Source organism: Paenibacillus durus, assembly GCF_000756615.1.
Taxonomy (GTDB): domain Bacteria; phylum Bacillota; class Bacilli; order Paenibacillales; family Paenibacillaceae; genus Paenibacillus_AQ; species Paenibacillus_AQ durus.
Genome location: NZ_CP009288.1, coordinates 922,743 through 980,413, shown reverse-complemented (window position 1 = coordinate 980,413; position 57,671 = coordinate 922,743). Strand labels below are relative to the sequence as shown.

Genomic DNA, 57,671 nt, shown 5'->3' with positions numbered 1-57,671 from the left:
TCACTTTTTTAGCAATTTGGTCATGCGTGTATCCTCTTTGTACATACTCATAAAAGGCATGAGCTTCTTCAATAGGAGTCATTTGTTCCCGTTGGATATTTTCAATGACAGATAGATGAAAAACTTCTTCATCGCTCAATTCCTTTACTTTCACTGCAATCGTACCTAGTCCAGCTATTTGACTTGCACGATTTCTACGCTCACCTTGAACAATTTCATATTTGTCTCCGTGCGGTCTGACTAATATAGCCTCCTGTAATCCATCATTTAAAATAGATTTAGACAGCTCATTCAGTGATTCCTCATTAAAATATTTGCGTGGCTGATTCGGATTGGTCAAAATATCGCTCAATTTTAGAGTTAAATTCAAATTCATTTCTCCCTTTTTTATATATAATATGGATACAGAAACTTATCACGTGTCACCCGAGCGCAAGCGTTAGCGAGCGCACAATATGACAGTCAATAACCAGTAAACTAAGCAATATTTACGACAGCCGCAAAACTGGACTTATATACTTCATCCACTTTTACAAACTCGATTACCGCACCATCATAATCGAATAACGATACCTTCTCTTCCTGATTGATAATCTGATTTCTTGGCACACAACATTTGATTTCACCGTTCGAATCAACAATATTGACGAAACGATTATCGACTACTTGAATCGTAAATTTTCTTCCGACCACTTCATCAGCAACCGATTGGGATTCTTCTTTTGATTTTTTCAGGGTGCTGATCCCCAGCTTATACGACTGCAGCGGTTTTCTTGTGCTGCTTCCGCCCAATAAGGCAGGAGTGTTGCTAACCTCTACATCGGACTCCCTCTTCACTTCATGCCAAACGAAATATTGACCCATAATTTCAATCAAGCAGTAGTTTCCATCTGGCGCATTAAATTCAAACGTTACATCACCAATGCTCGCTCTACCTTCTTGAACGGTGATCTGATTGTCATCTATAATTCGATTGGTAAGCCGGTTCAATCTATGTACTTCCTTCTTCATGACCTTTTCATTCTTCTTTAAATTCTCCAGCAGTCCATCAATGAACAACCATGCGAAGGAGTGAGTGCCAAATTTATAATACGCAATCTCAACGGCAACACTCGCGAGTATGGATGGATAAGGACAAATCGCTTCACATTTGGCCTTAAATTTTGCCTTCATCTCTGCATATTCTGCGCTGATGGATTTCCGAGTATCATTATCCCGCTCCCATTTTTTCTTTTCATTGAATTGCTTCCGGCGATAATCGATACGGTTTTTCTCCGCATTGTAATCTGTATAAAGTGGTTCAATCAGATCCACGTATTCCATAAACTTGCTCTGGCTCACTTTGCTGAAATCCTGCAACAGTTGCTTGGTGCTTTCGATGCCAAGTATCGTCCGATCCAGTTTCCCATCTTTTTCATTAAAAGTTTTCTTGATGTATTTCTCTGCCTTTACACAGAACTGACTGAATGGGGTTTTCGTTGTAAGCTGATATTCCTTTTCTGTTCCGCCATTGATGAAGCGAAAAAAATAAGGCATCTTATAAGCAAAACGATCCAGCACATAGGGAATCTCAACATCGCGACCATTCTTCGTTGCATCGATAATTTGACCTTGAAGGAATTTCAGGCATGCATTCTCCAGCACACGCGATTGAAGGCTTCCTTCCTCCAGAGCGAGATTTTGAAAATAGCTGTTCACATTGGTACATCTGCCAGTCAGGTTATGTAGGCTCTTGAGTTCCATATCTACGATGCTATTAATGTTATTTGGTACAGGGTCAGCTACTTTTTTATCATCTTCATTAATAATCGTCGGAGCATCAATGACTGCCGCGAGAATGGTAGGGTCACTCGTGCAAAGAGCCGTGTCACCATCCACATCTGCTCCTCCAAGTCTCATCAGATTCAGATCATGACAGTTCAGCACAATCACGTTGTCCAAATGACGCATATATCGGTTATGTACTTGTACAAAATCCAGCTTGGCAACTTCATTAAATATGGTTAGTGGTGAGCGAAACAACGCATGCATTCCCTGTTTCCGATTCATAAAAGCCTGGTTCTTCTTCAACACACCTGTTACTGCATTTCCAGCGGCATGCTCCATAAAAGCTATTGGATCATCGGTTAGATAAAAGTAGCTGCCACGAATCGGGATGCGACCTTTCAACATATCCTGTACTTTCAGCATGGCTTGCTTTACGATAAATTTGCGAACATTACCGTCATACAGCATAAGTTCGTTGATGTCGATTGCCTTGATGATCTCACTCACAAATTTCTTTTTCTGCTGCTGATCCTCTTCATTCTCTGCTTCGCTCTCATCAGACTGATCTTCATCTGTCGTATCATCTTCTTGGACGAGCATGTTCAGGAACGCCTTCGTATATGCGATATCCAGAAGCCACTTACCGGAGGAATCGTCTTTTTATGGTGCTACAAGATGTCAAGACAGAGATTTGAATATATTTAAGGTGTGAAAAAAAGTGCAAAGTGAAAAGTAGAGCTGTTGTAGGTGGAGGACAAGGCCCAAGCGAAGGCGCGGGAGGGGAACAAAGTTCCCTTCACCTTATTCCTATGTGGATGAAAGCATGACCTCCTGGTTATACACAGCAGCCGGCGTATGGTTTTGCAGGGACTGATGAGGCAGGTAGTGATTATGCAAATGGATATATCCTCCTACACCCTGCCGGGTCTCTCTTGGACTGCCATACTCGTTGATGTAAATTTCGTTGTACTTTAGGCTGCGCCAAAAGCGCTCAATGACAATATTGTCTGTCGCTCGGCCCTTCCCGTCCATGCTGATCCGAATCTCCTTTTCCTTGAGCAGATCAATGTACTTGGGACTGGTGAAGTGGCTGCCCTGGTCGCTGTTCACGATGGACGGAACACGACGGGCCAAGGCGCGTTTCATGGTTTCCAGGACAAAGTCAATTTCCAGACTTTGATCCAGTTGCCAGTCCACAATGAAGCGCGAATACCAGTCCATGACGGCATACAGATACATCCAGCCCTGTTTCATGCGGATATAGGTAATATCGACACTCCAGACCTGATCCGGCGCTGTAATCGGCAGCTTACGCAGCAGGTACGGGTAGATCCGGTGCTGTAGGTCTCGCTTACTCAGGTTAGGACCGGGGAAGATCGCCATGATCCCCATTTCCCGCATATACCGCCGTACGGTGTTGGGATGAATAGCATCCCCTTCCCGGTTCATGATGGCCGCAATCGTCCGGTAACCCATAAACGAATGGCGGGTGTAAAGCTCGTCAATCCGGTGCTTGAGGCGAATTTCCTCCGGGGAGGGAGGGACCGGCTTGTAATACAGGCTGGAACGATTCAGGCTGAGCAAGTCCGCCTGCGTTTGAATGGAAAGTTCAGCGTTCCCATACTCGACGAGGAGCAACCGTTCGGCACGGCTGAGATTATCGGCCAGATTTTTTTTTGAGCCACGACAATTGGGTGGTCAGTTTACCCACTTCGGCGTAGAGGTCTTCGATCTGCTGCTCGTATTCTTTTTTCATCTTCGTGATCCCTTTCCGGTCGTCTACAAAGAGCTGAGCCAGATTTTGAGTCGCTTCATTCTTCCAGCGATTTAACACATTGGGATGGATTCCTTCTTCCGAAGCCAGCTGCGAAATGGACTTTTCTTCTCTTAGAATCTCCAGTACAATTCGTGCTTTTTCTTCCGGCGTGAATGTTCGTCTTGATGTTGGCACAACTAAGAATCTCCTTTTTTGCTGTCTAGATTCTATGTAGCATTATATTTTTACCATGTAATATTCGCTTGAGTACATCCAATATGGGACTTGCCAATTTATATAAATCATCCAGCGTAAGATTCAGCGCATGAATATATTGATACGTCAGCGGTGTATATGGATTGATCTGATAGGATGGCTTGGCATAATTGGCGATCCAAAAATGAGTGTGATGATGGTGGGTCAGAAGTTTCTCATATTCGGCTATATTTTCAAATATGCATTCCGGCTTTTCTTGCCCTTCAATGTACCGATGCCATGCTTTGAAGCAGGATTTTGTGATTATGAGATCAATGGGACGACCTTCTTCATCAATAAGCGGTTTTGGCTGATTAAATATATCGATCATTTCAGTTATGTGATGTTCTTTAAACCATTTATGTATGTCAAAACGAATAAAGTTACCTTTTATGTATGGCAAGCGTCCTTGAACAGCATTAACTGGATGTTTGAGTTCCAAGTGCTGCTGAATGATCTCAGCAAACTCAAAGCTCATCAGTCCCTGTCCATCGAAAAACTGGACATCTTTGTTTTTATATTTCGGGTATTCGACTCGCTTCAGGCCAATGGACTCTTGGCTAATCGGGATCACCGGAATTTCTTCTGTTTGTTCAATGAAATAGCAAGGATATAATTTCCCGCTATATTCCGCAGAACGCACTGGCAAAGCAATCTGATCTAGTTCTACGCGGCGACCCTCTTTATCCCAACCATTGAACGTCTTATAGATTGATTGGTCGGGAACATGCTTAAGCTCACCTTTAGCCTCGATATATTTAACAGGAACCGACTTTAACTGTTTTAACTTTTCAGCAGATGGCTTGAGTTCTTTCTTCGCCTTGAAGTATGCACTCTGCTTTCTCTTTTCGGCTTGAACCAGATTCTGTGCTTCAGAATCCAATCCGCATTCTTCAATTTTCCAAACGTCCTCTATGATTTCATCTTTCTTATAATCCGGAATGACAACAATGCGTGGGATAAACGGAATTGGGATTGCTGTAGAACGACTGACCCCAAGGGCAGCTTCCCACTTGTTGATGTTGGTTAGGTTAGGATACTTGCCTAACGTGATGCGATTGTAAAGTGAATCGTAAAGTGTTTTACGAATAAATTCAGTTCGCTGCGTTCGCCCCATCGCAGGACTTTTTATAGAGCGGATATACCGTTCACCTTGATAATAAATACCCTCACAGAGCATGCGTTCGAATAGGTTAAACTGGGCTGGATCATCTTCAGCGATATTGTCTGCCTTTAGCATAAAGATGGCATCTGTGAAATCGGCAATTTGATCAATTTCAGCAACCACTTGTTTGAGATGATGCAGATACATGCTGTCGGATACGGTGATGGTTCTTTGCGTGGCTTCTGGAGCGAGGAGTTGACCAGAGCTTTCTGTAATCTCATGGAATTGGAACAGTTTGATTTTATGCTGATTGCGTTTTTGATTTTTGGACAAACTTTAGCCTCCTGATTAGTTATTAGATTTATCAATTCTTAGATTAGGATCGACCCGATCAAACGGTTCTTCATTTTCTTCGATTTCCGGTGCTTCGGTTTCAATCACTTCATATCTTCGGAGCAGATGAAATAATTCCACATCAAATTTATCATTTTCCCCAAAAGCAAAAAGTTTTCCCCCATTTAAGAATTGCAACAATGTGTTAAGTACATCAATTTTTACATGGATTTTTTTTCTGCGTTCGGCTTCTTCGTCGGTTATTTCCTCATGATCTTCAATTCCCTCACCTCCTTCATCTTCTTCAAGCAAATCAGCAAGGTGTCTGACTACATGGAAATGATTTTTTGAGCGTTGAAATTGAAATTCCAAATTGAAATCATACTCAAGAATTTTTCTCAGTCTTTCGTTCAATTTTTCATACTCAAGTTCTTCATATTTATATCTCAAGTCACCTTCATGTGGATCAAACCAACTATACACTTCTAGTTGATTGCCATCTTCGTCAATAATCGTTTCAGGTATCTGTTCAGAGTCCCTCTTTGATGCTCTTTTGAGATAGTTAATTTCAATCTCGATCTTTTCGACTTGTGTTAACTCTTTCTTCTTAAAGTACTCTTCATCAATCTTGAACAATTTAGATAGTAATGGAAGCTTATTCTTTGGGATCGGCCTTCTACCGCTTGCCCAATCTGCAACTGTGGAAGTAGTTAAATTTAGCCTTTTTGCAATATCTGTGTACGTTGCATTAAATGCCTTAGCAATAAATTCAAACCCGTTCACAAGAACCTCCGTTCGCACGAATATACGTCTTTTATTTCTGAAGCAATCATATCATATGGATAATAATGGAGTCAATAGTTAACGCCGTAATTTACGTCACATTATCAAATGGATATTTAAGCATAGAAAAAAAGCCGGTAATCTGTAATCACAGACACCAGCTTATTCTCCTTGATGAACTCTTATAGTTGCTTTTTATCAAACTCCCCTGAGCTCTTCCAAACTTTCATTATTTCCATCTTACTGGGAGTTTATACAAACCATTTTACTGCACTTTAGACCCAAATTTTTCATGGTTATTTTTCCCTTGAATGAGTTAAGTAGTCAAACGTTTCTACAAAAAAGGCGAACATTTTTTGCTATTAAGAAAGACTACATGGAAACTTTAATCCTCTTATTTACTTTTAACAACACCCAATAAAAAGTCCAACCCCATTTTAGCTATAGAACTAGTTATCCAACTATGTTTCTGCATCATTTCAGAAAATTTAGAAAGTGAACCTTTTTTCATTTTTTCAGAATCTTCAAACATTTCTTGTATTTCAGCCACCATTTTTTTTAATTCTACTTTATCTTCTCCACCTCTTTGCTCAATTTCTTTTTCAATTTCCCTAAAATTAAACATATTTGTCATAGAAGCAGTTTGTTGACTACCTATTATCGAATTATGGGCATTCTCGATATGAAAAGAAGTAGAATTTGACTGTTTTTCATGTTGCATTCTATCGTATTGATTTTTAGTTATATAGTAAGCTTTTCTTTGCAGTACTGTCCCTTTATAAATATGACTTTGGACGTCCTCAATATAAAATTCATCGCTAGAGACTACTCCTATAATGACATCTTGAGGTTTAATGTCAGTATTCTGATCAAAAGCAATATATTTTTTTTGAGTATTATTTTCAGTATTTCTTAATCCTTTTGCTGTACCAACAATTTGGTGATTTCTAATAATATTAAATTTTTCTCCGGATAACTTCATGAAATTTTTTAACATAGGTGATTTCTCCTTGATATTAATTAAAAATTAAGAGTGTCCTAACATTTTAAATGTTAGAACTTACTTGTATATCAACCAATCAATTACTAGATCAGCAACATACTTTTTTAACTCTGTATCCTCTTTTAGATTTTGAGAATATTTTTTAAGTTCTCCTTGATTAATTTTACTATTGTTATCCAACAATTCCTGTACTTCATTTAAAATAAAATCATAGAAAATTTGATTATCTTCTAAAACTTCTTCATTTAAACTTTGGTAATTTATTACAGAGTTTGATTGGTTACCTATAATAGAACCAGGTGCATTTTCAATATAGAAAGTGGGCTTTTCCTCTCTAAACTTATTCTTGGCCTGTTCCGCGTAAACTCTAAGTATCGCTACTTCTTTTTCGAGCTCTCTAAATTCCGCTTGGAAAAATTCATCATTCAAATTAATGTTAAACTTAAACCAATCAAATTCGTGATGAGGATTTGATACATCAGATATTGTTAGCCTTAAAGAAGGACGAACCATTCCATTTCCTTTATCATCAGAACTTTGATTTAACATTATTCCAACTTCTTTAATATCTGATAAATTATAAAGGAAGTTTTCTTTGGTGTCCCTATAAAAAATTATAATCAGATTATTTTCTTCATTTAGTAAAAGTATCTTACTCCTATTTCGATCAGCCAGATAATGTTCAGTATAGAAGTTGTACAATCCTGTTTTATTTCCATACTGTATATCTGCTAGTCTCCCTTCATTACAATTTAAAAGTAATAGAGTATCTTTATATTTAAATATAACATCAGGATTAAAGTCTAAAGCCTCAACTTCATTTTTAATAAATAATTTTACTTTCTTTCGATGCCTTATATAAAACACAGTCCATATTATAATAACAATAATCGCCAAAATAGTCATATAATCTGATTTTAGGATTCCCAAAACAGTACTCCTTTCATTTTAAAATAGGATTTTTTATATAGTGTTGTTCATGCTATCTTTATGAGTCCTTATTCCTTCTCGCTGTACGGTTCCAGCAAAAAATAACGATCTATACTACGATGTGGATACCTGCGAAAGCCACGAATCATAGAGACTTCGCGAAGCTAGCCAGCTTATCATACCCGCCCTCCATATAAAAAATCGCATTCTATTTTACCCATGTCGAGTAGCGGGGAAGCTTTTTTAACATTTTATAAACCATAAACTGGATGAACATTTACCCCTCATAAAACAATACCGCCTGATTGAATTCCGATAGATTTTTTATTGATAAGGAAACTTTTTCCGAGTCAAGTCCAATATAAAATTTTCTACTCGATAAAAGTAATAATAAAATTAAATATTCTAAAACCTTATCAAATACTTTTGCATGTTCAATGAATGTACTTTTGTTTATTGTTAAATTTAGAATATCTATCAAGAACTTTTCAGTTGAAAGTAGACTAGAATTATTAGAATGAACATAATTACATATAGGCCAATAAAATTCTTGTTTAAAAACATTTTCTAATTTTTCAATGAAATAATTTTGAATATCTCTTTGTTTTTTTCCTCGATAACCATACTGGATATTCACCACATTTTTTCTTATAAATTCTATGTTGCTCGAAAAATTACTATTAACACTTATATTCAAACTATAGCATATGGATTTCATAAAAGTTTCCAATGATGAGCGCAATAACATCTTTGATGTCTTAATCCTGCCTTTCGAAAGAATCATTATTCCTTCGGCCAGATCTGCTATAGTTTCATTGAAATAAAGGAGCGATTCTACCGAAAGATAATCTGTTTTTAATAATACTAATTCCCTAAGCAGGTACATTTTTCGGTGCACAAGTTCTAGTTCATTGCAAAGACTTAACGAAGATTGTTTAAGACCAAGTAAATCAATAAACATGTCGTAATCATACTTGATCTGCTGATATAAAGTATTTAATATTTTAGTCATACAACTTAATCCTTTTTTCCTTTACTCATCATGTCAGACAACAAACTATTTTTCTTATTATCATTGATCTTTTTAACATTATTAGAATTTAGAGATAATTTTTTTCTCAAGAAATTTACATGACCATCTATGAAATTGTTCATTGAAAGAAACTCATTTTTATCACTAATCAAACGAAGAACTCTTGATAACAATAAAGTTCTAGAAACATATAAATAATTTTTAAATTCAATACTTTTAGAGGCGCCTTCTTCGAAAAGTTTTATATACTCTTTCAAATCAACGTTTCTGGGGAAAATAGTAGTAGAGAGTATTGTCGTAGTAACTGAGCCAAAAAAATAAAGTTGTTTTTGACTTACACTGATCGATTTATCAGTTAGAGTCTTTTCTAACATCTTCACCTCAATTATATCCATGCTATTCATCCCCTATTTCAAAGTACCCGGATTTGCTTATCCGTGAAGTAATTTCATTGACTAAATCTCTGATTGATAACATCAATTGAGGATAATTATCATATGTTTTATATATTGAAGAGTTATGACTTACTTTTTGATAATTATAAATTTTAGTTTCGAAAGGCTCGACTTTGGATTTCACACGTTCTGACATTGATTTTTGATCATTCACATTATCATTAAAAAACTTTTCTATATCTTTTTTATATCCTTCCTGATCTCTACTCACTCCTAACTTACGGGGCGTTTTGCCCAGCATCATATAAACAACCCCTAAGCACTTAATTGATGTCCTACCTGACAAAACCAACTCTTCGAGTTTATCAGCCAGTATAGTAATTCCGATTGTTGAAAATTCATCTAAACGGGTTGGTATTAAATAGTAATTAGACAAATCTAAAGCTGTAGTTGTGAATTTCCCCCAAGTTGGTGGGCAGTCAATTAAAATATAATCATAAATCTCAAAAACTCTCCAGCCATTCAGATGTCTGGTTAATCTATTAATGGATGAATCATTAACTTCAGCAATTAAACTTAAATCACCAGGTATTATATGCAAATTATTTTTTAGCTTATGTATAATATTTTGTAGCTCTACTTTAGCAAATAGTTGCCTAGCTACACCAGAGGTCGTATCCATAAATAGTGTGCTAATAGTTAATAATCCTTCTTTCATTTCAAAATATTTATTCATAGAGTCGTATCTATACTTAAAAAGACTTTGAGTGGTATTAAATTGCGGATCTAAATCCAAGATTAATACTTTATTCCCTTGCTCAGATAGTTCAAGTGCTAAATTACTAGTAAGGGTGGTCTTACCAACTCCACCTTTCATATTTAATATCGAGATTACTACCGCTTTATCGTCTTTCATGGGTCCCGTTCTCCTCTTCAGGCATATTATTTAAGCTGCATATATAAACCTGATTTATCCAATCCACGCTTAAAGTCAGCAAAAGAAGTATTGAGTACATGTCCTACACGTTTCTCCACCAGGTTCAGCGGATTGCTACAATATCTTGGTACAAGAAGCCAGATGCCGAGTTCAATACAGTTATGCGAAATAAACTCTCATATTATTTTATAACTTTAATGAATATGAACTATAACAATGCTAGCGACAGATATGTTTTTTAAAATATTACCACTTACATGAAACTATACACCCAATAATAAGAGACACTTCGGCTCATTATTTCACTAAAATCTGCATAAATCTCCTTTTTTTCTTACACTATAGCATATTTAATGGGATATATGGAACAAAAAAAGCCCTCGGATAATACCAAGGACCTAATTCATCTCTAAATCTAGAGTAAGACTAATGCTATTCAATTTTGTAACAATATTTAATTCTATAGAATTGCTGATGGTTTAACTAGCTTCTCCAACACATCCTCCCGATATATCCTTACCACACACTCCACATGTGTCGAGACGGTGAAAGGGATATATGTTCCTCCTCCCTTGTCGATTCCGCAAATTATACTCACCTTCCAGTAATGCACATTGAAAATCCCTCAATTAGTGGGTCATTTTGTAAAATAAAGCTCTGTTTCAACCGATATATGCATATATTGGATTTTCCAAATCGGCAAAACGGATACAAACTATCCCAAAAGGAGACAGCCCCCATGAAAGATACCATAACTTACGGTCATATCGAAATCATGCCCTATGAATTTACTCATCTTCAAGAGCTTAAAATTGTGAAAACCGTAAACGACCACGCCCGCATGATCTGTACGGGAATTATTTCCGATGAAAGACGCGAGAGCTACATTCGTGCTTCGGATGAGGAGACTCAGGTCAAAGCCTTTGTCATGGACAACTCCGGTAACCGCCATCCCCTCTTTCGGGGCATTGTCTTGGATGTGGAGGAGAACGTGGTTCACGGCGTTCATTACCTGACCTTTGAAGCGATATCCCATACATACGAGCTCGACATCAAGCGGCATAAACGATCTTTTCAAAATCCCAACCTTACCTATAACGGCCTTATTGAAAGCATTTTATCCGCCTACCCCAAAGCGGAAGCGCTGGATGTCGTGACCGACAAGACACCCATTGGCACGTTTATTATGCAATACGACGAAACCGACTGGCAATTTCTAAAACGGATAGCTTCCCACTTCTATTCTCCGCTCATTCCTGCGGTGGGTTATGGAGTACCCAAATTTTATGTTGGCCTGCCCATGGGTCTGAGCAAGGGAGAAATCACAGCGACCCAATATAAGGTGTCCAAACGGATCGCGGATTTCCAAACCGCCTCGGACAATCATATTCCCGGCGTGCAGGATGAGGATTTTATCCAGTATGAGGTGAAGACGGAAGCTTTACTGGAGCCCGGCTATGAAGTCACCTTTAAGGGGCATAACTTGCTTGTGGCCGAAGTGTTGATGGAAATGAAGGATAGTGTATTAACGCATACGTGCAAGCTGTCCCCACGTAGCGGATTACGTCCTATCAAAGAGTATAACCGCTCGATCATCGGGGCTTCCATTCAAGGCAAGGTACTCAGCGTTCACCGGGACACCATCCGCGCCAAGCTGGACATGGACGATCAGCAGGACCCGAACACCGATTACTGGTTCCCCTACTCTACCATCTATGCGTCTGCAGATAACACGGGCTGGTACTGCATGCCGGAGGAAAACGACAGTATCCGCATCTATTTCCCCAGCTATAAGGAGGAAGAAGGATACGCTATCAGCTCGGTCAAAAGAGAACCGCAACATTCGTCAGGAAAATCGTCTGAGACTTCTGGACATGGGACAGTAACCTCAACGCATTCGACTGTATCTGCTTCGTCTGACGGATCAAATTCCTCTTCGTCTCTGTCGGCAGCAGCTCCTGCGCCAGATCGTATGGCTGACCCTGCCATTAAGACGCTGCGGACCAAATATGGCAAGGAAATCATGCTGGCCCCGGATAAAATCGTGATTTCCGCTAGTGATATGTCCATTACGATCAGCGACCAAAGTGGAATTGATATTGTAAGTGGAAAAAATATCAATATCAGCGCCACCTCCCAGCTCTCGATGTCATCAGGCACTCTTCAGCTGTCTGCCGGGAAAATCGAGCTTTCCGGCAATGGCAACAGCATTACGCTGGATAAAACGACAACCTTCTCCGGGACTGAAATCAAAATGAACTAACAGAAAGGGGGATCAACGAATGGATAGACAAGCGGCGTTAAACCATTTTAAAGATCAGCATTTTATCCCCTTACTTGACATACAGTTGGACACATTGGAGGCCAAGTTCCACCGTTGCCAACAGCAATTTATTTCCAGCTTCAAGGATTCGTTCAGGGATTTGTGCTTACATATTCTAAGCATGCAGCAACAAGGCCAAATAGAACCTATTGGATATATCCACTACTCTTTCTTGCGTACTCAGATTCTTGATCAGTCCTACCTTTATATGGTCGAGGCTTATTCTGCGCAATGGTACGAAGATGACTCGGAATGTAGGTTAACCTACGACGCTTCATGGGCCTATACTTCGATGAGTACCATGCTGGAAGCATTGGAGCAAGAACGGAAAAAATATATGGGGGCACTCAACCCTGCGGACATCGAACGACTGATGCTGGAATCCACACCTCTTTTCCACCAATTTGTGAGTTCCATCATGCGCCTGGCGATTACAGAAGCTGTTCAAACCCCTGAGTATCAAGCCATTCATAAGGCTGGGCGTTTGCTAATACGGACGGGTGAGTTTAGGGATATCAGCGAAAATTTGTATGTCGAGGATCAAAAAAATGCTAATACGGATGCGGTGAGAGAACAACTGACGCAAGCGGGTGAAGAAGAGTCATATATATACGAAAATATAAAGAATCTCTCTCTCCCCCATCTGCACCTTATAGAAAAAGACCTCCGTTACAACGATTTTAGCTACAGTGATTTGCGGGGAAGCCAGTTTCATGCCTGCGTATTGATCGGAAGCCGCTGGCAACAAACAAATGTAGAAGGGGGTAGCTTTCAGGGTTGTCTACTGAGCGATGCTGATTTTCGGTATAGCGATCTAAAGGGGGCCAATTTCAGAGGGGCCAGCGGACAAGCATATCGGGATCATGGACTCCGGGTGCCGGGGCTATGTGGGCTGCGTTTTGAACACGCAAATCTGGATGAGGCTGATTTTACGGATATACATTCCTTTGAACATGCCTATTTTGAGGGAGCTTCGATGCATGGGGCCAAAATTCCTTTAAAGTACCAACAGCAATGGAAGCTCAGTGATACACAGCGTCAGTCCATCGTGTGGACGGAGTAAGGAGGAATGTATATGCGCCATTATTATGTACTGCTCGATGACAGCCGTATTTCCCGTAGCATTGAACCTGTGAATACCGACCTTTTAAAAACACCATTTGTTCGCATGGTCCCGGCTCAGGTTTTGGATGTTCATGCGGCGGCGGATGCCGAGTATACGGACTGGCTGCCTTTTTCAGCCTCACAACGACTGCTTTCCGATCCCATGAAACGGATTTTAGAGCTGTACAATACACAAGCACGTTTTAAACAGTTGTATATCGTGAACCGGGAACAAAGCCGTCAGGAGCTATATTGGATTCCGCATGTCCCTGATATAGACGTAATTTCGGGGCATACCGAGTTTTATCCGCACGATCAAACCCTGAAACACCTTGTGCTGGATAGCCAAAAAGTCAGAGGGCACCATTTTTTCCGACTGTCCAACGTGAGGGAACCTTATTTCATTGTTAGCTTGGAGGCTGCAGAAAGTTTGCTTCGGCGTAGCTTGAGCGGCTTTCAGTTGCAAAAGGTAGAACTTTCCTAAGGAGGCTGGGCATTGACAGAGTATTGGGATGAATTTTTTTTGAAGCTGCATAATCAACAAGCCTTGAAAGAGCAGTTAGACGCGGCTGAGAGCGATGAGGACTGGATGATGATATCCATTGAAGAAGCGATAGAGAGAATTTCCAAAGGCTGTTTGACACTGCCAGATGGAAAGGAAATACAATTCCAAACCCTTCATCTCTACGATAATCAACTCACGATATCCCAGCCGAGTTCTTGGATTCCAGAGCCTCGGACTGAGCAGACGAAAGATCAACCGGGAAGCTACGTCTTTCAGGACAAGCCTAACGGAATCCTGTTTGGTCTTCACCAAAGCGAGCATGAACTGGAGCCTGCGCAGGTAGAAATCTATCAACAACAGATGATAGAGCAAATGAGTCGTGTTCAACCGAATATGAAGTTGGTGGATGAAAAAGCCCTTCCCATTCAGGACGCTATCATCGGCTGTTATGAATCTATTTTTCTAGTCTCACCCTCTCCCTATTACCAGATTGCCTTTGTGCGTTCCTGGCGTGGCAAGGCTTTGATCGGGAGCTGTCAATTTAAGCTGGAGGACGCCCCCTTATGGGTTCCCTTAACCTATGCCATGCTGCACACCGCGACATGGTCGGAGCATTCTTGATTTTATACCTATATCCAAGGAGGAAATTACATGCTGCTGCCCATACTGCTGCGAGCATTGGCGCTTGGTGCGCTTGGCGAAGAATATTCCTATGTGGTGAGAGGAGCCACTTTACAATGCAGTCAAGGTACAGACCCGGGGGTGCTGAATGCCATGTACAGCCATGGAATTTACATCAAGGAGAAACCGGTCCTAAACGTTGCCGATGCCATACCCGGAGCGCATATCAGTAAGGAATACGCCTTTGGCGTATGTGAACGGCAGATTCTTCCCTGTAAACCTGAAATTGCTTTTGGGACCAAATGGACTCACGGCAAAGAAAATGTGCTGATCGAGGGGGAACACGCCTTACTCAGCAAGTCCACATTAATATGTACTTGTCCAGGAGGCGGTGGCATCATCTCGATTCTGGATGACGGACAAAATAGTTAGTTTATGAAGCGAGGAGTCCAAGGTATGAACGTATCACCAACAGCTCTCTTAACCTATCAGCATCTGAACTTCATCTGGCCTTACGGCGACGTGCGCCTAAATCAGGTTGAAATGACCCAGGAGCTTGGAGAACACGCCAGATTGTGGATTACAGGCCGCATTCAGCCCGATCAAGAAGAGGCAATAATCTCCAGGGCGAGCAGTACAGATGAAATCGAACTCTCGTATACAGACACCCACGGTCAGCAGCATCCCTTGTTCATGGGGCAGTTGTACGGGGTAGATATCGGGCATTTTCATCAGGAATTACAAGTCACGATCCAGGTCATTTCCCATAGCTTCAAGCTGGATACCGAACTCAAGAACCGTTCCTTTCAGCAAGTGAACCAACAATACGTTGATATCATTGACGATGTGCTGGCCGATTATTCCGGCTCCGATAAGTTGGATGAAGCGTTCGGGAGTCGACCGACGAACCAATTCATCATGCAGTATCAGGAAACGGACTGGATCTTTCTAAAACGTCTGGCCTCCCATGCCGGAGCTATGCTTGTGCCGAATATCACGGCTCACCGGATTCAAATCTGGATCGGGATTCCGGAAGCAAGGCGCCAGGTCGCTTTAGAAGATGTGCCGTTTCGAATGCGGCGGCGAATTGCATCGTATTTAAACTATGCGGCTAACGGAAGGGCGAATACCTCGGCCTGCGACTATACAGGGTACACCTTCGAATGGCCTGAAATCTTGCAGCCGGGCGATGAAATCAAGCGCTCTAACCTCACCTACGTCATTACTAAACGGACAGGCGCGATGACAAGCGGCGTAATGACCTGGTCGTATGAATGCGCCTTGCCTGAAGGCGTGACTATTGCCAAAACCTATAATAGGACCATCATTGGAGCGGCGATTGAAGGCAAAATACTGGAAGTGAGCCGCAATCAGGTTCGGCTGCATTTGGATATGGACGACCAGCAGGACCCCACAGATGCCCAGTGGTTCCCCTACTCTGCCGAAGGCAATCAGGTGTGGTATCTTATGCCGGAACAAGGCGCGCAGGTGAAGCTGTATTTTCCCACTGCGGACGAAGACGATGCCTTGGTCATTCAATCGGTGCGCACAACCTCGTCACCTGCTGCTCCCCCTCCCCCTGCATCCGACACGATCCAAGGAGCAGCGACGGAAACGCCTGCCGAACGGCACAATCGTAAAATGGCCGATCCCGGGGTCAAATCCTTCGCGAATCCGCAGGGAAAAGAAGTGTCCTTAGGGAACTCCGAGCTGAACATAAGCGCTCAGGAAGGCTCGCTGTACATATCCATGAATACCGATTACGGCGTGAGTCTTCAGAGCACACAGAATATGTGGATTCAAGCGACAGGCAGCCTTAGTCTCTCTGCCGGAAGCATCCTGCTCAAGGGGACAGATGGTCTGCACCTCCATACGATGACCGATACACTGGACCTTGAAGAAGGAGTGAACAACCTTAGCTCGGAAATTTTGCTTCAAGCCTCGGTGCATCAGTCCTATCCGGAGCCGCTCCTTTCGAACTTTGAGCAGCAAGTCGCGGAACTCGGAATCGACGCAGTCTTAGATCAACGCACGCTGACGAATGAGGATAGCTATGCACAAGGAGCGAAGCATGACTTGCTTGTTATTGCGAAGGGACTATGGAACTCTGTCGTCGATATAGGCGATATAGTCTTAACGGGACAAAACGATGAGAACATGCGAAGAACTTACTCCATCCTGAATCATGGAAAAGAGGTCGCCCCTCTTGAAGAGCGAAATGCTACCTTTAAAGGAATAGTAGATACCGTCAGCTACTTTAGAAATACATCCATGAGGGAAATGAAGAACGATGCTTTAGATCATGTCAAGGACACCATGGAGCTTCTTATGGAAAGAGAGCGGAACAAATGGTTAAATCCGTTAACCAGCACACCGGAAGAAAATTACCAGGCGGGACAGACAGCAGTACAAGCTGCATTTGCCGAGTTTGATCTCGCAACCATGTTGATTCCTGGAGGACAAGCGTTTACAGCACCAATGAAGTTTTCCCGTAAGTTGAAACCGGGGAAGCTGAAACCAGGAAAGTTCGGTGAACGAGTCGGTAAACAAGTCGGTGAACGAGCCGAAAAATCAGGAATATCCGCAATGCTTGGACGACTGGGAAAAAAGGAAGGTCTTCTGGAACTCGCAGCAGGAGATGGGAAATTAAAAACCCATGCCATCAGCATCCCGAACAGTCCCGCATCCCTGGAAGACTTTCTACAAAGCATAGCTAAAAAAATGAACCTGGGGTCTGGCTCCCTTACTCCTGCAACAGCCGGTGGACATTGGAATTTCCACGGTCAGGGTCCTGACCTTCATCCGACCTCCAAAGGTTCGGGTGATCTCTCGCCGGAAAGACAAAGGCAAAAAAATGCGTTAGAATCAGGGGAGTATACGGGGAGAAGTGCTGAGGGGACGGGTAAAACAGCATTAAATTACGGAGACCAATATGATAAAATAGGAAATAAGAAGGTACTGAAATCCGATGTTGAATATACTGATGGTAACGGCTATAAATATTCTACAGACGGCAATGGTCGGATTTCTAATGCACAAGGTCAACTAAAATTAGGAGAAGGTGAAAGAAATCCATATGCACAAAGAACAGTTGGAGGGACTGACAGACTTCCTAATGATGATGGTGGACATTTGATAGGAAATCAATTTAAGGGTTCAGGAGAAATTGATAATCTCGTTCCTCAGAATAGTGGAATTAATAGAAGTGGCGGGGAATGGTATAAAATGGAGAAGGACTGGGCTAATGCTTTAAAAGAAGGCAGTAGTGTAAAAGTAGATATCACCCCTAACTATTCTGGGAATTCAATGAGACCTGACAGTTTTAAGATAAACTACTGGATTGATGGAGAGAAATTCACAAAAACAATAGTAAATCCATAGAAGAATAGAGGTAAAAACATGGATAATCAATTAGCTGAATTATATAAAAAAATAGCCAACAAAATTAATTCTATGATTCCAATAGATTGGATTGAATTGTATTACCTGGGAGAAGTGGAAAAGGGAAAAATGAGTTGGTCATCCGTATTTTACTTTGTTGAATCGGGTAGTACGTATTTTATTAAATCTCATGAAATACCAACAAAATACGGTGTTTCACAGCAAATTTATGATGAATTACTCTCTGAATTAGATGAATTGCTCCTAAATTTGTATAATTGTTTTCAGCAAAACGATCAACAATTATGGGAGCAAGTAAGTTTGATGCTAAGCAGTGACGGAAAGTTTAACATTGATTTTCTTTATGATATTATGAATGAAGATGATGGTGGTCAGCTAAAGAGAGAAATTGTATGGGCTTATGAAACATTTGGATTTATTCCAAATGATGGGATCTATTCAAGAAAAGTATTTGATAAGTATATTAAAGAAAAAACTAGCCAGTAGCATTGTTTAGATTTGACGAAATAAAATATTAGTTAGCCGCTACTTGTTGCCTATGTGGTGGCGGTCGATGAAAGACCCACCCAGTACCGAATGAACCCATCATTCAACCAATAACACATATAGCCCACGTAATACCCGTGTAGAGATTTCGTCATTTTGCTTGTACGCACATCAAATGCTTTAATTTCATAACCTAAATAACGCTGTTCCGTTACATCGAACAGGTCGATTATGGTCAGATACCACCATGATTGACCTGTTTTTTGTTATCCTTATTACTTAAATAGGATATTTTCCATATTTATACTTACATATAAACCCAAATTTCTTAATGAATAATATATTTTTAAAGATAATTTAACAGCTCACTACATAAAAACAATAACTTGCCATCCCTCCCCATCAGAGTTAACATGCACACATTCCAACCACAGGAGGGGGAGTACAATATGTCAGATTGGCCGGATTGGCTTCAGGAAGCGTTACGCCAGCGATTTTATCAATTAGAACTTTCCAGTGAGCAACAAGCCTCATATTCAACAGAGGTCAAGAATCTATTCACGCAAATGAATCAATTCAAAAGTCGCCAAAGTGATGAAATTCAGCATTTGTTATCGGAATGGGAAGAAGTGATGGGATATCAGCAAAGCCAGCACAAGCAGTCGATCTATATCGAAGGAGTCAAAGACGGGATTCGCTTAATCCTTCCCGTCATGCAACCCGCAAATGTTCGTTAGCCTATGTTTCGTTAGTCCAAGATTTCGTCTATGTTCAAGCCGCTCTTCATGGTAAAAATAAAATGCGCTGGTGAGAGAATGGTTATCTTCTCCACCAACGCATTGAATAGGTTATCATCAAATTGTATCAGTACATCTTGCCGTAAACTTAATACCTGAATCATTTCATCTACACGATCCTTGATTTGTGTCTTTCGGTCGTTATCCTTCTCCAGCAGGATTTTCTGTTGCCGAAGTTCGTTCAGTTCACCTGAGATTCTCACGTTTTCTTCATTGTATACGGCCTCATCAATCTGATTTCTTAACTTGAGATTCACCAGTCCCTTCAAGTCCGATTTAAACTGTTCTATATGTCGCGCGATTTCCAATAATGGTTCTTGCCCTGCCCTTTTAGTAAGTACCGATTCAATGTTCGCTTTCAACGTTTGGATAAATGCTTCCTTATTCTCATACATTCGATTGAATACTCGGACAAACGCATTCTGCAAACCTTGCTCATCAACCGACTTGGCATCGCATACTTCTTTTCCTTCATTCACATACGTTCGGCATTGCCATACTACCTTTTTGGATGGATTATTGCTGTTCCAGGTTCGGCGTTTGAAATTGGCTCCGCAGCATCCGCAGAATACTTTACTGCTGAGCGGATATTTGCTGGAGTATTTTTTGCGATCCCCTATAACATTTCCTTTCAGCCTTGCACGTCGATCTTTTTCCTTCTGTACCGAATCGAACATTTCCTTCGACACAATCGGCTCATGGTTATCCTCGATCAAGTATTGCTGTTCCTGTCCCCGATTTTTAATCCGCTTGTGCGTCAGAAAATCCACGGTAACGGTTTTCTGCTGAAGTAAGGCTCCGTAATATTTCTCATTGGTCAGGATCAGCGTGATCGAAGAATCCCACCATGTATCGCCTCCCGTAGCCGTTTTAATCTGGTCTCGCATAAGACCGTCCGCAATCGCCTGATAGCTTTTGCCGTCCAAATACTCTTCATAGATGCGCCGCACAATCTCAGCTTCCTGCTCATTGATGACCAATTCGCCATGTTCGTCTTTATCGTAGCCCAGGAAGCGGGTTGTGTTGCAGAAGACTTTGCCATTTTGGAAGCCCCGCAATATCCCCCAGCGACTGTTTTCGGAAATATTTCGGCTCTCATCTTGGGCAAGAGAACTCAAGATGGTCAGCAATACTTCACCCGTTGTATCGAGTGTATTAATATTCTCGCGTTCGAATAATACCGCCACACCGAGACCTTTCAACTCACGCACATATTTTAGTAAATCCAGCGTATTACGTGAAAACCGCGATATTGATTTGACCAATATGAGATCGATCTTTCCGTTTCGGGCATCCTGTATCATGCGATTGAACTGTGTTCGATTTTTCGTATTCGTTCCTGTGATTCCCTCGTCGGCGTAGATCTCACCCATTTCCCATTCCGCGTTGTTATAGATGTGACTTGTATAGTAGTTTACCTGATTCGTGTAGCTTTCCTTTTGTTCCTCGGAGTCCGTGCTCACACGGCAGTAAGCTGCTACTCGTTTCTTTTGTATTTGTGGAATCCCATCAACTGAATCTATTGTTCTTACTGGTACGACAACAACCTTTTTTAATACTTTAGCCATACAGCTCCCCCTCAACTATATTTCTTTTACTGTCACATGTTACGATTACTTCTAGACATCATCAAGTCATTTCCCATCCATTTCACAGGCTATTTGAATGACTTTTTATTCAACAAATCGATCTCAGAAAACTCTTCTTCGGTAATTAACTTTTGTGATTTCAGTTGCTTTAATAGGCTCACGCTGAGTATGTAATCAATAGATTTTTTCATATGTAATAGGCTCCTTTTAAATGAAAAATAAAAATGGCCTACCCGAGTGGATAGACCGATATGTATGAATGTTAGTATAAGCTTTTAAGCTGAATTGTCTTTTCAATTGTATTCGTAGGATCGCTCGTTAACGCGGCGGATAATACGATGTATTTATTGATGTAACTACTACTGCTGCCAGCTTTTACTGTGGAACTATTTCCCGCGCTAGCTGTGATGCTTCCCATGACTGGAGTCGTATTATCCTGATTCCGCAAACTCCATTGCACCGATTGATCAAATACTTCAGTTCCATTATCATAGATATGACTGACGTATGAAGCGCTCTGCCCCACTTTTATGGTTGCATTGCCGGTAATGGTAATCGAATAATTATGTGTGAGTGTCTCAACGGTAGTAATTTGAATCGTATCCACAATGCTTGAATGATAGGTTAGCTTTGCGGTAATTATGGCTTGTCCTAGTTGAATCCCCATAACTTTGCCTTCATTATCCACGCTGACCACATTAGGGTCGCTTGAAAAAAACGTGATCGCCGGATTCGCAATAGAGCTTCCATTGTCGGTAGCCGTAACATTTAACTGTAACATATCATTAAGCAGCACGTTGGCTTCCGTTCCGTTGTCTATGGTTAAAGCATATGTATGAGCAATTTCGTATTTCCATCTGTCCGCGATATTATTTTCCACGTCATCATAAGCTGTATTCATGCTATCCAATGTGCAGCTTAACTGGATGATACCTTTTAAAGTCCGATTGATACCCTTGACTTTAAACGGTTGATTCGTATTATAAAATCGCTGGTTCAGCGCGATGTCTCTTGTATCGGCATTGTCCTGCAAAGATATGTTAATACTGCCATCGGGCAAAGAAATTACACTTCCTGTATCAATTGAAAACGACTTACCTTCTACAATTGCATCAAACCATTTTACATTGCCATTCCAGTTGAAAGCGATCTGAAAGTTACACTTCCGCATTCTGCCGCGATACGAATATTCGTTGATATCAATCTGGCTTGTGATAATATAGCGTTCATCTCGATAATCAATAAAATCGCCAGTATGTAGAGGAACTACTGCGCGGATTATTTTTTCATCTGCCGACTGGATTTTATCAACCGCATCATGAATGAGAGCTTTCTGCTGCATACCGTTGATTTGCAAAAATTCGCCTTTCTCTCGAAGAAAAAAGTCGAGCAATGGTTCTATGCTTCTCGTCATGAACTCGCCCCCGATGCAAAATCCGGCTTACACTGATACAAATACAATTCCAGATAATCGCTCCATTCCTTCAAATCCAAGATGATGAAAATAGAATCGTCTATCCGTACATAGTGGTTCTTCTCCATGTTGGCTTCTTTATCACAGAAAGCGCGATGGGTTATTTCCAACGTAATTCCGTCCTCGAACGAATAACTTTTTATGTATGGCTGAATATCGGCATAGATTGTTTTCATCACCGTCAAATCAAGCGAATCCAATAGATCCAATTTTGTTTTGTAAAACATATTCAATACCCCACTTTTATTCTTGGCAGGGGAAGAGCAAGTCGAATGCTTTGAGGGATACCTGGTTCATAGCTTGCCGAGCGTTCGCCTTCTTGCTTTTGGGTTAAGCCCACTGAATCCTTATTTTTATAAAGATATACAGCATAATCGACAACCGTATCATCGTAAGTATTCGAAAGAACATCGATATTACAGTATCCGAGAATGTTGTTCCTTGCTTTGTTCAAATAGTGCGTGAGGATATCGTCCTTGGATATGTCGGTCAGTTCAACGCCAAGCAACTGTTTCATTAAATCCAATTGCTCACTCATGATGGCTTCCTCTTAACGTTGGTCTTTGTCTTCGGCTTCATTTCATCTGCCTTAACTTCGACGGATTCTTGTTGATCCGGCTTGTTTATTTCTTCATATTGTACATTGGCTTGCAAGCGTCTGAGTAATTCAGGATCATCAATCTTCCAAGTTAATCCTGTCTCTTTATTCAATAGCCACATATTGCACCTCCAAAAAATAAAAGAGGGCATCCTAAAATGGACACCCGAACATGTTTCTTCAATAATAATGTGTTTTGATTACGAGCGACTTGCTGTTAAGACTGCCAATCCTTCCGGCTTGATACATTTTGCCCCAAACACCTGTAAACCTTTAATCGCATCGGAAAATTGTTTCTCTGGACGGAATGCCTCAACAGAATCGACTTGTCCAGCAAAGGAAATCGCACTCTTATGTCCAGCCATAATGTGATATTTGGTGCTGGAGCTGATCGGAACGTTATTCGATTTGTAAACACGCATATTATCGATATCCCCAACATAGCCGGTACGAATGACTGCTGCATCTTTTGTAAAACGTGGATCTTTCAGAAGTAGTCCGTAATACCAAGGTGGAATGACCAAGAAGCGATCCGTCTCAGGAACATCGTTCTCATCGAGAATGACACCAAGATCGACCAAGTAATCATATGCGGAATTGACTGCCGGAGTCACTGGAGTAGCTGCTGTTCCTATCACATTCTCGGCTTTTACCTCTGTATAAAATCCGGCAATATACTGATCGACCACATCAGCCAATCCATATGCAGCTTCAACAATGCCACCATCGAGTAAATTCACATTGGCTTGGGCAGCATCGATATCATTTACGGAGAAGTTAAAATACTTCGCTTGATCGATAATCAGATTTGTTTGAGAGGAATCCAACTCCTGTGGATTGCCGATTCCTGCTGCCTTATCATAGGTTCCAATCGTTACTGCGCCAATTGAGTTAATCTTGACTGTTGATCCTTGGCCTTTAATTTCACCTTCGTAATCGGTATTCACGATATTCCCATAAACCAGATTCTTCTTGAAACTTTCATTTAAACGGGCACTCCAAATTGTAGGAATAAAATTTTGTACTGACATAGGTATTCACCATATCCTTTTCGTTTTTATTTGCTTTGTAATACTTGTTTGACTTGATCCCAATTCTTGTTTATTTCGTCTTGAGACATTCCCTTAATAGCATCCAATGTGAACGTTTTATCTGTTGAATTAGCAGGAGGCGTATAGCCATCTCCCTTGAGTCGTTGTTCGACTTGCTGCTGTACCGCCAATTGAAGCGACTGTTCAAACGTAGTCAAATTAGCTGTCGTAGTAAACTCATCTGCTCCAATAAAAAAATCCACTAATTGTAGTGGAAGTTTCTTTTCACTGGCTATTTTGATGGCTTGACTCGTTAATCGTTCACGTTGTTTCTCCAGCTTCATGTTTTCAACTTCAGCACGAAGCTTTTCCATTTCGATTTCCTTTTCATCTTTAGCAGGGAAACGCTTCTTGATCTCCTCATTGAGCAGACTTTCCAGATGATTCGTCTTCCATGTTTCCAGCGACTTCGTGGTACGCTTATCCACCATGCTATCGAACCAACTTTTTGCTTCCTTATCGGTCTGAAGAAATTGATCGATACCTTCAACGCTATAAGGATTGAAGCCCTGAAGGTACGATTGCAACTCCTCATCCGTATTGTTTGATTCGATAAATTGTTTTACTTCATTAATGTTCAATTTCATTAAACTCCTTCGTAGCCCACTCGACTCTATGAACCGAACACGCATATTTTTATTTGATTGAACAGTTTAACGTCATGCTCAGGACAATAATGTTACGCATTAAATGGAGAAAACGAGGAAAAGGTACAAACATACCGACTCCTCACTTTTGGCTATTTTTCACCCTAGATATATATAGCCTCTCAGCACTCTAAAGCGTAACATTGAGCCTATTTGTTTCAATTATTCGTTGCTGTTCCGCACAAAATTTATTCAACTCCAGCTTTGGATTCTCCACGAAAGGGAGAAGTGTTAGCAACGTTTCCTGAGATACCACTTGCTGCAATTTGACGATCACATCGGCCATCCCTACCAAGTCTGTTGGCAAGTTTCTTGTGAATTTTACAGCGATATCCCGGAAATCATATTGCACGCCCTCTTTAATGTGCAGAAAGGTAAAGAAGTTACGCAGACGTTGCTTGATTGCCTTTTCCATTAACGCCTCCCGCATCGCCACACGATTCTCCAGATTGAGCAGCTTATTTCGGAGAGCAAGGGAGGATGTATTACTGGCCCAATTTTCATTAAAATTGACCTGATCCATCATGTCGAAAATTTTGCGCTCGATGTTGTCCAGTTCGTTTTTCACAAAGGAGTCGTTGATCTCTTTCGTCAGCCAGCTTACCTTTCCGTTCGCAGGGACTTGTATGATCCCCATCTTTTTCATGTTGAGCAAATCCTCTGCTTCCAACTTGGCATTTTCAATGACCAGATAAGCATTGCGATGGTCTGCAATTTCGTTGACCAAATCTGAGTTCAGGGCATTATAAGCATCAAATAAAGAAATCACATCTTGGAAGCCGCTTTTCTTCTCCGTATTTGCCGGACAAGAGATAAGAGGAACTCTTCCAAAGATGTGATTGTGTTTACCGAGATATTTTAGCTCTGGAGATTTACTGTTGTAATTGTCGCTGCTGATCATTTCGTAATGTAAAATTTCATTATCAGTGTACACGTCCAAATATACTTGCTCATCGAATCGACGGGTAAATTTATGTAAGCCAAGTAATACATTTCGTTCTGCCGTTCCATCTTCCAACACATACGCATTCAAAGGAGACAAAACCGTAGCTGAAAACTGGCCATCGGAGTCGATATAATTCAATTCGTAGCTCTCACCGAATATTTCAGATTGTTTCCGAAGCTGTAGATTATGCTCCTTATCCCAATGACTCATATGTACATCTATATTATGTATAGCCGTGTCCTGTTCTGACTTGGACACATAGTTTACTGGCTTGCCGAGCAGATAGCCCACTTCATTATCTACGAATTTACGTGGGAAGTTAAAAATAAGCTTTCGGTTACTTCGACTTTCCTGCATCGCGTAGTCCTTGAGAATCGCGTGATTGCCGTTATAATAATCGAAGTATTTCTGTTTTGTTAGCGCGTCTTGATTCAGTTCGTTGAGACATTCTAATATGATGGGTTCGGTTATTTGCATTCATTCACTTCCTTTTTTCATAGAGTTGGAAATTATAAAACCTTGTTGGAGGAAATAAGTTATGCTCAACAAAACATTAGCCAGTTACTGTTTATCCAAAAAAGGAGCCATTGAGGAATACCCTTTTGGTGACGGTGTTTTAGTAATAAAAGTGGCCTCAAAAATGTTTGCTCTTTTATCGGAGCGAAACAATCAACTAAATATCAGCTTGAAATGTGATCCTATTATAGCCGAAAGCTTAAGACAGCAGTATTCGTCTATTACTCCCGGCTACCACTTAAACAAAACTCACTGGAATACAATTATCATGGACGGCTCTATTTCTGAGTCAGAATTATTCAAAATGATTGATCATTCCTATGAGCTGGTTTTTAAAGGACTTAAAAAGTCGGAGAAAGAGACCTTTTTCCAATAATAATGCGTTAATGGTACTGGTTCAAAATAGCAGACTCAGATCATAAAATTTCAAATTCTTAACTGACTGAATAAGCTGTATAGCCCCATATAAACTGTCTGGAGCATCATCAAATTTGCAATTTCGGTTATAATCCATCACCTGATTGTTATATCGAATATTCGCAGCATTGAATAGGATATGCCCTTTCTTGATTTCCGGCTCTAAGCTAATAATCCGTTCATGTTTCTGACCCTTGGAATTTACACTCTCAACTGACGTATATATTTCCGCCTTCCATAACTCTTCCTCAAATTTCTGCTTCATATAGCTCTGGGCCTGATTAACTTCAAAACCGATCTTATCCACGGGGTAAAGTTTCAACTTTTCAACAGCCACTTGGAACAAATCATCTGGTAGCAACTTATAAATATTCCCGTCGATCACATATAGCTGTTTTGTCTTCCGATGCTGACCAATAATCGAGATAGCTGAAAAATCGTTTTTCTTACCAGCTTTGATCGCAGGATCGATATACATCGCAAGCTCCATCTCATCAAACTCAGGCAGCCGATCCCAATATATGATATTTTGGAACATGTAATCATCCGTAGATCGGGGATCATTTTGTAACTCCTTATAAAATGACTTCTCACCCATCGCTTGCTTTTTACACATCAAATAGTAATAATCCAGATATTCGCTCCATAATATTAGCGTACCCTCAAGCATCTCATCTTTATTGGACATAAAAAAAGACAGAGCCGAATTGACCCTGTCCTCGTCTTGAAGGTTGTTGTATAGTCGTTCCCATTCAGACCACAAATCATCTCGATCTGAAAATTGAATGACAGCTGATTTGCGGATACTTCGAACACCAGGTATCTTCCCTTTGAGCAGATCAGCCATCAGGTCTTCTTCATTCAGAATTGTGCCACAGATCAAAATATTAGTATCCCGTGTTCCGATGGGGAGTATAACATCGGTGAATGTATTCTTGATCTGATCTCGCTTAGCTTCTGATCGTGCCGTATCTTCCTTTAGCAGGTCGTCCATAAGAACCAGCGTTGGCCTGTGATGCTTATAATGGATGCCCCGAAGAGAACCGTCTATTCCACGAATCATAATGCAGGAATCGAGTCCACTTCTACTCCGTAGCCATATTTCATTGTTATTCCAGCGATTCCCCTTACGGATACCAAAATCCTCAATCAGCATTGTATTCGTCTCAAGTTCATCTTTGATCATATCAAGGAAGGGAAGAGCGATCTGCTCTGTTGCCGATATGATTAGTGTAAACTGCGATTGATCATAAAGCGTGGCATATAGCGGGAATAAAAAAGAACTGATCGTGGACTTCCCATGCTCCCTGGGGAGTCCGAAAGCCGTAATCAGTCCTGTATTAGCAAGCATATGTTTTAATTCCTCAAATAGCTCTTTGTGAAACCTTCCGAACTCTCGATCAAAATATTTAGGGAAATAACATAGGGCAAAAAACTCAATGTCCATTTCACCGATTAATTTACGAAGTTCGGAGAAGGAGAAGGTTTCGATCAGTTGTTTTATTTTGGGTGGTTTAAAATGCTTCTCCATATACTGTTTAAGCAGCTCAGCTTGTCGTTGCTCTTCTTGCTTTATTGTTTCAATTGTAATAGCTCCTTTCTGACTTTTACTATAAAATCATTACAAAAATTTCTGTACCCTTTGCTGGCGGCTCCGTTTATCTAGATAGAAGACCCCCTCCATCCACGACAAAAAGAGTGGCTCCTCACCACTCGATATTTGCCAAGGCTTCAGCCATATCCTGCTGCGTTGTTAGTGTATAGATATTGGTTGTCGCTACGTGATCATGTCCAAGGATTTGCTGAATGGTCGTCAAAGGAGTCGTTTTTACCAGCTTATAGCCAAGTGTATGTCTCAGCATATGTGGTGTAACCTTTACATTGATCCGATTGCCGTATTTGTTCAGAATCAGGTTGACCGCATTCCGTTCTAAAGCTCCACGCTGCCCAATACATAGATACTCTAATTCCACTTGTGGCCTGACTTCAAGATATCGGGTAATGGCTTTTCGCACATCCTTATTCAATGGTATTGTGCGAAAGGAGTTCCCCTTACCGAGTACCTTCAATATTCCTTTGCGTTCACTTATCTCAATATCCTTCAGCTTGATACCAACCAATTCGCTTACCCGTATACCCGTTCCCAGTAACAATTCGATCATACAGATATGCATTCTATTGCCCGTACGATGAATTTCATTACGTAGCTTCCACAAATCTGTATCCTCAAGCCCTTTATACTGGCGGACATCCTTGTTCCTGATAGCTTCGATATGTATTTCTTCCTTTATATAGCCTTGCTGGTGCATCCACTGTGCAAATACGTTGACGCTGGCGATCTTTCGGTTGATGGTTAGTATCGCTTGGTTGGTGCTTTGCAGAACCTTTTTGTATTCCACGCCATCCAGTTCAATCCACTTGTCCAACCCATACTCCGTCTTACCCCGATACCAAGCCATAAACTGTAGTACGTCCCGTATGTAGCAAGATACTGTATTCTTGCTTCGATCCTTGCTCCGTAAATGTGCTTCAAACCCTTGAATATACTCCATATTCGCCCCCACCCTTCGCTTGTGTGTCACATCATACCGTTGGTAGGGGAGACAGTCAACTCAATACATAACTTATCTTATGCAGTCTAAATGGCCTATTTGGAAGCATTATTCGGGCTGAAACTGGCGTTTATCTATCGAATTACTAACGACATAACCTTATGAATCCGACTCTTCGAAGCCTTCCTCAGCATGGCTGGATTCCTCTATGGCTTCATATTCAGCTTCAATTACATCTTCCTCAATCATATCAAGGAATAGCTGTTTCCGTTCCAACTCAGCGGCCTTCGTGTCAATGATCAGCTCACGACGGTCATTCCATTCATTCGGCGCACGATTCTTTAAGTAGAAGCTTATCGCTGTCGGATTCGGGGGCTGATGCCGTTTGACCTTCTCAATTCGAGTCTTCTTTTTTCCATTTTTATCTTCTTCCACAATTGTTTTGATTTCTTCATATTCATACCCCATTGCTAATTTAAAAAGTGAACTTTCCACACGATCTATAGCAACGGATTTGCTCCAATTAATAAGCTCGTTGAAGGTTGGGTACTTATTTGCATATTCATACCAAGTGGCAGGATGGATGCCGAGTTTTTCAGCCATTTGCTCATTCGTTAATCCCTCTCGACACCAATCTCGAATCTCGTTAAACCTTGGTACGATATGGGTTTCATATTTTGATGGACGTTCCATTAACTTTTTAAATTCAGGATGGATTTTAACATATTCGTACAACGTGGTAATATGTATTTCTAATCGAATCGCAATCTCATCATCAATGACTCCATCCTTAATCCATTGCCGAATCTCATCAAAACGTGGCTCAACATTTAATTCATACTTGGTCGGCTTCTTTGGTTTCTTTTCTGCTGCCATATTCACCTCAACTCCGTTTCAACATAAATATAGGGACAGCCCTCGTCAGCCATCCCTACAGTAATCCAATATTACCTTTCCAACTCAGCACCAACTTCCTGATAGCTATACCGCTTCCCGTCCCTAATCAAATACACACTGCTATTGTCGCCAACGTGGGTAATATACCGTTTCACAATCACATCTACATATTTGAGATCAAGCTCACTCGTATAGCAAATCCGATCCGTTTCCTCACAAGCAATCAACGTTGAACCTGAACCACCAAATGGATCAAATACGATATCACCGAGCTTGCTCGAATTTTTAATTGGGTAGCTAATTAAGGGAATCGGCTTCATCGTGGGATGATATTCATTCCGGAAGGGACGATCAAATTGCCATAAGGTTGTTTGCTTACGATCACTGTTCCAATAGTGTCTACCTGTCGGTTTCCAACCATATAATACGGGTTCGTGCATCCAGTGATAATCTTGTCTACCCATTACCATCGCTTGCTTAGCCCATATGCAACACTGTGCCAGTTTGAATCCAGCTTCGATAAATGCCTTCCTAAAATTCAAACCTTCACTATCGGCGTGGAACACATAAATACTTGCTCCGTCATCAGCCACTTCATACATTCTTGTATAAGCTGCCAACAGAAACTCATAAAATTGACCATCGTCCATTTTGTCATTTTGAATTGTTAAAGCATCTTTGGTCTTGCCTGTATAGTCCACATTGTAGGGCGGATCAGTCACAATAAGCCGAGCCTTCTTACCCTCCATCAATGTTGTAATATCCTGCGGATTAGTCGAGTCACCGCAAATTAGCCTATGCTTCCCAAGTAGCCAAATGTCACCTTTACGAGTTATCGGATGTTCAGGTAATGCTTCTTCTACATTAAAATCATCTTCGTCTTGAGCTGTATTTTCATACAATGTATCCAGCAACTTCTCACACTCACTCATATCAAATCCAGTTAGAGAAAGATCATAATCAGCCAGTTTTAACTCTTCCAGTTCCTGCGCCAACAATTCAAAATTCCAATCTGCATACTCAGCCGTTTTGTTATCGGCTATTCTGAAAGCTTTGACCTGCTCTGGCGTTAGATCATCCACCAGTATTGTTGGAACTTCCTTCAGTCCAAGCTTCTTAGCTGCTAACAGCCGAGTATGTCCTGCTATGATTTCATGATTACTGTCAATCAGAATGGGATTCTTAAATCCATAACTCTGAATACTCGTTGCTACATATTCTACAGCTTTCTCATTATTTCTGGCGTTTTTTATGTACGGAATTAAAACTTCTACGTCTACGAATTTGATTTCCAATCCACTTGATCCCCCTTTCTACTTCATTTTTAAAAAGACTGCAATCCACATCCAGGTGAAAAACACACCAACCGCAGTGACAACTCGTAATATTTCTATGATTATTGCTTGTAAAATTAATAGCATTCCTGTTGCTCCTCTCAAATTAAAAAGGAACCCTAGCACGTAGCCAGAGTTCCTGTACATTTACTATTTGATTTTAAAATTTTGCAAATATGAGCCGAAATTTAACTTGCTCTTTTTTGATATGAAAAATCCAAATTTTAAAATCAGCACTACCTACTCACATCACAGTTGTATATCATTTCCGATATGCTCCACCACATTCGTCCAAAAAAGTTCACGTTGATTATTCAGCACATTTGAAACTTCATCTGCCAATGTGTCATATCGCTCATGTAAAGCAGGGATTAGAAATTGCATCTGCTCTTGAACCTGTTTCTCATATCTGGCTTCTCGAAGAATACGTTCTCGAATCTCTAATTCAAGTCGTCTGCGAACGGTTAATTCCATTTTCTGTTTTAACGTATTCGTATCAGGTACAAGTTTCCCCTGATCATATGTCTCCATTTTACCTTCCAACCATGATACAAATTGATCGGAAGCCATAGCATTGAGTTCAATCCGATTCGTTTGTAGCCACCGTTTCCATTTCTCAGGCACATAAGCTGCAACAGGTTTCTCGTCCTTTTTCGCTTCTAACTCCTCAATTTCTAATCCCATTGCAACGGCTTCCTCTGGATCAAGTCCAAGATTGATGACATTAACTTTTCGTCCGGGACGAGCTTTCGTTTCCTCAACCAGCGTCTCATAAATTTTAGTTCCAGCAGCATCTGCATCGTGGATACAGAAAAACTGCAATTCTTCATCTGTATCACCAAGCATATCCAGCAAATCCTTTACCGCTCGACTCGCATATCCTTTGGAAGTAACCAATGCACAATCAAATCGTTCAGGAAATTGAGCTTGTTTCAAAAGAGGAAACAGACCTTCCTTTTCACAGTACAAAATTTTATTAAACGTCCATTCAGGCCGCTTATATTCCTTAACGGTTAACGTTCCAATTGGAATCTCCTGTCCCGTATGAGGATGATATAGTACACCGCGATTATCTCTATACAGTCCAGCAATATCACCCTGTTCATTCTCATAATTCGTAATCACCGTAGTAAAGTTATTATATTCTAGCTGCTTACCTAATTCTGTAATCACATAGGGACGAATAGCATAATACAATTGACGAAGACTGAATGGGAATCGACCATTGCCGCTAGATTTATCAATGGCAGCTTGAAGGTTGTCCAAGATAACATTCTTCTGTGACGGTTTCTTTTCCAATTTTGCAGTAAACTTATTTGCACGATTAGCCGCCTTTTTGATCGCATCTACAATTTCAACCTTCATTGGTTTCAGATCAGGTTCTTTACCGTCACTGACAATCGGCATATATGGCGTGATGATATTGACTACAATATTAGCATGCTTCATTTTAATATCTTCATATAAGCCGCAACCTGAAAGCGTCAACTCTTTCTTCCCACGATACAGATTCATCTGACCCGTAGTTGGAGATTTGTTAATAAGAAAATCAAGTCCTACTCGCGTATCATAGTCCACCCAAGCTTCTACCGTGAAGGGTATCTGAGCAGCAACTTGGCCTTTACCGGATGAAACCGTAAAAGCACCCTCTGACTTGTAGTATCCGTAATCATCGAGTTCACCAATACCACCGAATCGATCAGGGTTCACTTGTCTGCTGCTAATTCGAATCGTTCCAAGCAACTTTTCAGCATCTTCAAACGTTAGGGAGTTTGCCCGTTGACCTTTATAGTCGCTTGAAACCTTTCCAGCTTTAGCACCAGTGCATCCGTCAAATTCCGAAACCAAATCACGAACACTGCCTGAATACCCTTGACACAATTCATAGAACGCTTCAGATGTATACCAATAGCCCGATGACTTTCCTTTATATTCATCGCCGCGATTATAATGAATAGCCGACTCAGCCCATTCCAAGTTAGGCGTGAGTGACTTTCCGAATTGAATTTCAATCAACGTTCCATTATCCGAATAGTCACCAATAACCTCTACTGAAGATGTCCCATTCGGCTGAAACTGGATTTGATACTTTTTCCCTCTGATCGAAACAAACATTGAACCACCTGAAGCAATTACTGATCCAGCAACGACTCGTAATCCATTTCCTAATGCACCGCGAGTTGGCATCCGTAATATTTTGCTGGACATAAACGAACGATTAATTGAGAATAAATCCGGCAATAGTTCAGGATCAATTCCGTTACCGTTATCCTTCACATAAAATCCGTTCGGTTCAAGCAATCCCACTTCACATTGACCACAGTGATCGAGTGCGTTATCAGCCAGTTCCTTGGCGACTAATTTTGCCAACTGATTCGGGCTGACACCAGCCTTCTGTGGCAATGTCTCTAAATTCCTAAACTTCTTCCAATCTTCAATTGTTACAATTTCCAAATTAAAATCTCTCCCCTTTGATTTGTTTTGAACAGGATAAATTCAGCTGCAAAAAGTGCAAATTTGAAACAGTAAAATGACAACAAAAAAGAGCCATACGAATACGGCTCATCATCTGTGTTATTAATATATAGCACTGTATAAGTCATGGGATAGGGGAAACTCTCGAACAATTTCCTACGTTTCGCGCTGCTACACTACGGAGAATTGTTTTTCGCCGCCGTTTCCCCTCCCACACCCAACCCCAATGCGGCTTATTACGGATTCCTTAACTTGCACTGTTTCCTATATATATTATTATAGAAAACTGTATAAGTTAAGAATCGATAATACGATGCAAATACTTATCCTTCCCCTTGCCCTTTAACTTTGAGGCTTTAATTCCCCTTGCTTCAAATAAATTTTTAATCAACTTCTTTTTCATGAGCTTGCTCCAATACGTTTCAGTGATCTTAAAATCATCGCGCAATTGTTTCAGAAGTATAGGCTGGCCATCCCAATTTTCATTTATAAAGTTATACAGCTTCTTTTCCTTTTTGTCCTCGCCGTTCTGCTTGTTTTTCTCCAATGCAAATTCGGGAATTTCTTCAACTCTAAATTTACACCCCTTAAACCGTTGAGCTATCATTTCCTTTATTCGATAATCTCCACCGAATAGATAAATATTAACTGGCTCGTTTGAACTAAAATCCCTCACCTTAGTTCGAAAAACTTCTTGTTCCAGATCAACCATCATTCTCTTTAACTCAAAAATATTGATGTTATCAAGACCAAATTTGCTGCTTGTTGGATTGAACTTAATATATCCCTGTACTTGATCCATTTCACTCTCACTGAGTTGTTTCAACTTTTCCATATTAACAAATGTATACATGTAGGCAGCTACTGTTTCATCTGAGGGTAATCGAGGCCATCCAATTTGAACCATGTTTCGGCAGTTTTGAAATAGATTTTTACCTTTTGTATTGCCAAAGTACGGGACAACATTTTTGCCGTTCTTATCCTTATCTAAAACTACATGTTTATTGCTTTTTAGCAGCTTGGTCAAACGTTGACTAGCATTCATCTTCCCACAAGTCTTATATGAAACTACATAAGTAGCTTCCTGAAATTTATTATTAATCCATCTGGCTGCAATGTCTAATTTATTACGCGATGATTCAATGCTGTTTCTACTCATATTTTCAAGATTAATATAAAACGTTAAATTCGAGTATTCCTTGTAATCATCAATGTTGAAGTGAATAAACTCATCCGTATAGCTAGGATCACCTTCACCTGTAGCATCGAATATATAGGTTCTAAAATTCTCAATTTGAAATTTCTCTTTCGGAAAGATCGCTTTAAAAAACGTCCGTTTCGATGTATGACAAAATAGTCCACCTGATTTAAATAGCAATTGGATTGCTGTTATTTCTTCTGTGAATTGATATTTAAAATAGCGAGAGAACGTCTGCAAAAACTTCTCGTCAAATATATCCTCATCATTAAGGATGATCCTACTGCGATGTATGGCATGCTTTTTTTGAAGTTCCAACAGTCTCCCATGAATTTCGTGAAGAACATTCTTCAAATACATCTTGTTATTACTATCCTCAATAGGATCGCGCACATTAATGTTATTGATTGCTTCAGATAGTATAAGCAAAATTGTTTCATCTACGGTAACATGCTTTTCGAGGACAGGCTTCTCGTCAATAATAATTATTTTTCGAGGAAGTGTTCCATGAAACGTGTTGTATGAGTTTAGAGTATCCATTTTTTCAGTTCGGTAATATGAGAATCTCTCGTTAGTCATTGCAACAATCGGGCTATCATTTTGCTCGAACCGTTGTTTATACACCCAGCAATCCTTATATAACGAGCAATTACTAGTCGTACAGCAACCCGAATAATATTCGACCACACCGTTTTCACATTTTTCTTTATTCCAGCCTTCCATGACATAAACCCAATCCTCTTGATTGAATGTATCATAGTAGCCAAATCGCTCACGGATTTTTGACTGCGTTTTTTTGAGATCTTCAATTCGATCACTTACGATAATCATGCCCAAATCCACTGCGCTTTCGTTTTCACGAAATGCACCTAGACTATTGATGACGGTTTCGAGTATGGACAGAATTAGCGTAGATTTTCCAAACCCAGCTTTAGCCGGAATTACTGTTGTTTTATCAGGCTGCTTTAATTCGCTAAAAATGAGTCGCGCACAATCATATGAGAATTGTTTCTGTTTTTCCGACACATCTTTCTCATACGACTGTTGAAATGTTGCAATGAAATGATTTGATATGTCTGTAGCCAGTCGATTAACCTCTTCATTATCAACAACTAAATCATCTATTTTGTAAGAATTAATATCGAGACTAAATACAAATTCTGAATACTGGCCATTGATTTCCTTCTTCTTAGCATAGGGAATATGCTGATATATCTGCTTCTGTGTCGGCTGCTCCATTCGTTATGATCACCTGCCTATACCTAAATCAAATTCACTTTGACTTGGTTATACTTTCTCATTGTTTCCCTTAATTTGGGTGAGTCGTTGAAAATATAAATTACCCGATTCTTATCTTTCAAATCTAAGCGTTCATTTACTTTCCCGAATCCATTAAACATCAACCATCCAGCCATCCGAGACTGAGTGATGACAATTGTATTGTCCATTGTGACCTCCATCAAATTTATAGTAATAGTTATCCACTATTCCACAAAAGTGGGTCGGGACGACTTGCACTAAGGGAACTAGCACGTAGGGCTAGTGAGCCTTAGCGCAAGCTTGCCCACCTATACATTGATTTCAGTCACCGTTAATTTTAAACTTTTCATATTTTTAGCGACATCGACTAACAGTTCAACTCTAACACTGCTACACATGAGCAAATTATATTGATTGATCTGGAGCCAGTCCTCAAATACTTCCAGCATAGGCTTTTCATCTCTCGACAAGATTACTTTGCCATCTTCCAATTTGATCGCAAAGGTGATATATTTCTGATTCTTCAACTCTGATTTAATCAGGCCGATAACGGTATGATCCAGCACTCGCGCTCGAATGTCAGCCTTAACCTGAATGACCTTAAGCCGCTTCTTTTCTTCGAGATGATGCGATTGCACGATATCGCTATTAACTACAGCACCGATGGGAACCTTCACATATCGTTCTCCCAAAAATGAAATATCTCCATCAGCATCTTTCCTATAACCGTATCTGTTACTCTGTAATTTTCGGTTCAGGTACTCAAAAACGGGATAAAAGAGATTGATGATGAAATGCTCCGTACAATTCTGCAAGTTACCGATCGCATTGGCAATCGTAGTTATGTCATATTTGTTCAACAAAGTATCGGCTTGGACAATATATTCAGCATCGATTTCTTTATATCTCTGATACCTCAATACTTTCAATCCTGTGATTTTGGCATCATATTCATCGTCCTTAAATTGATCCCAAGAACCATTGTTCTGTTCGTATTCCTTCGCCTTCTGTTCCTTTCTCTTATGACTGAGATAAGAATTTTCAGCTTGCTGTCTAGCGTCTGTATAGTTGCTATAAAGTCCACTAACGGACTTTAAACATGCGTCATATTCATCAACAATGTAATCGCCATTGACCAATTTACCTTGAATGAGATCCTCACGATTTTGAAATTCTGTTCGCCTTTTTTCAATTTCATCCAATAAGTGCTTCTTGATCTCCCCAGTAAACCAATCCAGAAGTCCAAACGTATACTCATACTGATTCTCAACAACATCTTCTTTATTCTCGCGGTACTGTAAAAAATATGCCTTTCTACCGTATTTGCCATTCAATACTTCCATATCCGCTGCGCTTGGAAAATAAAGCGTCTTGGGAGCATCGATGCTCACCATCGCATTATAAAGCACCGTATAAATATCCTTCTCATTTGCATAGAACCGCTGCCTGATATACTCTCTAAGCTGATCACTGGCCTTGTAGGTTGTGAGCCATTCGCCGTTATCTAATTTGCCTTTTACAAACTCTTGGCTATTCTCAAAGTCCTTTACCTCATACCAAAAGATAAATTTACGATTCAAAGTATCATAATAATCCGGCGTTTGCTGACTGTCTGAATTAATACTCGCAGCCTTAAGACTGATCTTGCCGATCAAGTTTCCACTGGCTTTATAGGTTGCCAAAAATCGGTTGCTTGGCGTATACTCCATTTCCTCTTTATGACCATCATCTTTATTGATAAAATACTTGCCATCTTTCGGCACAACGACTGCATTTCGGATCATCTCATTGTCGATGACCGTACATGCATCTCCATCAGTATCTGCTGACGACATCAAAGCTAAAATATCCGATTGCTGATTGAAATATATCAACTCTCTGCAAGGACTCAGCCACTTATCGAGCTTAGCATTCCTGACAAAGGTAACGTTATGGACTTCTGAGTATGCACATAACGGATTCCTGTTGATCGTTCTTACATCTCCATGCTCACAGTCTGCACTGTAAAACTGTCCAGCTTGAAGTCCGTCCACACCTTGATTACGATACATTGCCCAATGAAGATAGGATATCGGACAAACAGCGATATACTGATACTTTGCTTTCACTGTGAATTTACCACTTGCGAGTTCTCGGCATCGCTTTTCAATCAATCTTGCGAGTGTGGTTCGAACATAACGCAGCTTAATAAAATCTTCCGAGATATGAAGCAATTCTTCGCATTTGGTAGCGACATTCTGGCTCAAACGTTTTACTTCCTCTTGAAGTTCGGTTTCATCTTCATGATTTGAATGGATGATATTTTTGAAAAACAGCCGAATTGCATCCATATTGATGATCCATTCATCTGCGTCACTAGCCTTGTCGAATGGTTTCAGTATTTTCTTGTAGGACTTCACTTCATCCTTTAATAACTCATAGTAATCTGCCTTGCTTAGTGCAAGCGCATTGATTAATTGGTAGCTTGTTCTTCTGTAATTTTCAATATCCTCATCACGCTTATTTACTTTTGTAATATACAGCTTGCCAATGATGTCCTGATACTTAGAGTCAACCGAGGCAAGTCTTTCTTGGTATGTACTCCAGTTCTCGCCGTTTTCGGTTTTATAATATTTAGCAAGCTTGACCATGCTCTCGTTGAGCAACATCGTATTGTCCGTTACAGTTTGCCATTCGTTCCACATATCCTTTAGCTGATAGGAGCCATCCACTTTACGGCAATATTCCGTATCTGTTGTATAGGTATCGTCCAAATATCCAATGATGTCAAACCTAGTAATCATCCCTTTAATACCGATCCCATATCCTCTGATGATGGCAAACTCAACGGGATAGTTTAATTGCAATGATTTCTGAATTTGTGAGAATACCTCTGGAGTTGCAATCGCTCCACCATCGAACACATCGATCTCATCATCAAATGGATGGTTAACCACCTCATAATCAACCTGATTCTTACCGTCCACTTCCTTGGTAATCTTCTCAACAGTCTTATAATCCTTTGTTATCCTAAAATGCGGCTGGGGCAGTACAATGATATCGGGCATGTCCCCTGCCATACTAGAACTGCTAACTCCAAGCGAAATCCGGCTGAGAATATCCTTGTTGATACAGACCTTCGCTCTACTTTCTTCGATTTCCTTAAACTTCCCGAAGGAAATTAACTCTTCAAACTCGGAAGCAAATTCTCTGCAATCCTCGCGAATAAAAAATGTCTCGCATTTGCCGGAATCCTCTATTTTCATGCCGCCAGTCGTTGCAAACCAAGCCAAGTACTTATGACCATTGAACGTTAGTCCGTTTTCCCACTCTGACTTGGCAGCATCTTCTGAATTGGGCAGCATCACTTTTATGATCTCAGTGATGAGTTGCTGATCGACCATCTTCTCGTTCTTATAACACTCCCAAGCAAACATCAGAAAACTATCTGATAGGGAAATGATTTGATCTTCTATTTTTTCGGCAGTGATTCTCCCTTCGGAAATACACTCCCGTCTGAAACTGTACATGCGAATTTGTCTTTGCTTCATCTTATGTGACCTCCGAGAAGAGTGAGAATAAAAAAGAACCGAGGGCAATCATGCCTTCAGTTCCATCTTACAATATTCGGAAAGATGCGACAATTTCTATGTCTTTGTAGTGTGTATCGAGCTACAACTCCAACCCATTCAACAAATCCCGCAGCGTAACAATCCCTTCCTTAGACAACGTGACACCTTTGCCCATTTTCTCATGATCCAGCGACCATTCACGGATATCATACTTAGCTTCTTTATCGTTCCAGCTTATACTTCTCAGTTCCTTTGTCCAACCCTTTGAAGATTCCGACAATCTGCCGTGTATTTGAGTTACTTTATATTTGAATTCTGCCATTTCTTCACATTGTACTTTCTATTTTAGATTTATTAAATCTTTCCACCTACTCCCTTAAACTTATCTACAAAGGCAGATATTTTCTGAAAAACGCTCTGCTTTTTTGTTAAATACTGAGGATTAAGAGGACTCATTTTAGGAAGAATTTCATTAAGCTCCGTTCCATTTTCACTGGCAAATTCTCTTTTTAATGAAGTTAAAATATATCTTTTTGCAGCCTCTTCATTAAGATTTTCAGTATTAATCAATTCTTCTGCTTCACGTTTTTGCTCAGTTTGAGCAAATGAGAAGAAGGCATCAATAATACTTGCTTTATCTTGAAAATTGTCTAAATCTGTTTGATTGATAAAATCGACTACTAAACTTTCTTTCGCACGGTTCCCCACACTAGAACGAATTAAACGACGTACCTCTTCAACCAATAATCCCTTATCTTTTACTTTTTTGTTTTTTTCAAAAATAAGTTCAAGAATGTAATCTAAATTGATCTCTTGGGATTTTAAGAGATCTACTTCAAAGACAACATCATCCCAATCAATAGAGGAATTATCTTTTTCTTTTCCTGTTTTTTCACGACGAAGCCAATCACGAATATCATTATATGATGAACGATAATCCTGAATCGTTCTTTCTTCAAGTACTTTAATCTCTTGCATAGCAGCTATATCTTCATCACTTACATAGTGAGTAGATTTAAAATTCTCTAAAGCCTTAGGGTCACTGATATCTATTGTTTGTAAAGCTTTTAGATCTGAGTATTCATCATAATTCTGTAAGATATTTTCAATACGCATATATTCACCAAAAAGCTTAACAAACTCTTTCTTATCCTTCTCAGTAGTAATATCTTCAACTTTAGGAAAACGCTCTTGTAGTTCTTTTACTACGTCTACATATCCACGGCGGGCTTCACCCGTTGCCACATCAGTGAATCCTTCCATATACTCTCTATAACTTTTTTCCAGCACCACATTTTTAGTGTTGTCATCCCCAAAACATTTAATCGCATCAATAGTGGCTTGTTCTAAATCCCGGAAAGTAACAATATTTCCAAAGGTTTTAGTCGAATCATAGATACGATTTGTTCTCGAAAAAGCTTGCATTAAACCATGATACCTAAGATTTTTATCAACAAATAAAGTATTTAATGTAGGTGCATCAAAACCAGTTAAAAACATTCCTACAACAATCAATAAATCAATCTCTTTGTTTTTTACTCGTTTAGCAAGGTCACGATAATAATTTTGAAATTCCTTACTTTCTACTCCATAATTAGTTTTAAACATGGCATTATAGTCTTTAATGGCTAAACTTAAAAACTCTTTTGCACTACTATCCATTGCTGAAGGTTCAAAAGTTTCATCAAGAATTTCACCTATAGCATTTTGCTCTTCATTAGCAGCAAAGGAGAAGATTGTCGCAATCTTAAGGGGTTTACTGCTTTCCTTTTGCAAGTTATTTAATGATTCATAGTAGAGTTTGGCTGCGTCAACATTGCTCACAGCAAACATGGCATTAAATCCTTTTCCATTCGCATTTAAACGATGGGTTTTTATTTTAAAATTATTAAGAATATATTGAGAAATTTCTTTAATCCGTTCAGGATGTAGTAATGCTTCTTTATTTTCTGCTGCCGATAGCTTCTTCTCGTCCTGTTCTTTTTCAATCGTTTTGAACTTGGGACGTACATCGTTATAATCTACTTTGAACTTTAAAACTTTTTCATCTCTAATGGCATCCGTAATTACATAAGTGTGTAACTCTCGACCAAATACAGAAGCAGTCGTTTCAGAACCTAATGCATTTTCTGGGAAAATAGGCGTACCTGTAAATCCAAATTGATAGAACTTCTTAAACTTTTTATTAATATTTTTTTGAGCTTCACCAAATTGTGAACGGTGGGCTTCATCAAAAATAAATACCACTTGCTTATTATATATAGGTAACTCTGTTTCGCTTTTAATTAGGTTATTCAGTTTTTGAATCGTCGTCACAATAATTTTATTATCATCTTTTTCAATGTTACGCTTTAATCCTGCGGTACTTTCTGAACCATTAACACTATCAGGAGAAAAACGCTGATACTCTTTTATCGTCTGAAAATCTAAGTCTTTCCTATCTACAACAAAAAATACTTTATCTATAAAATCCAGTTCAGTAGCCAACCGAGCTGCTTTAAAACTCGTAAGCGTTTTCCCCGAACCTGTTGTATGCCAAATATAACCTCCACTTTCAGTGGTTTTCCAATTTTTGGCTAGATAAGAACTTTTAATTTTCCATAAAATTCTTTCTGTGGCAGCAATTTGATAAGGACGCATAATCAGCAGGTTATCGCTCACATCAAAAACTGAATATTTCAGTAGTATATTCAATAAAGTATTTTTCTGAAAAAATGTAGCTGTGAAATCTTTCAAATCTTTAATCAGGGTATTATCTGATCTAGCCCAATTCATAGTAAAATCAAAACTGTTTTTATCACGTTTAGTCGTATTAGCAAAATAACGGCTATCTGTCCCATTAGAAATCACGGAAATCTGTAAATACTTAAACAGAGAGTTTTCTGAATTAAAGCTCTCTTTACTATATCGATGAACCTGATTAAAGGCTTCACGAATGGCAATCCCACGTTTTTTAAGCTCTACTTGTACTAGAGGTAAGCCATTGACTAAAATGGTAACATCATATCTATTGGCTTGCGTTCCTTTTTGTTCAAATTGCGAAATTACCTGCATTTTATTGTTGGCAATATTCTTTTTGTCTACTAGGTAGATGTTTTGAATATGCCCATCATCAAAAACAAAGTCGTAAATATAATCGTTATGAATTTTACGGGTTTTATCAATATGGTTGTCACTGGGTTTATCTAAAAACTGCTCACAGAATCTAGTCCACTCTGCTTCTGAAAATTGTACATTGTTAAGGTTTTGCAGTTGCACATGAACATTAGCAAGCATTTTTTCAGGAGTAATTAAGCTTGGTAGATGTTCATAACCTTGATTCACTAAATCTTGAATCAGTTCTCGTTCTAAATCAGCTTCTGTTTGATAATTAGTTCCTTGCTGATCTATCTTCGTATATTTATCTAGAACGATGAAGTTGTTTGATTCTGCGATAGGTTTGAAATCGCTCATTTATTTCCCCCCTATATAATATTTCTTTTCTTTCATCTTATTTAAATCGATACATTTCTTTAATGTTATTCATTAAATATTTTAATACACGTTTATCATCGTCTGTCAGATCAACCATCTCGTCCCCTGAATGTTTTGAATGACTTGATATATTAATAATTCTTGTCTCATAAGGATTAATATTCCCATTTGTATCTTTAGGCAGAAGCTCTCCCCAGTTGTCATAACCTAAAAATGTAGATGTCTTTTCCAAAATATTTCTAAAGAAATTAAAATGATACTTTTTTAACTGACCTGTTTCAATAGCTTTTTCAATTTCGGTTTTTAAAAAAAGATGATAGGAAAAAGGAGAATCATTACTTTGGGTAATTAAATCATACTCGCCATCTTCATTTTTTTTAAGAAAATATTTTTTAAATGTACCCTTGTTAAACTCATTATGTAGCACATTATAAAATAAAGGATTATGTGTGGTTATAATAAATTTAAGGTGTGACTGACTTGACTTAATCAAGTGTGCCAAATTTACAGCTAACTCAATCAAGCGATTATCATCTAATGAGCTTACTGGGTCATCTATGAATACATATTCAAGTTGATCAAACTGATTTGTTTCTCTCTCACTTGGTTCAGCTACATTTAATACATCAGTAACTTGTTCAAGCAGAGAATAGAAGACACACCATACAAAATTACTCTCTTCACCTTTTGAAATTTTAATGTTATTGGAACGCTCATCATTACCACGTTCATATGAAAAGGTTATTTCTGTAAAAGCCCCTACTGTTACATTATTCCCATCCTTATCTTTAACAGAATATTCTTCATTAAAATGTGGCGTTAATTTTTCGTCAGTATAATGTTGAAAATTAGAAATAATATTCCTGTCTTGTCCTTGCTCTTCAAAAATCCATTTTGTAAATGAGTTGGGATGGATTTTAAGTTTTGGCTCAGCATCAAACTCTAAATCATTATCCCAATAAAATAAATCTTCTGTAAAAGCATTATAATAAAGAATTTTTTTAGTAACTACTTCTAATTCCTCTAACTCCGTATCACCATCTACTTTCGGTGCTACTAACAATTTGAATGCCCGTGAAAGCCTAGTTTTACCTGTTCCGTTAAAAGCATAAATCAGTTGAACTTTTTTATCATTATCTTTTAACTGTTGTGCAATATCAATTAATGAAACACCCATATTACGCCTCTACCTCACTTTTCGGAAATGAAAGTAGCATATTACGGTAATACTCGTATTGCTTTTGACGCAATTCTATTTCACGAGGTAAGCCCTCGGTAATAGAGGATGTCAAGGCATCGAATTTATCTAACATAGATGCAATACGCTCTTGTTCTGGAAGAGGTGGGAGGGGGATTTTTAAAGATTTTATAATTCCAGCATTCAAGTCTCCTCTTGCACCTTGCCCAAGGTTTTTTATATATTCGTACTGACTGCTAACCCAATGAAACACATATCTATAATTTGCTTTCTCTGCGTTAATTTCTAGACAAAGACAATGTTGGTTTGTTGTAAGTGGAATTTTATTAATTGCAGATCGACCAGCAGTAGCACCAGAAATTGCTATGATAACACAATTTTCAGGAACCCATTTAACAGCAGTTTTTATCAATGCACTTTCTGTTATTTTCATATCTGTTTCATATATATCAACAAAACGAACTTCTTGTGTTCTTAACCAAGGAATACTCCCGTTATTATAGTATTCTGTATTATTTGCAAGCGGTGTTGCACCAGAATATGCTTTAATTATTATTTCCCCCAACGTCTTCCACTCAACTTCACCGTCGTCAAAAGTCAACAACTTATCACGGTAATAATCATATTGTTTTTTACGAGCTGTAAGCTCTACTGTAAGCTCTGCTGTAAGTTCTGTAAAGGCGTCCAAAATACGGACGATTTCTTCTTGCACTTTAATGGGTGGGATGGGGATTAGGAGTTTTTTAAATCTTGCTTTAGATATGTTAAAACGCGTAACACCACTAGCTGTCTTTGCAATTTCAGTCCGCATAAAATGACTGCGAAATAAATATTTTGAAAATTGTGGTATTATAAGAATATTATCATTAAATCTTACGCCAAATGAAAAACTATTTAAATAAACTTTATCTTCAAACTTTGTTGTAACAGACGAAGACATCCCTGCTTCTTCTGCCGTCTCTGATGAGCCTGTAAACAAAATATCACCATATTTTACTTCATGTTGATTTTCTGAATCAGACACTTTTACAGATTCCAGCTTATCAAAATTTATTTCTATATTATCAAATATGTTTTTATATGAAATGTATAGAGCGTTTCCATTATCAAAGTCTTCCTTATTTTTGCCTGAAAGACCTCCATAAAGTTCCGCCACCTCCCCCAATGCCTTCCACTCAACCTCAACCCCCTCAAGGAGTTTCTCCATAAAATTCGGCTTAATCATGATTCAATCGCCTCAATAATGTCATCAATTTCGGCACGAAGTTGGTCGATCTTTGCTACAATCGTTTTTATTTCTGCATTCAGCTCATTTATATCAATGACTTCCCTTGTGTCTTTTGCTTCCACATAGGAACTCACAGATAGGTTGTAATCATGTTGAACGATTGCATCATAATCAACGGATTTTGCAACATGGTCAACATCCTCTTTGCTGTCAAACATTTTCATAATTTGCTCAATGTGTTCATCTGTAAGTATGTTATTATTGGTTGCTTTTTTATAGAAATCTATTCCACTTGCATCAATGAATTGGGTTTTATTATCGGTTTTATGCTTAGAAAGAACCAAGATATTAACTGCTATTGAAGTCCCATAAAAAAGGTTAGGCGCTAATGAAATAACCGTTTCAACAAAGTTGTTGTCAATCAGATACTTTCTGATTTTCAGTTCTGCACCACCACGGTAAAAAATACCAGGAAAACAAACGATAGCAGCACGACCTTTACTTGAAAGGTAACTTAGCGTATGAAGTACAAAGGCAAAATCGGCTTTAGATTTTGGGGCTAATACGCCTGCAGGAGCATATCTTTCATCATTAATAAGCGTTGGGTCATCACTACCAATCCAATTTACGGAATAAGGTGGATTAGATACAATAGCATCAAAAGGCTTTTCGTCACCAAAGTGAGGATCTAAAAGCGTATTTCCTAAAGCAATATTAAACTTGTCGTAGTTTATATTGTGTAAAAACATATTCATGCGAGCAAGGTTATAAGTTGTATGATTAATTTCCTGTCCATAAAAACCATCTTCAATAATATGAGCATCAAACTGTTTTTTTGCTTGTAATAAAAGTGAACCTGAACCAGCTGCCGGGTCATAAATTTTATTAATGGTTGTTTGCTTGTGTATCGCTAATTGAGCAATAAGTTTAGATACAGACTGCGGTGTGAAGAATTCTCCTCCGGATTTTCCTGCATTGGCAGCATAATTAGAGATTAAATACTCATAAGCATCACCAAAAAGGTCAATTTGACTATCTTCAAAATTACCAAAATTAAGCCCTTCAACGCCTTTAATGACAGCAGCTAAACGACTGTTTTTATCTTTCACTGTATTTCCTAATCTATTGCTTGTTGTGTCAAAATCAGCAAATAATCCTTTAATATCTAGTTCAGATGGATAACCATTTGCTGAACTTTCAATATCAGAAAATATAGTAGCTAAATCTGTATTCAAACTTTCATTTGTGTTGGCGGTTTTTGCAATATTAGCAAACAGCTGAGTCGGATATATGAAATAACCTTTTGTTTTAATGGCATCCTCTTTAATTTCTTTCGTTATAATATCATCAAGAAGGTCTGCATACTTGATGCTTTCGTCTCCTGCTTCAATATAGCTAGAAAAATTCTCGCTAATAAAACGATAAAATAACGTTCCTAAAACATATTGCTTAAAATCCCATCCATCTACAGATCCACGAACATCATTGGCTATTTTCCAGATTTGAGATTGTAATTCGGCACGTTGTGCTGCGCTTGACATTTGTATACCTCCATTTTTTCTTCTTATACATTAATTATAGAAGTACTTCTAAATAGGTTTGAAGTTTTCCTTCCACCTTTAGTTTCTTGCCAAATTCACTACTCCACTTATGCTACCTAAGTATTGAAACCAATTACTATCTTTACACCGACATAAAACTTCATGCAAAATCACTCCTTAATACCAGCCTAATAGTCCATCAGACTTATTCCACAATCCAACTGGAAATTCCTTTATTCGACAGAACTTCTCCATCGTCATATAATACTCCAATGACATTGATCTGTCAGCAATCGCATGTTCGCACTTTACATTTATAAAACCTTTCCACAAGATTTGCCTCTAACACGATACAATGGTTGAAGGAGTGAAGAATCATGTTATTGTTGAGCTTATAGAGCCTGAAAAGCTTGGGTTTCATTACACAGATGAGAAAGATCAGAAACGACCAATAGCTTTATTCAAAGTGCCGATATCTTCAAGAGACGATATATATCCATTGGACTATATGATGAAGCCGGAGTTCATTTTGAGAAGAGATACGTAACACCTCTCAACAACACTGGTTTATCAGCAAGCGTGCCTTCACATGAAAAAACCTCCACCATGTTATTATAGGGAGGGAGAATGACACCAAACAAATATTTTTAAAAATCCTATTGTATCTAAGACAATTTTCTCTTTTCTATAATTAACGAAATAACATAGATTATTAATACTCCGGCGAAAAGATAATCATAGACCATCCTATAAGTAGATACGCTAAAGTTATACTTGGTATCAACTAATGTGATACCAGTATAACCTATAAATAGCAAAGAAAAAGCATAATTAAGCGGTCTATTTGTAATACGATTCCAGCGTTCATCCTTTCCTTCTCTGATAAGAAGTATGAGATTTATCAACATACCAAACATAATAATCACCGATATCAAACTACTCATCTTTGTTATCCTCCTCGTCTTCTTCATAAGGTTCAAAATAAAAGACTTCATTAATGTTTTTTTCAAATATATGTGCTATTGCAAATGCAAGCTCAAGCGAAGGAATAAATTTGTTATTTTCAATCGCAGCGATTGTTTGTCTCGTTACGCCTAGTTCTTTTGCTAACTCGGTTTGTGTCCACCTTTTCTCTGCTCGAAGTAAATAAACCTTGTTATTTACAATTCCAAAATAATGCATACTTAGGAATCCTCCTTTGAATTCATTGTAATATAAAACAAACATAATGTAAACTAAACACAACATTTTGTTTTATATATAAGACATCAATGCATACTCCCCCACAAAAAAACCTCCCGAAGGAGGTATTGTAAGTCAGTATATTATCTTCCTGATTCTTTTACATCCTCCCGATATATCCTTACCACGCACTCCACGTGACTCGTCTGCGGGAACATATCGACGGGCTGGACCCACTCGATGGCATAGCCGCCGTCCAGCAGCACCTTGCAATCCTTCGCCAGGGTCGAAGGGTTGCAGGAGACATAGACGAACCGGTTCGGCTTGGTGCGCAGCACCGCTTCCAGGAACCGGGGATCTAGCCCCGTCCGGGGCGGGTCGGCGACGATGACGTCCGGGGTCAGGCCGGCCTTGGCCCAGCGGGGCAGCAGCTCTTCTGCGGCTCCGGTGTGGAAGCTGACATTGCTGCGGCCGTTACGCGCCGCGTTCTGCTTCGCGTCCTCCACCGCTTCCGGGATCGTCTCGATGCCGCGCACTTCCTTGGCGTAAGGCGCAAGCCACAGCCCGATCGTACCGGTGCCGCAGTAGGCATCGACCACCGTCTCCCTGCCGGTCAAGCCCGCGGCGGCTCGTACTGATTCGTACAGCTTGACCGTCGCTTGCGGGTTAAGCTGGAAGAAGGCGCGCGGCGACAGCGAAAATTCCAAATCGCCCAGCGATTCCTCCATCGTGTCTTCGCCCCACAGCGTCAACGTCCGCTCTCCGAAGATGAGCGGGGTCTTCTTCGGATTGACATTCAGGGCGATCCCGGTTACTTCCGGCAGCGTCAATCGAAGCATACGGACCAGGTCGTCCTGGCGGGGCAGCCTCGCACTAGCCGCGACAAGCGTTACCTGCAGGTGGCCGGACTGAAAGCCGTACCGGACGACGATCGTCCGTACGCCGTCTTTGGCGCTGTTCTCCTTGTGAAGCGGAATCTGCAGCTCTTCCAGCACGGATTTTACTTTTTCCACCGCGCTGTTGACCTTGGGGTGCTGGATCGGACAGCCGCTGATGTCGACAATCTCGTGGCTTCCCGCCTCGTACAGACCGGCGATAATTTCATTTCCCTTTCGCTTCAGTTGAAGCTGGGCCTTGTTGCGGTAATCCCACGGATGCTCCATTCCGAGCATCGGCTTGATCTTCACGTCTTCCAGACCAGCATAACGGGAAAATGCCTCACGCACAAGCTCCATCTTGGCCCGCAGTTGGCCTTCGTAGGAAATATGCTGAATCTGGCAGCCGCCGCAGATCCCGAACACCGGACAGGGAGGTTCGATTCGGTCGGGAGACCGTTTCTCCACCTCCAGCAGCCGGGCCTTGATGAATTTCGGCTGAAGCTGCGTTACCTCGGCTTTTACGACTTCTTCCGGCAGCGCCCCGTCAATAAACACAGCCTTGCGCCGGTAATATCCGATGCCTTCGCCGTTAATTCCAAGCCGCTTCACTGTGACAACGATACGGTCTCCGGTGCGGAGCTCTTCTGCATGCTCCCTACTCGCGGCTGCCGATGTCCGCTCTGAGCGCGGTTTATACCCGGAGCCTTTAGCCCCGGGAGGTCTGCTATATGATGCGTTTCCCTTGGCGGGACGCTTACGTTCATTCATGAAGTTTCTCCATTCTGTTTGCTTTTTTCGTGTCCACTATACCATGATGCAGGAAGGAAAGCCATCGCCAGCCATATGGTAACCAACCGCTCGTTCTAACACGCTCTCTTCTTGCACGCCCCGCCGGATAACCACCCTATACAAAAAAGAAACGGCCGCGCCTCTTCCCATGAAGGCAGCCGTTTCTATTAATACAGTACTCTTGATTCCCTAGCTCAGGATTTGCTGGATATGAATATCTCTGTTCCGGCTTAAATCTAGCAAAGAATCCTCAATCTTAACCAGGGGATGCAGGTCGTCGAGCGCGTTAATGTGAACCACTTCGGCCAAACTCCCGTCCGTCAGCACAACTTTTTTACCTAGCAGCCCATGAATTAATTTATCCAGAAGCAGCGAGACAATTTCCGGATTCAGTTCTCCAAACGAGCCTTGGCGCATCAAGGTTACGACCTTGTAAAAAGGCATTGGATCCTGATGCGGCCGCTTGGACGAAATCGCATGGAACACATCCGCAACCGCGACAATCTGGCTCCAGAAATCAATTTCCCCTTTTTTCAAATGCAAGGGATATCCGCTTCCGTCCAGCCGTTCATGATGCTGCAAGGCGACAAGCATAACACGCGGGCTTAGCCCGACGGTTCCTTTAAGTATTTCGTAGCCGTAGATGGTGTGCCGCTTCATTTCAACCAGCTCTTCTTTCGTCAGCTTTCCCGGCTTTGACAATAGCTCTTGCGGAATCCGGACCTTGCCGATGTCATGCATGGTGGCCGCCAGCGACAGCAGCGCAAGCTCCGACTCTTCCAGATCCAGCCACTGCCCGATCAGGGTGGATATTACACCTACGCCGATATTATGCTGATGCGTGTATTCATCCTTGGCTTTGACGGACTCTAACAGCTCCAACAAATCGGGATGCCTGGAAATTTGGCGTACAATGGGGATCAGCCCGTTCTTGATTTCAATCAGGGGCACCTTGCGGTCGAATTGAAGCCGGTCGAACAGAGCTTTGGAATAGTTTGCAGCCCCCTGTATCAGCTTCGTAGGAGCAGTACCCGGCGTTCGAACCTCCGCACCCGGCGTTCCAACCTCAGAAGCTTGAACGAGAACATCGAGGGGGTTGATCTCATGCTGCTGAAGCAAACGGAGAGTATCCCCATTGAGGACGGAGTCGGCAGGCACTAACACGGCGCCATTTTTATTTACAATATCAAATTTCACTTTTTTACCCGATAAATGTTCAAAAGACATCTTTTTTATCAACTCCGTTTTCTGCTATACACATGCATATGATTTGGCCCCGAGGACCGACCTGCTCCTTGCTGGACAGTAGGTTGTTTGGAACTATTATACATCCATTTGCAAAAATCCAAGTTCAAGGAATAAAGTATCCTGCTTTAAGATGCGGGCAAAGGCGCCCGGAAAACTATGGAGTAATACGTATCGGCCCAAAAATCCACGCTGACTATATGTGCGCCCCCGGCCTCCAGATCATGTCTCATCGTCTCAAGAGGAATGCGGTGACCGGGCTTCCCATCAGGGCGGGGATGCAGCCACTCTACAATCAGACCTCTACCGCCGGGCTTCAGCACCCGGAGCATTTCCTTTATCCCTTCTTCGGGAGCACTCAGAATATGCAATACGAGCGACGCAATGGCTAAATCGACAACGCTATCTGCCAGCGGAAGATGTTCCGCAGTGCCTTCGGCCACTTCGACGTTGGTTCTGTCCGCTTCCTTGGCGCGGCCGCGCAGCACATCCAGCATAAAGGGCGAGGAATCCACCGCGTACACGCGTCCCTTCGTCCGCTCCGCGGCGGAGAATGCAAAATACCCTCCCCCTGCTCCAATGTCCAGCACATCTTCATCGTTCCCAAGGCCCGCCAAACTAAGCAGCTTCTCCGGGGGCATCCCGCTTAACCGTTCCTGCGACTCCAGCCGCTCCAGCCCAGCGCGTTCCGGTTGATGATTATTCATACCGCACCTCTGTTAGTTGTAGCTTTCTAATCGGGTCATACATTTTATATCGGTTGCTGACGGTCCAGTATTCATCTTTGATGGAACGCGCTCGAACATTCCTTCAATGATGACTTTCAATTTTCCATAGTAAGCATCGGCAGATTCCCACAGACTCCTCTCATTCCAATCCGTGAACAGTTCTCTGCAGGAGTCCAGGCTGTAATAATAACGCTCAATCGGTTGCTGCGTGTCATGCAAAACAAGGGTCGCCCCCGGCGCCTTTTGCCTGACTATGGAAAGGGCAGTTTCCGAGAAATCGGTGGCGGTCACTTGATAGCCATACTCCCCAAGAACCCGCGTATCGCTTCAGTTTCCGCAGCCAATTTCAAGAACCCGCTTGCCTGGCAGCGCTTGGAGGTACGGTTCGTATCTCTGAAGCCATGATGGGGCATTCTGATTCTCATTGTCTTGTATCCGGTTAAACACTTGATTCCAGTACATTTGCGGAGTGTTAGATTGCAATTTAGGCCGCCTCCTCCTGTATAAAGAATACATTACTGAAAGATAGTGAACTATTCAATCCAGCTATTGGAAACCAAGGCTGTTGATGCGGGAAGGCTCTACATCCGGAAAACGAGACAACCGCTCCCCAAGTCGGGAAGCGGCTGCTGACTATGACTCGTTTCCATACATTACTTCAATTTATTGTATACCCGGTAGAGAATCTGTGCGGTTTCCGCTCTCGTTGCCGTACCGGTCGGATTCAAGCCCGAGCCGCTTCCTTGAACGATTCCGGCATTGACCATAGCGGCCACCGCAGCCTTCGCGTAAGAGGCGATCTTGGATTGATCGCGGAACCGGTTAAGATCGGCTGCCGTACCCGAAATCTTAAGACTGCCCGTTACTTCCAATGCGCGCATAATCAACACCATCATATCCTGTCTCGATATGGTCTCTTTAGGATTAAATTTCCCATCACCCGCGCCTTTGGCGATGCCAAGCTGTCTGACAATGCCTAAAGCCTCATAATAATAATCGGCGGCGCGGACATCGCTGAAGTTGGAATTGAAATCGGCCTTCAGATCGAGCATCCGAACCAGCAGCACCATGAAATCGGCTCTCGTCACGGGTTTGCCCGGTTCAAATGCGGTGCTGGAAGTGCCATGAATAATTCCTTTCTCAGTAAGCGCTCCAATTGCCTCCTTCGCCCAATCGTATTTAGCGTCCACATCTTTGAAAGGAACCGCAGCCGGAACCGTTGAAGACTGTACAATAGGCGTCGGTGTTGACGTAGGCGTTGGTATCGGTGTCGGTGTTGGTGTTGGTGTCGCTGTTGGTTTTGGGATCTCCGTCGACTGCACCGGAAGCTGTGTCGGCGCTTCGCTCGGCGTTGGTGATGCGCTCGGTGTCGGTGTTGGCGTTGGCGACTGCCCCGAATTTGAGGTATCGCCTGCCGTGAAGCCCCAAATGTCGGAGCGGGCCGAACCGCTGTATGCGTCTTGGGCCACTGCATACCATTGGTAGTACATTCCCTTTTGCAAACCGCTCCAATGAATGGTGGCGTTGCTTCCGCTGGCGATATCACTCTGTTCGCCAATCTTGTCTCCAGTATACACCTTCACTCCAAAATAGTCGGTGGCTACCCGTTTCTTCATCGGCTGAAGGTCGGCATCCAGATCGAATTCATCCTTGCCCGGATGTTCACCGGGTTCATAGAAATTATAATCGTCCAAATAAGGCGAGTAGGTCTTCACATGAATCTTGTTATTCTTGAGATCGAACTGCAGGAGACGAATGTAGCCGAGGCCGCCCATTTCGGCTCCTTGATAGTCGGCCAGCATTTGGTACACCTTGCGGTCCGCCACGCCGTCCCCGTTGTCATCAATTTGATCGACTAGTTCTTCGGCGTCGTGATAATGCCCGCTCAATACGGCAATGACATTCGGGTTAGGCACAACGACACGTTCATAAATTTTGTCCGCAATCGGAGCGCGGTTCCCGGATACAAGCAAATACTCGTGGAAATTGAGGATCGCCTTACGATCCGGGTACATTTTCACCACATCGTTCACCCACTCAATGTCCTCGTCGCGAATATCCCACCCCATATAGACAACGACAAAATCATTCCCGCCTGCTGAAATCAGATCGTAGTGGCCTCTGTTATTGAGATAGGAACCTCCAAAAGTTGGCTGGCTCTTGAAACGCTGCTCACCAAAATATTGATAGAATTTGGTGTAGTCGGAACTCTGATGTGACACGTCATGGTTGCCTGCGAGCACGCCATAAGGAATTTGGGCATCCTCCAGCACCTTCATGTCCTTGTCGGCTTCCTGCCATTGATATTCCTTATCGGCCTCGTCAACAACGTCTCCGGTATGAATGACATATTTGATGTTCATATCATCCTTATGGTCCACAATCCACTTCACATTGCCTCTATAAATATCGGGATAACTCTCAGAGTAATACTGCGTATCCGACATCCAGACAAAGCTGAAATCGTAAGGGTCCTGGCTAACCGGAATCTGGTCCTGAACAATGACATGAATGGTCCCGTCCACGGCATAGTCGCCAGCCTGCACCTCAGCGGTTAAGGCAAAATCTTCGCTGCCCGCAACCCTGCCGTCCAGCTTTTCCCACGTACTCGATACTGGGCTCCAGGCATACATGCTGACCTGACGTCCCTCCAGCGATTTCCCCTGCCAGTCGATCTCAACCGAATCTGTGGCTTTGATGGAAGGATCAAGCTTTACTTCAAACCGGTGATACGGAAATTTCTCGTCCGAATCATTGTTCAGATATTGCCCGTCGGCGGTGCCGATCAGGCTGTACTCTTCCTGCGTAAAGGCCTGCTCGCCTTCCGGCTTCAGCTGCCCCGGAGGCTCCACTTCCGATGCGTTCTTGTAAGCGGTGAATCCCGCGCGATGCGCGCCATCGAAGAGGTAGCCTTTATAGAAGCTCACCTTCATCGAATCGTTCGTCGGGTCCTGCACCTTCACCGTCAGGTCGCCTGCGGCGCCGGACTGCTCACTCACAGGAGATACAAGCTCCGGCTTCAGCGGATTTTCATTCGGCACATTGAAGGTAATGATCTTGTCCGCGGCATTGCCGATCTTGTCGGCCGCCTTGATGGTCAAGGTGTGATTACCCGGTTTCAGCTTGGATGAAGAGGTTGCATAAGGCATCTCGATCTTTTCCCCGTCCAGAGCCGCTTCCGTGGATTCGATGCCCGCGAGGGCATCCGTAATTTCGGCATTTAGCGTAAATTCGCCGCGATACGTTTTGCCGTCCTCGACGGTCGGAACAATGGCTGGAGCTATATTATCTACCGTAAAATCAACCGTCTTGTGTCCATATTCCGCGCTCTGAACGGTGACTTGATGCGGGCCATCCGGCAGCTTGGTCGTATCTAGGTCATAGGCCTTGGATTTCAACTGCCCGTCCGGTAGATTGAAATGAAAATCCACCGCCGGGAATCTGCCCGCGCTGTCACCCATTTTGATCTCTTTAGCTGGGTTCGCGTAGGCCGGATCATAGACAACGGTGCCTTCCGCAAAAACAAGCCGGATATTCTTCACCGTGAAATCGTCTTTATTCTCTTCCGGACGATCGTCGAACGGCGAGGATTTCGTTCCCGCGCGGACCGAGATCACATTGTCACCTGCCTTCAGCCGGGTGGCGGCAATCGGCACGGAGAGTGTCGTATACGTATTGATCGGGTCCATAAACGTATATAAAATTTCATCGCCGATCGTTACGCCGTTCTTGAAATAATAGTTGACCGAATTGGCGTCAAAAGCGAAGAACGCGTCCTGCTCGACTGCGTGATACGTTCCGCTTGTCAGCGGCTTGCCGTCGATGTCAAGCTGCAGGGTGTCCGGCCCGGCCTGCTCCGCCGTTCCTTTGACCGTCTTGGTGCCGCGAATCAAATCGCCGTCCTTGATATTAAGCCGAAGCGCGCCCCGGTCCGGCCCGCCGGTTATATGGACTGTGTAAACATTCGAAGTGACCTCATGCGTTCCGTCCGATACCACGTAGTAGTATTGCACGGAGGACTTGCCGATCAAATCCGGTGAATAGAGAGTAAAATGATACATTGTGTCATTGTAATCCACATACAGGTAGCGGCTGGAATAATCATTTTGCTCGCCGGTCTTATAATACAGCTTCACCGATTTGACGCTTTGATTGTCCCCGGCGTCGCCCACGATCGCAAGGTTCTGTGACTGGTCGATACTGCTCTTGCCCGTCATATCCGCAATCGTCGGCGGCTCGGTGTCATCCGGTACCGTTACCGGCACTTCAGGCACTTGACCCGAACTAACGCTGCCCGGGGACGCGTTCTCCGTACCGGAACTCAGCTTAATCATGGTATTGCTGCCGTTGGCCGGATACTTATACTGAATACCTTTGTTATCGGCCGTTTCATTGGTCAAAGACCCGTCGTAATAAGCGGCGGAAATGTCCGCATGCGTGTTGGTGCCGATCGCTACACCGCGCTTGGAGCCATTGGCCATACCGTCCGAATAGATTTTATAGATATCCTGATTTTGGGTCAGATTAGTATGGAAATTCGCGTTGAAGTCGGCAACCGTCTTGCTGCCATTGCCGTTGTTAATGACCCAAAAGACAAGCGTCTTGCCAGGGCCGATCATCATGTCCTCCCGGTCGGTCGGCCAGACGAGATCCGCATCCGGTCCCGAGTCCGTGTACCGGTAATAGATTTTGTAATCCTTCAGATTGATGGTCTTGTCCGTATTGTTGTAAATTTCGATAAATTCGTACCCGTCCGCTCTGTTCACATTGGTTGTATTTGGAGCAAGCTCGGTTACCAGCAGCGGCGGTACCTTGGACGGATCAAAATCGGGTAGGTTCACCTGGACCGTGTAGACATCGGTATCCTTCGTGCTCCATCCGTCATTAGCCTCTATGTAATACTGCAGCTTGTCCTCTGTCAGCCTTTCCTTTGGAATCGCAGCCTCAAAAGCAACATTATCGTTCGCCGACCTATCCGCGTTAATGCTCATCGGCAGCCGGGTAAACACAGCTTCGGAGTCCAGCTTGTAGTACACGGCTGCGGTTACATTCGTCGGGTCGCCATATACATTCGCCGTAACGTCGGCGGTAAGCTCCAGATTGCTGTCATAGACAGCTTCCATAACAGGGACATGTTGAATGGCCAGCGTTATGCCGGATTCGCCGGATGGTTGTTCCGGCATAAATTGGCTTTCAACCGTTCCCGGCGTCGCCCCGTGCGCACCGGCCGCATAATCGCCTGTCGTCACCATCAGCATGGCCGTACTTCCGCCCGTCGGATAGGAATAAAAGATGCCTTTGTCTTTCTGGGTCTGGTCATCGTTTTGG

General features: G+C 41.4%; 47 protein-coding genes (2 of these 47 cut by a window edge). 9 read left to right on the top strand and 38 right to left on the bottom strand.

All coding sequences use genetic code 11. The annotated features are described in order from the left end of the window. From PDUR_RS27090 to PDUR_RS04425, 10 genes are all read right to left on the bottom strand, one after another. Positions 1–370, bottom strand: partial view of a ParB/RepB/Spo0J family partition protein gene (locus PDUR_RS27090; RefSeq protein WP_052410039.1) — the 5' end (the start) only. 638 nt of this gene lie to the left of the window's left edge; only the first 370 of its 1,008 coding nucleotides appear in the window; its start codon is at positions 368–370; the stop codon falls past the left edge of the window. 107 nt (positions 371–477) lie between these two features. Then, positions 478–2,373, bottom strand: a complete 1,896-nt coding sequence (locus PDUR_RS04470) for an RNA dependent RNA polymerase (RefSeq protein WP_269079207.1) — start codon at positions 2,371–2,373, stop codon at positions 478–480. A gap of 201 nt (positions 2,374–2,574) precedes the next feature. Next, positions 2,575–3,718 (bottom strand): IS3 family transposase gene (locus PDUR_RS04465; protein ID WP_218918414.1). Its coding sequence is split into 2 segments (ribosomal slippage): positions 2,575–3,445 and positions 3,444–3,718, totalling 1,146 coding nucleotides; the frame shifts between segments, so codons are not numbered across the junction. Between the two features lie 25 nt (positions 3,719–3,743). Continuing rightward, the gene (locus PDUR_RS04455) at positions 3,744–5,216 is read right to left on the bottom strand and encodes a hypothetical protein (protein WP_052410036.1); all 1,473 of its coding nucleotides are present in this window, start codon (positions 5,214–5,216) and stop codon (positions 3,744–3,746) included. A gap of 15 nt (positions 5,217–5,231) precedes the next feature. Continuing rightward, positions 5,232–5,999 carry a helix-turn-helix domain-containing protein gene (locus PDUR_RS04450; RefSeq protein ID WP_042205271.1) on the bottom strand — a complete coding sequence of 256 codons (768 nt, stop codon included), beginning with the start codon at positions 5,997–5,999 and terminating at the stop codon, positions 5,232–5,234. A 394-nt stretch (positions 6,000–6,393) separates the two neighbouring features. Further along, positions 6,394–6,996: a hypothetical protein gene (locus PDUR_RS04445; protein ID WP_042205270.1), complete on the bottom strand. Its 603-nt coding sequence runs from the start codon at positions 6,994–6,996 to the stop codon at positions 6,394–6,396. Between the two features lie 63 nt (positions 6,997–7,059). Then, positions 7,060–7,932, bottom strand: a complete 873-nt coding sequence (locus PDUR_RS04440) for a hypothetical protein (RefSeq protein ID WP_042205268.1) — start codon at positions 7,930–7,932, stop codon at positions 7,060–7,062. A 277-nt stretch (positions 7,933–8,209) separates the two neighbouring features. Continuing rightward, entirely contained in the window at positions 8,210–8,944 is a 735-nt protein-coding gene (locus PDUR_RS04435) for a hypothetical protein (RefSeq protein WP_042205267.1), read from the bottom strand. Between the two features lie 5 nt (positions 8,945–8,949). Beyond that, positions 8,950–9,360 (bottom strand): hypothetical protein, encoded by a 411-nt coding sequence (locus tag PDUR_RS04430; protein WP_042205266.1) that lies wholly within the window; start codon positions 9,358–9,360, stop codon positions 8,950–8,952. Between the two features lies 1 nt (position 9,361). Further along, the gene (locus PDUR_RS04425; RefSeq protein WP_052410033.1) at positions 9,362–10,276 is read right to left on the bottom strand and encodes a ParA family protein; all 915 of its coding nucleotides are present in this window, start codon (positions 10,274–10,276) and stop codon (positions 9,362–9,364) included. Positions 10,277–11,036: 760 nt separating this feature from the next. On the opposite strand from PDUR_RS04425, the gene PDUR_RS04420 reads away from it, so the two are divergent. From PDUR_RS04420 to PDUR_RS04385, 8 genes are all read left to right on the top strand, one after another. After that, entirely contained in the window at positions 11,037–12,560 is a 1,524-nt protein-coding gene (locus tag PDUR_RS04420) for a hypothetical protein (RefSeq protein WP_042205265.1), read from the top strand. A 19-nt stretch (positions 12,561–12,579) separates the two neighbouring features. Next, the gene (locus PDUR_RS04415) at positions 12,580–13,683 is read left to right on the top strand and encodes a pentapeptide repeat-containing protein (protein WP_042205264.1); all 1,104 of its coding nucleotides are present in this window, start codon (positions 12,580–12,582) and stop codon (positions 13,681–13,683) included. A gap of 12 nt (positions 13,684–13,695) precedes the next feature. Then, positions 13,696–14,208 (top strand): imm11 family protein, encoded by a 513-nt coding sequence (locus PDUR_RS04410; protein WP_042205263.1) that lies wholly within the window; start codon positions 13,696–13,698, stop codon positions 14,206–14,208. Between the two features lie 12 nt (positions 14,209–14,220). Beyond that, positions 14,221–14,850, top strand: a complete 630-nt coding sequence (locus PDUR_RS04405; protein WP_042205261.1) for a hypothetical protein — start codon at positions 14,221–14,223, stop codon at positions 14,848–14,850. A 30-nt stretch (positions 14,851–14,880) separates the two neighbouring features. Then, on the top strand, positions 14,881–15,282 hold the full coding sequence (locus tag PDUR_RS04400) for a DUF4280 domain-containing protein (protein WP_081949384.1): 402 nt from the start codon (positions 14,881–14,883) through the stop codon (positions 15,280–15,282). Between the two features lie 24 nt (positions 15,283–15,306). After that, positions 15,307–18,231, top strand: a complete 2,925-nt coding sequence (locus PDUR_RS04395) for a DNA/RNA non-specific endonuclease (protein WP_052410032.1) — start codon at positions 15,307–15,309, stop codon at positions 18,229–18,231. Between the two features lie 18 nt (positions 18,232–18,249). Further along, positions 18,250–18,738 carry an immunity protein YezG family protein gene (locus tag PDUR_RS04390; protein WP_042205260.1) on the top strand — a complete coding sequence of 163 codons (489 nt, stop codon included), beginning with the start codon at positions 18,250–18,252 and terminating at the stop codon, positions 18,736–18,738. A 449-nt stretch (positions 18,739–19,187) separates the two neighbouring features. Beyond that, on the top strand, positions 19,188–19,475 hold the full coding sequence (locus PDUR_RS04385; RefSeq protein WP_042205259.1) for a hypothetical protein: 288 nt from the start codon (positions 19,188–19,190) through the stop codon (positions 19,473–19,475). 11 nt (positions 19,476–19,486) lie between these two features. On the opposite strand, the gene PDUR_RS04380 is transcribed toward PDUR_RS04385, so the two are convergent. The 9 genes from PDUR_RS04380 to PDUR_RS04345 form a co-directional block, all read right to left on the bottom strand. Then, positions 19,487–21,103: a recombinase family protein gene (locus PDUR_RS04380; RefSeq protein ID WP_042205258.1), complete on the bottom strand. Its 1,617-nt coding sequence runs from the start codon at positions 21,101–21,103 to the stop codon at positions 19,487–19,489. 89 nt (positions 21,104–21,192) lie between these two features. Further along, positions 21,193–21,315: an SHOCT domain-containing protein gene (locus PDUR_RS30180; RefSeq protein ID WP_330217238.1), complete on the bottom strand. Its 123-nt coding sequence runs from the start codon at positions 21,313–21,315 to the stop codon at positions 21,193–21,195. A gap of 71 nt (positions 21,316–21,386) precedes the next feature. Next, a complete protein-coding gene (locus tag PDUR_RS04375) occupies positions 21,387–22,538 on the bottom strand; it encodes an Ig-like domain-containing protein (protein ID WP_042205257.1) in 1,152 nt (383 codons plus the stop codon). Further along, positions 22,535–22,825 (bottom strand): hypothetical protein, encoded by a 291-nt coding sequence (locus tag PDUR_RS04370; protein ID WP_042205256.1) that lies wholly within the window; start codon positions 22,823–22,825, stop codon positions 22,535–22,537. The genes PDUR_RS04375 and PDUR_RS04370 overlap by 4 nt, the downstream gene beginning before the upstream one ends. A gap of 2 nt (positions 22,826–22,827) precedes the next feature. Further along, positions 22,828–23,136 (bottom strand): phage head-tail connector protein, encoded by a 309-nt coding sequence (locus PDUR_RS04365; protein ID WP_042205255.1) that lies wholly within the window; start codon positions 23,134–23,136, stop codon positions 22,828–22,830. Next, on the bottom strand, positions 23,133–23,318 hold the full coding sequence (locus PDUR_RS04360; protein ID WP_042205254.1) for a hypothetical protein: 186 nt from the start codon (positions 23,316–23,318) through the stop codon (positions 23,133–23,135). Before PDUR_RS04360 ends, PDUR_RS04365 begins: the two co-directional genes overlap by 4 nt. 78 nt (positions 23,319–23,396) lie before the next feature. After that, the gene (locus tag PDUR_RS04355) at positions 23,397–24,227 is read right to left on the bottom strand and encodes a phage major capsid protein (RefSeq protein WP_042205253.1); all 831 of its coding nucleotides are present in this window, start codon (positions 24,225–24,227) and stop codon (positions 23,397–23,399) included. Between the two features lie 26 nt (positions 24,228–24,253). Beyond that, positions 24,254–24,868 carry a DUF4355 domain-containing protein gene (locus PDUR_RS04350; RefSeq protein WP_042205252.1) on the bottom strand — a complete coding sequence of 205 codons (615 nt, stop codon included), beginning with the start codon at positions 24,866–24,868 and terminating at the stop codon, positions 24,254–24,256. 196 nt (positions 24,869–25,064) lie between these two features. Then, positions 25,065–26,357 carry a phage portal protein gene (locus PDUR_RS04345; protein WP_042205251.1) on the bottom strand — a complete coding sequence of 431 codons (1,293 nt, stop codon included), beginning with the start codon at positions 26,355–26,357 and terminating at the stop codon, positions 25,065–25,067. A gap of 61 nt (positions 26,358–26,418) precedes the next feature. Between PDUR_RS04345 and PDUR_RS04340 the strand changes: the two genes are divergently transcribed. Then, on the top strand, positions 26,419–26,772 hold the full coding sequence (locus tag PDUR_RS04340) for an MmcQ/YjbR family DNA-binding protein (protein WP_042205250.1): 354 nt from the start codon (positions 26,419–26,421) through the stop codon (positions 26,770–26,772). A gap of 21 nt (positions 26,773–26,793) precedes the next feature. Here the strand turns inward: PDUR_RS04340 and terL are convergent, their stop codons facing one another. From terL to PDUR_RS04240, 19 genes are all read right to left on the bottom strand, one after another. Next, on the bottom strand, positions 26,794–28,344 hold the full coding sequence (terL, locus tag PDUR_RS04335; RefSeq protein ID WP_042205249.1) for a phage terminase large subunit: 1,551 nt from the start codon (positions 28,342–28,344) through the stop codon (positions 26,794–26,796). Between the two features lie 175 nt (positions 28,345–28,519). After that, a complete protein-coding gene (locus tag PDUR_RS04330) occupies positions 28,520–29,365 on the bottom strand; it encodes a tyrosine-type recombinase/integrase (protein ID WP_042205248.1) in 846 nt (281 codons plus the stop codon). A 159-nt stretch (positions 29,366–29,524) separates the two neighbouring features. Then, positions 29,525–30,241 (bottom strand): helix-turn-helix domain-containing protein, encoded by a 717-nt coding sequence (locus PDUR_RS04325; protein WP_042205247.1) that lies wholly within the window; start codon positions 30,239–30,241, stop codon positions 29,525–29,527. Positions 30,242–30,312: 71 nt separating this feature from the next. Further along, positions 30,313–31,557 carry a DNA modification methylase gene (locus PDUR_RS04320; RefSeq protein WP_042205246.1) on the bottom strand — a complete coding sequence of 415 codons (1,245 nt, stop codon included), beginning with the start codon at positions 31,555–31,557 and terminating at the stop codon, positions 30,313–30,315. A gap of 288 nt (positions 31,558–31,845) precedes the next feature. Beyond that, complete coding sequence (locus tag PDUR_RS04315) at positions 31,846–34,050, bottom strand: ATP-binding protein (protein ID WP_052410030.1); 2,205 nt, start codon at positions 34,048–34,050, stop codon at positions 31,846–31,848. A 316-nt stretch (positions 34,051–34,366) separates the two neighbouring features. Then, a complete protein-coding gene (locus PDUR_RS04310) occupies positions 34,367–36,508 on the bottom strand; it encodes a hypothetical protein (protein ID WP_042205245.1) in 2,142 nt (713 codons plus the stop codon). A gap of 23 nt (positions 36,509–36,531) precedes the next feature. Continuing rightward, complete coding sequence (locus tag PDUR_RS04305) at positions 36,532–36,717, bottom strand: DUF5659 domain-containing protein (protein WP_042205244.1); 186 nt, start codon at positions 36,715–36,717, stop codon at positions 36,532–36,534. Between the two features lie 120 nt (positions 36,718–36,837). After that, the gene (locus PDUR_RS04300) at positions 36,838–40,059 is read right to left on the bottom strand and encodes a hypothetical protein (protein ID WP_042205243.1); all 3,222 of its coding nucleotides are present in this window, start codon (positions 40,057–40,059) and stop codon (positions 36,838–36,840) included. Positions 40,060–40,180: 121 nt separating this feature from the next. Further along, entirely contained in the window at positions 40,181–40,402 is a 222-nt protein-coding gene (locus tag PDUR_RS04295) for a YdbC family protein (protein WP_042205242.1), read from the bottom strand. Between the two features lie 32 nt (positions 40,403–40,434). After that, positions 40,435–43,533, bottom strand: a complete 3,099-nt coding sequence (locus tag PDUR_RS04290; protein ID WP_042205241.1) for a type I restriction endonuclease subunit R — start codon at positions 43,531–43,533, stop codon at positions 40,435–40,437. A gap of 37 nt (positions 43,534–43,570) precedes the next feature. After that, on the bottom strand, positions 43,571–44,731 hold the full coding sequence (locus PDUR_RS04285; protein ID WP_042205240.1) for an AAA family ATPase: 1,161 nt from the start codon (positions 44,729–44,731) through the stop codon (positions 43,571–43,573). Between the two features lies 1 nt (position 44,732). Beyond that, the gene (locus PDUR_RS04280; protein WP_218918437.1) at positions 44,733–45,977 is read right to left on the bottom strand and encodes a restriction endonuclease subunit S; all 1,245 of its coding nucleotides are present in this window, start codon (positions 45,975–45,977) and stop codon (positions 44,733–44,735) included. Further along, a complete protein-coding gene (locus tag PDUR_RS04275) occupies positions 45,974–47,521 on the bottom strand; it encodes a type I restriction-modification system subunit M (protein ID WP_042205239.1) in 1,548 nt (515 codons plus the stop codon). The genes PDUR_RS04280 and PDUR_RS04275 overlap by 4 nt, the downstream gene beginning before the upstream one ends. Before the next feature lie 936 nt (positions 47,522–48,457). After that, positions 48,458–48,703 (bottom strand): helix-turn-helix transcriptional regulator, encoded by a 246-nt coding sequence (locus PDUR_RS04265; protein ID WP_042205237.1) that lies wholly within the window; start codon positions 48,701–48,703, stop codon positions 48,458–48,460. A gap of 143 nt (positions 48,704–48,846) precedes the next feature. Next, positions 48,847–50,349 (bottom strand): 23S rRNA (uracil(1939)-C(5))-methyltransferase RlmD, encoded by a 1,503-nt coding sequence (gene rlmD, locus PDUR_RS04260; protein ID WP_042205236.1) that lies wholly within the window; start codon positions 50,347–50,349, stop codon positions 48,847–48,849. Positions 50,350–50,559: 210 nt separating this feature from the next. Further along, positions 50,560–51,597 (bottom strand): HD-GYP domain-containing protein, encoded by a 1,038-nt coding sequence (locus PDUR_RS04255; protein ID WP_042205235.1) that lies wholly within the window; start codon positions 51,595–51,597, stop codon positions 50,560–50,562. A 146-nt stretch (positions 51,598–51,743) separates the two neighbouring features. Beyond that, positions 51,744–52,322 carry a class I SAM-dependent methyltransferase gene (locus PDUR_RS04250; RefSeq protein WP_042205234.1) on the bottom strand — a complete coding sequence of 193 codons (579 nt, stop codon included), beginning with the start codon at positions 52,320–52,322 and terminating at the stop codon, positions 51,744–51,746. 12 nt (positions 52,323–52,334) lie between these two features. Then, positions 52,335–52,634, bottom strand: coding sequence for a hypothetical protein (locus PDUR_RS04245; protein WP_042205233.1), 300 nt, complete (start codon positions 52,632–52,634; stop codon positions 52,335–52,337). 362 nt (positions 52,635–52,996) lie between these two features. Next, a protein-coding gene (locus PDUR_RS04240; RefSeq protein WP_169744886.1) for an S-layer homology domain-containing protein crosses the window boundary here: on the bottom strand, positions 52,997–57,671 show its 3' portion. It continues 551 nt past the right edge of the window; only the last 4,675 of its 5,226 coding nucleotides appear in the window; its start codon lies off the right edge, out of view; its stop codon occupies positions 52,997–52,999.

What these genes read in the sequence shown, in the direction of transcription:
- PDUR_RS04445 (WP_042205270.1), bottom strand. Translation starts at nt 6,996, where the DNA reads ATGTTAAAAAATTTCATGAAGTTATCCGGAGAAAAATTTAATATTATT.
- PDUR_RS04435 (WP_042205267.1), bottom strand. Translation starts at nt 8,944, where the DNA reads ATGACTAAAATATTAAATACTTTATATCAGCAGATCAAGTATGATTAC.
- PDUR_RS04430 (WP_042205266.1), bottom strand. Translation starts at nt 9,360, where the DNA reads ATGGATATAATTGAGGTGAAGATGTTAGAAAAGACTCTAACTGATAAA.
- PDUR_RS04425 (WP_052410033.1), bottom strand. Translation starts at nt 10,276, where the DNA reads ATGAAAGACGATAAAGCGGTAGTAATCTCGATATTAAATATGAAAGGT.
- PDUR_RS04420 (WP_042205265.1), top strand. Translation starts at nt 11,037, where the DNA reads ATGAAAGATACCATAACTTACGGTCATATCGAAATCATGCCCTATGAA.
- PDUR_RS04415 (WP_042205264.1), top strand. Translation starts at nt 12,580, where the DNA reads ATGGATAGACAAGCGGCGTTAAACCATTTTAAAGATCAGCATTTTATC.
- PDUR_RS04410 (WP_042205263.1), top strand. Translation starts at nt 13,696, where the DNA reads ATGCGCCATTATTATGTACTGCTCGATGACAGCCGTATTTCCCGTAGC.
- PDUR_RS04400 (WP_081949384.1), top strand. Translation starts at nt 14,881, where the DNA reads ATGCTGCTGCCCATACTGCTGCGAGCATTGGCGCTTGGTGCGCTTGGC.
- PDUR_RS04395 (WP_052410032.1), top strand. Translation starts at nt 15,307, where the DNA reads ATGAACGTATCACCAACAGCTCTCTTAACCTATCAGCATCTGAACTTC.
- PDUR_RS04390 (WP_042205260.1), top strand. Translation starts at nt 18,250, where the DNA reads ATGGATAATCAATTAGCTGAATTATATAAAAAAATAGCCAACAAAATT.
- PDUR_RS04385 (WP_042205259.1), top strand. Translation starts at nt 19,188, where the DNA reads ATGTCAGATTGGCCGGATTGGCTTCAGGAAGCGTTACGCCAGCGATTT.
- PDUR_RS04380 (WP_042205258.1), bottom strand. Translation starts at nt 21,103, where the DNA reads ATGGCTAAAGTATTAAAAAAGGTTGTTGTCGTACCAGTAAGAACAATA.
- PDUR_RS30180 (WP_330217238.1), bottom strand. Translation starts at nt 21,315, where the DNA reads ATGAAAAAATCTATTGATTACATACTCAGCGTGAGCCTATTAAAGCAA.
- PDUR_RS04375 (WP_042205257.1), bottom strand. Translation starts at nt 22,538, where the DNA reads ATGACGAGAAGCATAGAACCATTGCTCGACTTTTTTCTTCGAGAGAAA.
- PDUR_RS04370 (WP_042205256.1), bottom strand. Translation starts at nt 22,825, where the DNA reads ATGTTTTACAAAACAAAATTGGATCTATTGGATTCGCTTGATTTGACG.
- PDUR_RS04365 (WP_042205255.1), bottom strand. Translation starts at nt 23,136, where the DNA reads ATGAGTGAGCAATTGGATTTAATGAAACAGTTGCTTGGCGTTGAACTG.
- PDUR_RS04360 (WP_042205254.1), bottom strand. Translation starts at nt 23,318, where the DNA reads ATGTGGCTATTGAATAAAGAGACAGGATTAACTTGGAAGATTGATGAT.
- PDUR_RS04355 (WP_042205253.1), bottom strand. Translation starts at nt 24,227, where the DNA reads ATGTCAGTACAAAATTTTATTCCTACAATTTGGAGTGCCCGTTTAAAT.
- PDUR_RS04345 (WP_042205251.1), bottom strand. Translation starts at nt 26,357, where the DNA reads ATGCAAATAACCGAACCCATCATATTAGAATGTCTCAACGAACTGAAT.
- PDUR_RS04340 (WP_042205250.1), top strand. Translation starts at nt 26,419, where the DNA reads ATGCTCAACAAAACATTAGCCAGTTACTGTTTATCCAAAAAAGGAGCC.
- terL (WP_042205249.1), bottom strand. Translation starts at nt 28,344, where the DNA reads ATGGAGAAGCATTTTAAACCACCCAAAATAAAACAACTGATCGAAACC.
- PDUR_RS04330 (WP_042205248.1), bottom strand. Translation starts at nt 29,365, where the DNA reads ATGGAGTATATTCAAGGGTTTGAAGCACATTTACGGAGCAAGGATCGA.
- PDUR_RS04325 (WP_042205247.1), bottom strand. Translation starts at nt 30,241, where the DNA reads ATGGCAGCAGAAAAGAAACCAAAGAAGCCGACCAAGTATGAATTAAAT.
- PDUR_RS04310 (WP_042205245.1), bottom strand. Translation starts at nt 36,508, where the DNA reads ATGGAGCAGCCGACACAGAAGCAGATATATCAGCATATTCCCTATGCT.
- PDUR_RS04305 (WP_042205244.1), bottom strand. Translation starts at nt 36,717, where the DNA reads ATGGACAATACAATTGTCATCACTCAGTCTCGGATGGCTGGATGGTTG.
- PDUR_RS04300 (WP_042205243.1), bottom strand. Translation starts at nt 40,059, where the DNA reads ATGAAGCAAAGACAAATTCGCATGTACAGTTTCAGACGGGAGTGTATT.
- PDUR_RS04295 (WP_042205242.1), bottom strand. Translation starts at nt 40,402, where the DNA reads ATGGCAGAATTCAAATATAAAGTAACTCAAATACACGGCAGATTGTCG.
- PDUR_RS04290 (WP_042205241.1), bottom strand. Translation starts at nt 43,533, where the DNA reads ATGAGCGATTTCAAACCTATCGCAGAATCAAACAACTTCATCGTTCTA.
- PDUR_RS04285 (WP_042205240.1), bottom strand. Translation starts at nt 44,731, where the DNA reads ATGGGTGTTTCATTAATTGATATTGCACAACAGTTAAAAGATAATGAT.
- PDUR_RS04280 (WP_218918437.1), bottom strand. Translation starts at nt 45,977, where the DNA reads ATGATTAAGCCGAATTTTATGGAGAAACTCCTTGAGGGGGTTGAGGTT.
- PDUR_RS04275 (WP_042205239.1), bottom strand. Translation starts at nt 47,521, where the DNA reads ATGTCAAGCGCAGCACAACGTGCCGAATTACAATCTCAAATCTGGAAA.
- PDUR_RS04265 (WP_042205237.1), bottom strand. Translation starts at nt 48,703, where the DNA reads ATGCATTATTTTGGAATTGTAAATAACAAGGTTTATTTACTTCGAGCA.
- rlmD (WP_042205236.1), bottom strand. Translation starts at nt 50,349, where the DNA reads ATGAATGAACGTAAGCGTCCCGCCAAGGGAAACGCATCATATAGCAGA.
- PDUR_RS04255 (WP_042205235.1), bottom strand. Translation starts at nt 51,597, where the DNA reads ATGTCTTTTGAACATTTATCGGGTAAAAAAGTGAAATTTGATATTGTA.
- PDUR_RS04250 (WP_042205234.1), bottom strand. Translation starts at nt 52,322, where the DNA reads ATGAATAATCATCAACCGGAACGCGCTGGGCTGGAGCGGCTGGAGTCG.